Genomic DNA, 57,671 nt, shown 5'->3' with positions numbered 1-57,671 from the left:
AAGCTGTTATTATTGGCTTTTGGCAATGTTTGGCTATGATGCCTGGTACATCTCGTTCCGCAGCCTCAATCATTGGAGGTATGACACAAGGATTAACACGTAAAGCCGCTGCAGAGTTTTCTTTCTTTTTAGCGGTTCCTACCATGTTGGCTGTTACAGTATATTCAATTTTTGTAAAAACCTGGGGAGAAACTACCGGCAATCCAATGAAAGGTTACGAAATGATTTTACAAGATCAACATCATATTACTTTATTTATCATTGGAAATGTTGTGGCTTTTATTGTGGCCTTAATCGCTGTTAAAACTTTTATTGCTGTATTGACTAAATACGGATTCAAATTTTGGGGTTGGTACAGAATTATCATTGGAATTATCTTATTGTTTTATTTTTGGAACAATCCATCTCAAACAGAAAAAGACAATGCTTCTTCAGTAGAAACTACCATGATTCAGCACAAATAAAATGAATGTAGAAAAAATACAAGAAGGTCATGTTTTTTTGATTGATAAGCCTCTTGACTGGACCTCCTTTGATGTGGTGAATAAGATTCGTTGGAACATCAGAAAAGCATATGATTTAAAGAAAATAAAAGTTGGACATGCAGGGACTTTAGATCCTAAAGCAACCGGTTTGTTATTGGTTTGTACCGGAAAATGGACAAAGCGAATTGATGAATTTCAGGCGCAGGAAAAAACGTATACAGGAACAATTAAATTAGGTGTTACAACACCAACGTATGATTTAGAATCTGAGGAAGATCAAACTTTTCCAACAGCACATTTGACAGAAGAAATTATACAAGAAGCTACAAACCAATTTATTGGAGAAATAGACCAATTTCCTCCTATGCATTCTGCCATAAAAGTAGATGGAAAGCGTTTGTATGAATTAGCACGTGATGGTCAAGAAATAGAACGAAAGGCACGTAGAATTACAATCCACGATTTCAAAATCACAAAAATAAATTTGCCTTTTGTTGATTTCGAAGTCAATTGCAGTAAAGGAACTTATATTCGTTCTTTGGCTTATGATTTTGGAAAAGCCGTAAACTCCGGAGGTTATTTAACTGCACTTCGCCGTACAAAAATTGGAAACTTTGATGTCATTGATGCTGAAAATTTAGCTTTTGAAAGAAATTATTTTGAAGAAGAAAACAAATTAGAAGAATTATAATTAAAGATAAAAGCTTGAACAAATGTTCAAGCTTTTATCTTTATAGTTTTCTCAATACTTTATTTATTTCTTCGCTCACTTGTTTTGGCTTTTGCATTACCATAATATGCGTTCCTCCTTCTATTTTTATGGCGTTTTTAATGTATTCAATTGGAAAAACAATATCTTTTGTCCCATGAATATGTGTTAAATTTTCTTCATGATAAGCAGCAGAATGTTCCCAATTTACAATCTTGTGAATGGACCAGCGGAGATATTCCGCATTTTTAAATTCAAAAATATCATCAATACTATCTTTCTCACGATTTGTATAATACAATCTTCTCATCATCATGTACGAAAAAGTACGGTCAGAAGTTAAAAAACTCATCGGAATCATTTTATGGGCATTAACAGAGGCAGAAAACCTAAAAAGTTTTGGCATTTCAGCTCTATTTTTTACAGTAGAAATAAGAAATGTATGCTTGGGATCGACAAAACGATTCATTTCCTGTACAATTATTCCACCAAAAGATAATCCCATCAAAAGAAAATCTTCTGTGGGATCTATTTTATCTACTAATCTTTCGGTATAATGAGCCAGGGTTTCATTTCTCTCCGGATCTAACCAAGGAATATAGACCTGCTCAAAACCTTGTTCCAAGCGCAGATTTCTAAAAGCATTTGCATTTGCTCCTAATCCACTTACTTGATAAATTTTCATACCTATAGTATATTTTTTTTCTTCGAATAGTCTGTTGGACGAACGCCAATCACTTTTTGGAAAGTATTACTAAATGTTGGCAAGCTGTTATAGCCAACCATGTTAGAGATTTCACTGATAGAATATGTATTGTCTATTAATAATTGTAGTGCACGTAACATTCTCAAAACTGTAAAATATTGTACAAATGTCATGTTCAAATCTTTTTGAAATAATCGTGACAATGAACGTTCAGAAAAGCCAAACTCTGCTGTAATTTTCTTCATTGTGATTGATGAATCCATATTGTCATCTAAAAATTGAACAATTTTTTTCAATCGTTCATCATGAGGAAGAGGTAGTGCTAATCGTAAACTACTTTTACTTACCTTAGGTAAAATTTCTTTGAATGCTTGAGCAATCACAAATTCACTTCTATTTTCCGGAGTTATGTCTCCTTTCCATTGATTTGAAAACAATAAAAGCTCTAATAATAAACCATCTGCCGGATAAATTCCTACTTTTTTGTAAAATGAATTATCACTGTCATTAATAGGGAAATATAAATTTCTCATTACAACCTCTGGTGTATTTGGGTGTATACTATGTTCCAAATTTGGAGGTATCCACATATAATGTCTTGCAGGTAAATAAAAAGTGTCTTTTCCTATTTTAACATACACTATTCCGCCCTCACAATAAAGAAATTGAGCTTTGTTATGTTTATGTTCTATCACGTATGCCTCTGAAATTTCCTTGTGATAACAGAAAATTGAAGTAGGTATTTTATCTATCTCGGTTAAGTAATATCGTGTCTCGAACTTATTATCCAAATGTATATTCATAGCTTCTTTAATCTGTCAACTAATATAATAATTTATTTTGTATAATGTACGATGTACACAAATAAAACTGTCTTAAATGAATAAATATTTGACTTTTTTTGATATTAACTTTTTGTTAAATAATCCAATATTTGTAATTCCCTCTACTCATACAGGAATAATTTATTGAATAGTATTAGAAAGTAAAAGTTGCATTATGTTGGAAAGAATAAAATTAGTCGACTTACAGTCAAAAGTAATGACGGCAGAAGAATCTGCCAAATTTTTTGAAGATGGAATGACTGTAGGTTCTAGTGGTTTTACCAGAGGAGGCGATACAAAAGTTGTATTAAAAGCTGTTGCGGAGCGTGCCAAATCTGAAAATTTAAAAATCACCTTAGTTACAGGCGCTTCATTAGGACATGGTACTGATGCTGCATTAGTAGAAAGCGGAGCGTTAAAGAAACGTTTACCTTTTCAAGTTGATACTGTAATGCGTAAAAACATTAATACAGGAAACCTATTATTTATAGATCAACACTTAGGCGAAACAGCTGAACATATTTTAGATGGTCAATTTAAAATTAATTTAGGTGTTTTAGAAATTGCCGAAATTTTAGAAGATGGTTCTTTGGTTCCAACAACTTCAATCGGAAATAATGCTGAAATTGCTGCAAACGCAGATAAATTAATTCTGGAAATTAACACTTCAATCCCTACAACTATCAAAGGTATTCACGATATTTATAGTGTAGAAGAATATGGAAAACGTACACCAATCAATATCACAGCTTGTGATACTAAAATTGGTGCAGAAACAATAAAAGTAGATCCTTCAAAAATTGTTGCGATTGTATTCCATAATATTCAAGATGCTCCCGGAGACATTCAGCCGGCTGACGAAGCGACTGCTGCTATTGCACATAACATTGTAAAATTCTTTGAAAAAGAAGTTGAAGATGGTCGTTTAACAAAATCTTTAATGCCGTTGCAATGTGGAATTGGTAAAGTAGCAAACGCTGTTTTAGGTGGTTTAGAACATTCTGATTTTGAAAATTTGGTCATGTATTCAGAAGTGTTACAAGACTCTACTTTTGATTTAATTGATTCTGGAAAAATGAAATTTGCTTCGGCATCTTCAATGACAGTTTCTCAAGAATGTTATAATCGCGTAATTGGAAACATCGACAATTATAAAGGTAAAATCCTTTTGCGCCCACAATCTATCTCTAACTCTGCCGAAGTTATTCGTCGTTTGGGAATTATCGGAATTAATACCTCTTTAGAATGTGATATTTACGGAAACGTAAATTCAACTCATGTTTCAGGAACACATATGATGAATGGAATCGGAGGTTCCGGAGATTTTGCACGTAACGCGTTTATCTCAATCTTTGTGACTGCTTCTATCGCAAAAGGTGGAAACATCTCTTCTATTGTTCCTATGGTTTCTCACACAGACCATACAGAACATGATGTCGATATTATTGTAACAGAGCAAGGTTTAGCTGATTTGAGAGGTTTAGCCCCTCGTGAAAGAGCAATCGAGATCATCAACAATTGTGTTCACCCTGATTATAAAGCTGAATTATTGTCTTATTTTGAAAGAGCTTGTGCTGAAAGAGGTGGCCAAACACCACATATCTTGGAAGAAGCATTCTCTTGGCATACAAGATTGAAACAAACAGGTTCTATGAAAAAAGAGGAATTTTTCGTTTTGAATAATTAGAAATAATAAATCATAAAAACTATACTTTTTTAAAGCATAATTCGAAAATTTCGGATTGTGCTTTTTTTATGAAATAATGTAACTTTGTTCGAAGTCTAAAAAACATGAAAAAAATAGTATTCCTAGCTGTTGCATTGACAACATTTTTTGCTTGTCAATCTAATCAAAATGAAAATCAAAATTTAGAACAGATTGATAAAAAATCGGCCCGCGAAGTTGTCTTAACAACTGAAACTGTTGGCGATTCTGTTTTACATATTACCAAACAAAAAATTTGGTCAAACGATTTGATGATTGCCGAAAAAGTAGATACGTTAATTACACACAAACAATATACTCCTACTGATTCTACAAAAATTCCTATTTACGTAACGATACAATAATTGAAAAAATGAACAAAAAAGAAAAAAGAGCAAGTAAAGTAGTGACTTTAGTATTGATTTCTTCGGTTTTAAGTTCGTGTATGAATCGTGAGGAAGCTCCTGTTACAAACAATGCACAGAAAGTCTATATGCGGGCAGATTCCACTGCTCCTTATACCGATGTTTCTTCAAATTATGCTTCAAACTCAGGAGGCTCACATCATGGAGGTATGGGAAGTTCGTTACTTTGGTTTATGGCATTTCGTAGTTTAACCGGAGGTGGAATGGGCTATGCAAGTCCCGGGTTACATCAACAGTCAAATGTTGGCACAAATACAGCAAAAGCACAAGCCTATAAAAGTCAAACTATTCGTGGTGGGTTTGGAAAATCTGCTTCATCTCGTTCAGTTTCATCTTAAATTAATTTTATGCAATTAAAAAAAATAAAAGCGGACGAAAACTGGCAAGAAAGACTAGAAAACATCGGCTTTGGTTATCATACGGACGAAAATAAACAAACCTATTGGGTCGAAGATTATTATTATTCAATTTCTGAAAAAGAAGCTGATCAAATTTTTGAAGCAACCAACGAATTATGGGAAATGTGCCTGAATGCCGTAGAACATGTGATTCAAAATAACCGTTTGGACGAATTTAAAATCCCCAAATTTATCCAACCCTATTTAATTGATACATGGGAAAATGATGCACCAAGCATTTACGGTCGTTTCGATTTTGCCTACAACAGTGGTCAATTAAAGCTATTAGAATTCAATGCGGATACACCAACTTCATTATTTGAATGTGGTGTTGTACAATGGCTTTGGATGGAAAACTATTTTGGAGAAACAAAAGACCAATTCAATTCGGTTCATGATAAAATGATTGAAACATGGAAAATGCTAAAACCTTATTTGAAAGGAGAAACTTTGCATTTTTCTTGCGTAAGGGAATCGTTGGAAGATTTGACAAATATTGAATATATCAGAGATTGTGCGATACAAGCCGGCATCAATACCAAACTAATTTACATCGATGAAATCGGTTGGAACAATGTTAATTTTGTCGATTTAGAAGAAGAACCAATTACAGATATTTTCAAGCTGTATCCATGGGAATGGCTCGTGAATGAACTGTTTGCATACAACGTCAAAAATGATGAATTGAATGCAAATTGGATAGAACCTGCTTGGAAGATGATTCTTTCGAACAAAGCAATTTTACCTGTTTTATGGGAATTGTATCCAGATCATCCGCTCCTGCTAGAAGCTCATTTTGAATCGCCGAAAGAAATGAAAAACTACGTGAAGAAACCGTTATTATCGCGCGAAGGGGCAAATATTGACGTAATAAAAGGCGGAAATGTATCGGAACAAACTTTAGGCGAATACGGCGATGAAGGTTTTATTTACCAAGCTTTGGCAAATTTACATCACGAAGAAACGGGTTATACAATTATCGGAAGTTGGATTATTGGACAAGAATCGTGTGGGATTACAGTTCGCGAAAGTGACCAATTTATTACAACCGATAAAAGTCGTTTTGTTCCGCATATTATTGAGTAAAAAATATTATCGAAAACAAAAATAGTTTTAGAAAATTACAACTAGAAATATTAAAAGTCTAATTCCACCTCGAATTAGACTTTTTTAATTTGAACAGATTCAAATAATTAACTAATTTGGTTCAAAATTTAACCACTAATATGAACAAATTATTTTTTTCTTTACTATTTATCCTTTCAAACTTCTGTTTAAAAGCTCAATCAATTGAACGTTTAAGAACAGAAATCAATCAAATTATTTCTTCAAAAAATTTAACAGCTGGAATTTCTTTAAAAAATATTGAAAATAAAGACTCCTTAAGTATCAACGGAAATCAAATGATGCCAATGATGAGTATATTTAAATTTCATATTGCATTAACTGTTTTACATGAAGTCGATCAAAACAAACTACAACTGGATCAAAAGTTTTTCATCAAAAAAAGAGATTTATTACCAAATACTTGGAGTCCTATTTTAGATGATTTTCCCGAAGGAAATATGTATCTAACACTTGACCAACTTTTAAGGTATACCGTTTCTCACAGTGATAACAATGGCTGCGATATACTTTTAAAGATTATTGGAGGAACTAAAATTGTTCAAAATTTTATTCATAAACAAGAAGTAAAAGATTTTGTTATAAAAGTAAACGAGCAAGAAATGCAAAATTGGGATAATTTATATATCAATACTACTTCTGCAAATGCTACAGCAAAATTACTTGAGAAATTTTATACCAATAAAGTTCTCAAAAAAAATTCTACAACTTATTTATATCAACTTATGGTAGAAACTTCGAGAGGTTCAACTTGGATGAAAGCAGGATTGCCTGCAAATACAGAATTGGCTCACAGAACTGGAATTAGTGATACCAATAGTCAAAATCTAAGAGTAGCTATGAATGATATTGGTATAATTAAACTTGTTGATGGTAAACGAATTATTTTATCTATCTATTTAAAAAATATAACAGAAGAAAGAGCTGAAACTGAAAAAGTGATGGCTGATATTACAAAAGCCGTTTGGAATTATTACAACAAATAATTCATTCAAAGTATTTAAAGTCTAATTAAAAAAAGAATTAGACCTTTTTAGTTTAAACAAAATCAAATATTTAGCTTAAAAAATTGTAAATAATTTAAAAATAGGTAGGTTTCATCGTATTTTATTTATAAATTATAAAAAGATTTCGTTAAAATGTTTTATGAATTAAAGGTTTAAAAAATAAAACGTTATAAATATTTTATCAAATCAAACACCAACTAATTAAAAACTAAAAAGTAGAAATATGAGTTTTTTAGATGATTTGTTTAACTCTTCGACTCTTCCCTCTGAGCGTATTTCACGCATGCTTGAGGAAGATTTGTTTTGGCAAATTATAGAGAATTCTTTGCTAACTGCGAATAATCTACATGATCAGGAAAAAGCATTGAGCCAAGAACTTGAAAATCTAACAGCTGAAGATATTATTGGTTTTCAATTACGATTAGAATTTTATTCGTATTCGCTGCACTCATCAGAAATTTGGTGTGCAGCCTGCATTATGAATGATGACACAGATCCTATTCATTTTTTCTATTTTAAGAATTGGATTATTTCGCAAGGCCAAGAATTATTTGAAAAAGCAATTCTTAATCCGGATAATTTAGCTGATTATTTTAACGAAGGTTTCAACGAAGATGATTTGTATGAATTTGAAAATTTCCATTTCATTGCAGATCTTGTTTTTTATGATAAGTTTGATCATAAAATCATTGATTTTGTAGACAAAGAATGTTTCCATTTTTTCACTGAAAAATCTCCAAAACCTGAATTCGACTGGGATGATGAAAATTTAATTAGTCTGCAAATTATTTGTCCGCGCTTATTCAAAGTTTTTATCGAAGATTATTCTCCCGATGATGACGAAACGGAAGATGATTTTGATGATGATGAGTTTTTGTGAAATGAAACAAGAAAATAAATATTCTATTGAATTTCTAAATTACGCCCATAAACAATCTATATTTAATAAATCAAAAATACAAAACAGTAAGTTCTCTGCCTGTTTTTGTTGTGAACAAATCTTCTCTACAGATGAAATTATAGATTTTTTTGAAGAAGTAGATGGAAAAGATCAAACTGCCGTTTATCCAGAAGGTGGAATTGATTCCATTATTGATAATAGTTTTCCTATTGGTGATCCAATCTTCTTAACAGAAATGAATCAACATTGGTTTAAATAATTCTATACCATAAAAAAAGGAACTCAATTTGAGTTCCTTTACTATTTCGATTAAGAATTTTCTTATCCTAAAACTTTCGCAACTGTTGCTCCGATATCAGCAGGAGAAGAAACAACGTGGATACCACATTCTTCCATAATTGCCATTTTAGCTTGCGCTGTATCTTCAGCTCCACCTACGATTGCTCCGGCATGTCCCATTGTACGACCTTTTGGTGCAGTTTGACCTGCGATAAATCCTACAACCGGTTTAGTTCCATTCGCTTTAATCCAACGAGCAGCTTCTGCTTCTAATTGACCACCAATTTCACCAATCATTACGATACACTCTGTTTCCGGGTCATTCATAAATAATTCAACAGCTTCTTTAGTTGTTGTCCCAATAATTGGATCTCCACCAATACCAATCGCTGTAGAAATTCCGTAACCAGCTTTTACAACCTGATCAGCAGCTTCATAAGTTAATGTTCCTGATTTAGAAACAATACCAACTTTTCCTTTTTTGAAGATAAATCCAGGCATAATACCAACCTTAGCCTCCTCAGAAGTAATTACACCAGGACAGTTTGGTCCGATCAATGTTACATCTCTTTGGTCTACATACGCTTGTACTTTTACCATATCTTCTACCGGAATACCTTCCGTAATACAGATAATTACTTTAATCCCCGCATCAGCAGCTTCCATTACAGCGTCCGCAGCAAATGCTGGTGGAACGAAGATGATAGATACATCAGCACCTGCCTGATCTACAGCATCTTTAACTGTGTTGAAAATTGGTAATCCTAAGTGAGTTTGTCCACCTTTTCCCGGTGTTACACCACCTACTACTTGAGTTCCGTATTCAATCATTTGCTCCGCATGAAAAGTTCCTTCTTTCCCTGTGAATCCTTGAACGATTATTTTTGAATCTTTGTTTACTAATACAGACATTGTGATTTTTAATTTACACAAATATAAAAGGAGTTTTGCATTTTAAAAAATATTCAATGTAAAAAATACACTAATTCTTTATTAAAATAAGCCAAAAAAGCATAAGATATTTATCATAAAAAAAGCCGACCAATTGGTCGGCTTCCATCTCCTTCAAGTATTTAATTTATTTTTTTCGGTAATCCCGAACCATTATTTCTGTGGTTGCCATTTTTTTATACAAAGTACGAGCTTCTTCTGCTGGTGTTCCAAAATATGTTTTTCCACCTGTCAACGTTTTACTCACACCTGCTTGGGCTAATAATACAGTTTTTGTTCCAATTGTCACGCCGCTTGTAATTCCAACCTGTCCCCATATAGAAACTTCATCCTCTACATTGACACATCCCGCAATTCCGACCTGCGAAGCAATCAAACATTTTTTACCAATAATTGTATCGTGACCAATCTGAATTAAATTATCCATAATTGTTCCTTCTCCAATAATTGTTGATGCCGACACTCCTCTATCAATCGTACAATTTGCTCCAATTTCAACATTATTTTCAATGATGACATTTCCGACAGATTTTAAGCGATCAAAACCGGTTTCTCTATTTTTATAATAAAATGCATCTGCTCCTAAAACAGTTCCTGAACGGATAATTACATTATCACCAATGATGCTATGATCATTAATCGAAACATTAGAATGAATTACACAATTTTTTCCAATTTTTACCTGATTTCCAATAAATGTTCCTGGCTGAATAATTGTCCCCTCTCCTATTTCAGCAGAGGCAGAGATTTGTTTATTCGAAGATTGAAATGGCAAAAAGTGTTGACCGATTTTCACAAAATCACGAAACGGATCGTCAGAAATTAACAATGCTTTTCCTTCCGGGCATTCTACTTCTTTGTTTATTAAAACAATTGTCGCATTCGATTGTAATGCTTTGTCATAATATTTCGGGTGATCAACAAAAACAATATCTCCCGCTTCTACACGGTGAATTTCATTTATCCCTTCTACTGGAAAATTTTCGTCTCCAATAAATTTTGCATCGATAATTGATGCAATATCTTTCAATTTATGTGTGTGTGGAAATTTCATCTTTCTCTACTTTAAAAAGTATACAAATATAAAAATAAAAAAGCTGTCAAAATATGACAGCTTTTATGATTTATCTAAATCAAATTATTTTTTTTTGAAAACCATCGTTTTAACATTATTTGCAAACAAAATTAATTTTCCATCTTTAATTTCATATTTGTTTACGTTATTCAAACGTTCTCCAAAAGCACTAGAATCTACCCCTTGACAAGCCATACGAGTTGTTGCCACATTCTTCACTGTTAATGAATTTCCTATTGCTACATATCCCCCTGTTAAGTTATTACATCCATCATTACCAAAAACTTCATTGTTTTGGAATGTTAATGTTGGTTTTTGGTTTGGAAAACGGTCATCTAATGATTTTGCGCTTTTATCTTTTCCAATAAACTCTTCTAATTCCCATGAACCACTAAGTGTTCCAGGACGAACAAATGTCATCACAACAATATCTCCTTGAATCAATAATAATTTGTCATCATGCATATCATATTTCAATTTCCCACTTAATTTCGAGCTGAAATTAGAATCTTCTACATTTTGACAAGCTTTCATGGTAGACATTAAATTTCCGAAAGTAATTTCATTTCCTGAAACTGTTATTCCACCATTTAATGTGTTACAACCATCTGAAGCATTCAACATACTTGTCGAAATAAAATTAAGGTATGGAGTTCCCATTGGATAAGCTTCAGAAATAGATCCTGCCTTCATAAAATTGATTTGGCTTAACTCCCATTTTCCTAAAATAGAGTTGCTATTTGTATTATTTTTATTTTCGATCACGTTACTTACAGTAGAACAAGATGATAAAAAACCTGTTGCTAAAATTGCAGCAAAAGATAGGTTTAAAATTGTTGATTTCATAAAATTTAATTTCAAGTTTCAAGCTGATATGCCAATATCATACCAATTTTCTAATTTGTTAGAAATGTTTTCTACAAAGGATTTGAAAAGATGAATTGATGTAAATAATTTATCTTAATTTTGGTAATTATTTATTTGATTTAAATTCTTTAAAATAATTCAATTTGATTTCTCAAAGAACTATAGATATAATTTTTGAAACAGCTCGTGTAGAAGAAGTTATTGGAGATTTTGTTACCTTAAAACGTGCAGGTTCCAGTTTAAAGGGGCTTTCACCTTTTGGAAACGAAAAAACACCTTCTTTCGTGGTTTCCCCTGCAAAACAAATCTGGAAAGATTTTTCTTCAGGCAGAGGAGGAAATGTGGTTACTTTTTTAATGGAAGTTGAACAATTCACCTATCCGGAAGCTTTACGCTGGCTAGCGAAACGTTATAACATCGAAATCGAAGAAGATCGAGAATATTCATTTGAACAACAACAAGAAGAAAAAGACAGGGAAAGTTTATACATCCTAACTGATTTTGCAAAAAAATTCTTTGTTCAGCAATTGCATAATTCAGAAGAAGGAAATTTAATTGGTTTAAGCTATTTCCGTGAACGAGGTTTCACAAAAGAAACCATTGAAAAATTTGAACTTGGTTATTCGCCTAAACAGTGGGAGGCATTAGCTGAATATGCTCTAAAAAACGGGTATTCGAAAGAATTAATTGAAGAAGCCGGTTTAGCCACATTCAAAGAAGACAACAAGAAATATGATAAATTTCGTGAACGTGTTATCTTTCCTATTTACAGCTTTTCGGGACGAACATTGGGATTTGGCGGACGTATTTTAAGAAACGATGTAAAAGCTGCAAAGTATTTAAATTCCCCTGAGAATAAAATCTACCATAAAAGTAAAACACTTTATGGATTATTTCAAGCCAAACAACATATCACAAAAGCTGATCAATGTTTCTTGGTCGAAGGGTATACTGATGTTTTATCGCTTCATCAAGCCGGCATACAAAATGTTGTTGCCAGTTCGGGTACAGCTTTAACAAATGAACAGATTCGTTTGGTAAAACGGTTGACAGAAAATATCACCGTTATGTATGATGGTGACAACGCCGGAATTAAAGCTTCTTTTCGTGGAATTGATATGATTTTGGAGCAAGAAATGAATGTAAAAGTTCTGTTGTTACCAGAAGGTGAAGACCCTGATTCGTTTGCGAAGAAACATTCGACCTCAGAAATTGAAACTTATATTAAAGAGAACGCAACCGATTTTATTCGTTTCAAAGTAAATGTTCTTTTGGAAGAAGCGAAAAATGATCCCATTAAAAAAGCAGCGTTAATTCGAGAAATTGTCAAGTCTATTTCACTTATTCCGAATATTATTAAACAAGAAGTTTACATTGCTGAAACTTCAAAAATAATGGAGATTCGTGAAGAAGTTTTGTTCAAGGAATTAGCGCAACTTCAGAAAACCGGAGATACAACAACCTCTCATATTACAGATAATGCCAGAACAAAAAAAACTACCATTTCTGTTGTTCCTTCTACAAAAGAAGTTGTTAACGTTCAGCAAACTGTAGAAAATGAAATTATAAAGCTAATTATGCAATTTGGTGATTTAGAGGTTGATTTGAAGAATGAAAACAACGAACTATATAAAACAACTGTTAACCAAGAAATTGTTTCTCAATTTGAAGAAAACGAATTAAGTTTAAGCAATTCTCTTTATCAATCAATTTTAGAAGATGTAAAAATTGGTTTAGAAAAAGATGAATTACGTACAGGAACATATTTTTCTCGCCTTACAAATCCTGAAATTGTCAATCTTGCGTCTGAAATGATGTTAGAAAAACACAGCTTGAGTGAAAATTGGACTGTTAAACAAGGAATCAACATCAAAAAGAAAGAAGAATTTGTACACAAAGATCTGTTTGATGTCTTACTACGTTTCAAAATCATTTACATTGATAATATGATCAAAGAATTGATGCTACAGACAAAAAATCCTGAATTAACAGTAGAAGAAACGAACCAAGTCCTTCAACAAATTATGCATTTTACCGGTTTAAAAAATATTTTAAATCAACATCTTAACCGGGTTATTTAATTTAAACCGGTATCAATAAATTTTTAAAACACTACTAATCAGTTGTTTAAACAAAAATCATTAAATATTCTTAAAAAATTTAATAAGTGTTTATATTTTTAACTTATTATTAACACCCCTTCTTAACACTGCTGAATATATAGGTTTATACATCTATTATTTCATCAAAATAATTAGGAAAAAACTGATTATGTGTAAACAAATCCTATTATACTTATTTTAGATAAAGATTCAGAAAAAACTAAAGAATGACAAAGAATTTTTTAACATTATTAGTCATGCTGATGATTGTTCCTTTTGCACAAGCTAAAGGAGAATCAAACTTTTCAACAGTAAGTCCGTTACCTTTACCGGTATCAACCTATACAAAAAATATTAAATCTAATCTTTTGAAAAAAGTTACAGAATTTAATAAAGTAGATCATACAACTGTTGCAGAAATTGTAGAAAAAGCAGGGAGCAAAATAAGCGGAATTGTTTCGTGGTATGCAGATAAATTCCACGGAAAAAAAACTTCAAGCGGCGAATTATACAATAAAAATAACTTTACAGCCGCACACAAAACTTTACCATTCGGGACAAAAGTAAAAGTAACAAACACAAATAACGGAAAATCTGTTGTGGTTAAAATAAACGACAGAGGTCCGCATACAAAATCAAGATTATTGGATTTGAGTAAAGCAGCGTTTTCATCTATAGGTTCTACTAATGCGGGAACATTAAACGTAGAAATGGAAGTTGTAGATTAAAACAATTTTTAGATATTAAACAGAAAAAGGATTGAACAATGTTCAATCCTTTTTTTATTTTAATCATCATAATGTTTGTGATGATTTTTCTTTTTGTAAGAATTGTTTTTATGTTTTTTTTGCTGTCCCGGTGCATATTTTTTAGCCGATTTATCGCCATGAACTTTCTTATGTTGCCCTGGAGGTAAACTTCTGTGATGATCATATTTGGGATACTTCTTATACTTTTTTTGCTTTCTGTGTTGATGTTCTATCCCATAAATAGTCGTCGAACCGTCACAAGACGTTAAAAACAAAGCAGCAAGCGCAAATATTGCAATTAAATTGATTTTCTTTAATACTGATAGTTCCATACTCTCATTCATTATAATTCTTATAGTGCTTAAGACAATAACCTTACCAAAAAGTTTTTTTATTCGTATCAGATTGCTATTTAATGGAATAATATTTGAGCACCAATCTATAAACTATTAAAATCATGAAAGAAAAAATCCAATACCGTTATAAAACGACAAGTGAAGCTTTAACAGAACTGTATGAGAACGGTTATACAATTGACTATAATATCGAAAAGGAACAATTAAAACAAAATCCAAAAGATTTTGATATTGTATGTATTTACCGTTATGAAGGAATGTCTAATCCTGATGATGAATCTTCTGTTTATGGAATCATCAACAATCAAAACGGAGATAAAGGGGTTTACGTGGTTGGCAATCTATCAATGGATGATGATGTAGATCATTTCTTGGTTAATTTGGAAATAAAACGTAGAACTATCTAAGAGAATGAAAAAGACAAATCCTGTCATTTATTTTGAAATTCCGGTTAATGATTTAGAGAGAGCTAAATATTTTTATACCAATGTATTTGGCTTTCATTTTAAGAATGAAATAATTGATCATTATGAAATGAGCATATTTCCGTTCAATAACTCCAGCAAAGGTATTTCCGGAGCGTTAGCAAAAGGAGATGTTTACAATCCGTCAAAAGATGGTATCATAATTTATTTTAATACAGATGATATTGAGAAAATTTTGGAAAAAGCACTCGAACAAGGTGGCAAAGTTCTTTATCCGAAAACAAAAAATGAAAAATATGGATTCTCTGTTGCTGAAATTGAAGATAGTGAAGGAAACCGAATTGCAGTTCAACAATATCATTAAATTCTATAGAACAATCCTTATCAAGAGATATTGACTTTAAAAAGTAAAATAAAAAAGCTCGATGCAATGCATCGAGCTTTTAATTGTATAACATCTTTCTACTTAGAAAGGATATTCATAAATTTTTGATTCGTGGAAGTAAGGGTGACCTTTTGCTTCTAAGTTTAATTTAGAAACTGCATTCATTACGATAAACGTAAATAATCCTCCGATTCCAACTAATGCTCCAATTTCCATTAATCCGAAATTGTGGAACGGTCCAACAGCTGCTGGCATAATTTGATTGTAGAAATCCCAGTAATGTCCAAAGATAATCACAAATCCCATCACAAAAACGATTTGGTAACGACGTTTCATGCTTGATGAAATCAAGATTAAGAATGGAGCGACTAAGTTAATGATCAACATCCAGAAATATAATGGGTATTGCGCCATACGTTGTTGGAAGTATTGAACTTCCTCAGGAATGTTTGCGTACCATTGTAACATGAACTGACAGAACCATAAATAAGACCATAATAATGAGAATCCGAACATGTATTTTGTTAAATCATGTAAGTGGTTATCATTGAATAATGGTAACGAGTTCTTTCTCTTTAAGTAGATAGAAATAATTGCCATAATAGAAACCGCAGAAACTAAATATGAAACCATTCCGTACCACATAAACAATGAAGAGAACCAGTGAGGGTCTAATGACATCACGAAATCCCAAGCAAAAGCTGCAGAACAAATTGCAAAAATCACAAGGTAAATTACAGATTTTTTGTATAATTGAGCATATACTTTCAAATCTCCATTTGTTTCGTCTAGTTTACGTGTTGCATTTTTGATAACAAACACCATGAATGATAATATTCCTAAATAAATAACACAACGGATTAGCCAAAAGTTTGGACTTAACCAAAGCTGTGCTTTATTTGCCATAAAGATATCATATTTAGGGCTATTCGGATCAATTAAATCAGCTTCCATCCAGTGAAATAAGTGATTCAAATGAAAATAAGAACCTAAAACGATAACACCTACAAGCAGAGAAGCGATTGGTAAAAATGTTGCGATAGCTTCCATTACACGAGAAACAACCATAGACCAACCTGCATTAGCGACAAACTGAATACATAAGAAAAACAATGCTGAAGCAGCAATACCAAAAGCTAAATAAGCTGGTACATAGAAGGCTGCCCAAGGTCTGTTTTTCAATAAATTTGTCAAATGCTCCATATGTGCAGCATGATCTGTATTCATTGATGCATATGAATCTGAAATATAATCACCGAAAAATTGAGTTGGGTGAGCTTCAATCAAACCGTTAATATATTCAGTTGAATTAGCAACATCTTGTTGATGTAAGAAAAATCCTATCCCGTAAAGTACAACACCTATCACAATTAGGAGAAGTGATGCATTTTTTAATCTTGGGGAAAATGTATATTGCATAATAATTAACTTATTTTATTATTTATTAGTTGCTGTTTCTGTTGCAGGTGCTGCTTCAGTAGCTACTTCTCCGGCAGGAGCAGCAGGAGCAGAACCACCTTTTAAACTCATTACATATTCAGCAACTCTCCAACGGTCTGCAGGAATTAATTGAGATGCGTAAGACCCCATCGCATTTTTTCCATACATAATTACATGATAAACAGAACCTACTGTAATATCTCTTTCACCATAAGTAGGAACTCCGGAGTAAGCCTTCGATTTTACGATTGATCCTTGTCCATCACCAGCGTCACCATGACAAACAGCACAGTTTTGTCCATACAAGACTTTACCTCTTTCCAAATCTGCTGTTTTATTTGCAGCATTTAAAGGAGATACAGTTACTGCTTTTGCTTGTGCATAACCAGCGTTATTGTTTTTGAAAGTCCATGGTAAAATATCACCATCTGTTCTTGCTACAGCACCTTCTACAGATTCTAGCGCAGACATATTGTGATTTTTACTCATTACAGGAACTTCAGAATTTTCTTCGTCATGAGGATAACCAAAAGTTGCCTTTTCATAAGGATCGTAAGCTGTCGGATAATACATATCTGGCATGTATACGATACTTGCGTGACGTTTTTTATCAGAACAAGAAGTGATAATAATACTTCCTAATCCTATAAGTAATGCTATCTTTTTCATTATGCTTCTTGTACTAAATTGTTAACACTTGGTTCTACGACTACATCACCTTTAACAGTTACTTCTTCAGCACCAGTTTCTACAAATACATTTTTGATTTTCTCAACATCAGAAGTTCTAATTTCAATCAAAAATTTATCATCTGTTGTACGTGGATCTGGGTTTTTAGCTTTTGCACCTGGATACATTTTGTTACGTACTAAATATGTTAATGACATAAAGTGCGCAGCACAGAATACTGTCAACTCGAACATAATAGGAACGAAAGCTGGCATATTCTCGCCCCAAGAAAATGATGGTTTACCTCCAATATCTTGAGCCCAATCATGGTTCATGATAAACCATGTCATCAAAGATGCTAATGTTGTACCAAATGCACCGTAGAAGAAAGCAAGGTCAGAAATACGAGTTTTCTTTAATCCTAAAGCTTTATCTAAACCGTGTACAGGGAAAGGTGTATATACTTCATCTATCGTAATACCTTGTTTACGAATAGATTTTACTGCTTTTAATAAATCATCATCGTCTCCGTAAAGACCATAAACGATTTTAGTGTTCGTGATGCTCATCTTCAGTATGATGTTTTTTATAGCTTTCGCCTGATGATTTCAAAATAGTTTTTAATTCAGATTGTGAAATAACTGGGAATGTACGTGCGTACAATAAGTATAACACAGAAAAGAATCCCATAGTACCTAAGAAGATACCTACGTCTACCCATGAAGGCATAAACATTGTCCAGCTCGATGGTAAATAGTCACGAGATAAGTTGATAACGATGATATCAAAACGCTCGAACCACATCCCGATGTTAACGACGATAGAGATAACGAAAGTCCAGAAGAAATTTCTTCTAATTGGACGAATCCACAATAGTCCTGGTACTAAAACGTTACAAATAATTAACGCCCAGAATGCCCACCAATAAGGTCCTGTAGCAGCTCCCGGAGAAAAATATGTAAAATCTTCGTAACGAGATCCTGAATACCAAGCGATCCATAACTCCGTTAAATACGCTACTGCAACCATACCACCTGTTACAACGATTACAATATTCATGTATTCGATGTGTTTACGTGTGATATAATCTTCATAGTGTAAAACTTTACGCATTACACTTAATAATGTTTGTACCATCGCGAAACCAGAGAAAATTGCTCCGGCAACGAAATATGGAGGATATACTGTTGAGTGCCATCCTTTGATCACAGAAGTCGCGAAGTCAAAAGATACAATCGTGTGTACCGAGAATACTAACGGTGTACATAAACCGGCTAATACCAAAGATAACTCTTCGAAACGTTGCCAGTGTTTTGCTCCACCACCCCATCCGAATGACAAGATACCATAGATCTTTTTAGCGAATGGTTTTGTTGCACGGTCGCGTACCATTGCGAAATCAGGAATTAATCCCATCAACCAGAAAACAGTTGATACAGAGAAATACGTAGAAATCGCGAATACGTCCCATAATAATGGTGAATTAAAGTTAGGCCATAATGATCCAAATTGATTCGGAATTGGGAATACCCAGTACATTAACCATGGACGACCCATGTGAATTACAGGAAATAACGCTGCCTGTACAACGGCGAAGATTGTCATGGCTTCCGCAGAGCGGTTAACCGACATTCTCCATTTTTGACGGAATAATAATAAAACGGCTGAGATTAACGTACCGGCGTGACCGATACCTACCCACCATACAAAGTTGGTGATATCCCATCCCCAGTTAATCGTTCTATTTAATCCCCATACACCAATACCAGTTCCAATTGTATATGCAATCGCACCAACACCGTAAATGAAAGCAACCATTGCAATACTGAAACATATCCACCACAATTTACTTGCAGGCGTCTCAATTGGACGCGCAATGTCTACTGTGATATCGTGGTAGGTTTTATGTCCTAAAATAAGGGGTTCTCTTACCTGTGATTCGTAATGTGACATATTTGTTTACCTTATTAATTCTTTATTAATTTAATTAAGCTTGTTCTTTTCTGTTTCTAACTTTTACTTGATAGATAACATTTGGTTTAGTTCCAATCTCTTCTAATAAAACATAAGAACGTTTATCTTTCGATACTTTTCTTACTTCAGATTTATCATCATTGATATCCCCAAATTTCATAGCTCCTGTTCCACAAGCTGCAGCACAAGCACAAGCATCCATAAATTCTTCATCTCTAACAGCTCTGTTTTCTTTCTTAGCTTTTAGGATTGTTGCTTGAGTTGCTTGAATACAGAATGAACATTTCTCAATTACTCCTCGCGTACGTACAACAACATCTGGATTAAGTACCATACGACCTAAATCATTGTTCATGTGGAAATCGTATTTGTCATTATTCGCCCAGTTGAACCAGTTGAAACGACGTACTTTATAAGGACAGTTATTTGCACAGTAACGAGTACCAACACAACGGTTGTATGCCATCATATTTTGACCTTGGCGACCGTGAGATGTAGCTCCAACCGGACATACAGTTTCACAAGGCGCGTGGTTACAATGTTGACACATCATTGGTTGGAAAATCACATCTGGATTTTCAGCTTCTGGCTTAATTAAACGTGTATATTGTTGTGGTTCGTTATCTGGATCAGATTCTAACGCAACTTTTTGAGTTAATTTTCCTTCTGGATCATTGTAAGTAACATCAGAGTAGTAACGGTCAATTCTTAACCAATACATATCTCTAGACATACGCATTTGCTCTTTCCCTACAGTTGGCACATTATTTTCTGCTTGACAGGCTATAACACATGCTCCACATCCGGTACAAGCATTCATATCAATTGTTAAATTGAAATGAGGTCCTGTTGAACGATCAAAACTAGCCCATAAATCTACTTCACCCATTGGAGAATCTCCTCTCCATGTTGGCATTTTCGCAACAGGATTCCATTCTTCACGGTCTGTATTGATGAAATCTGCTAAAGATACCTCTCTTGCTATTTCATAACGTCCCATTAATGTTGGTTGTTGTTGCATATTCGCAAACTCATGTTTATCAGAACGAGAAGATTTTTCAATCTTAACATTTGATGCACCTACATTTCCAGCATACAATGCGTACGCATTCACCCCTACATTATTTGCAACTTTACCAGCTTTAGTACGACCATAACCGAAAGCTAAACCTACAGTTCCAATGGCCTGACCCGGTTGAATGAATACAGGAACATTTTCTAAAACAGTTCCATTCACAGTTAAGTTTACATACTCACCGTCAAATTGCATTCTACCATTAGTCACATTGTAGTTATCTTGAATTTTGATTCCTAATTTCTCAGCATCATTCGGGTTAACTGTTAAATAGTTATCCCAAGAGTTACGCGTTATAGGATCTGGTAATTCTTGTAACCAAGGGTTGTTCGCTTGTGTACCATCTCCTAAACCAGATTTAGAATAGAATTGGATTTCCCATTCTGTTGGTTTAGCAGCAGCTAATTTAGCTACAGCAGCAGAAGCAGCACCAGTATTAGCCGTAAATGCGGATGTTTCAGCAGCTTCATTATAACCATTGTATAATGCTTTATTGAAATCTACACCTAATTTTGGTAAAATAGCTGTTTCCCAGTTTTGTTTTACATATAAATAGAATGGAGAAACTTTTTGTCTTGTTGCAGAAACCGCCATGACCATAATAGGGTCATTTGGATCTTCAACCTCAGTCACTTTAGTAACTCCGGTCATCCAAGCAATTAACGAATCCTGAAATTGACGAGAATCAAAAATACGAGGGATTGTTGGTTGTTGTAATGAGTATACTCCTGTTAATGGGTTGAAATCATTCCAAGACTCTAAACCATGAGTAACCGGAGCAATAACATCCATTAATGATGCTGTTTCATCTAGTTTTTCAACTAAACCAACTTTAAGTCCAATGTTTTTGAAAGCTACTTCAATATCTTTCGAATTTTTAGCATTGTAAACCGGATTCGTTTGGAAGTTTAATAAAACACCTACTTGTCCAGCTTTTGCCTCAGCAACAAATTGTTTAAAAGTTGCATCGTTAGATTCTTTTAATAATACAGCTTTACCAGTAATCGCAGCAGAACCTAATAATTGGTTAATTGCAAATGCAATTGCGTATGCTTCTTTAGAACCATCAGCCATTACAACTGCTTTTGTTCCTTTCGCTTTTAATTCAGCTACAATTGCTTTTGCTTCTTTAGACGCAGGAGTTCCTCCTGTTAATCCTTGGTAAACTTCAGCTAAAACTTTTTCTGTATCAGTAGGTTTTAACGGATAACGTGTATCAGCGTTAGCACCAGTTAAAGATAAAACAGATTCAACCTGGATATGACGCATCATATTTGCTCCTGGTTTACGAGCAATACCATAGTCACCTTCCATTCCACCACCATTGTAATCTCCTAAGAAATCTGCGTTGAACGAAACAACTAATTCAGAATTTTTAAGATCATAGAATGGTAATTCTCTTTTCCCATACACCTCTTGTGCCGCATCTAATGCATTCGAATAAGAAATTGCATCATATACTACGTGTTGAGTTGTTGGATATTTTGTTGCAAACTCAGCAATCAACTTTTTCGTTGTTGGAGAAGGTAAAGATGGTGTTAAAATGACAACCTTTTTCCCTCCTACTGATGCTAATGCTTTAGAAACACGTGCATCAATTTCTTTCCAAGATGTTGCTTTGAAATTGTTCCCACCATTTGTTAATGGTGCTTTTATTTTATCAGAATCGTATAATGATAATACAGATGCTTGAACACGAGCATTTGTAGAACCATAATATTGTGCTCCTTTATTTGCATCGATACGGATAGGACGACCTTCTCTTGTACGTACTAATACGTTTGCATAATCGTAACCATCAAAAACTGTAGATGCGTAGTAAGTAGGTACACCAGGCATTATATTTTCCGGTTTCACTACATAAGGAACAGATTTTACGATTGGAGCTTCACACGCTGCTAAAGTAACAGCAGCTGTACTGAACCCTAAAATCTTCAAAAAGTCACGTCGTGAAGTTTGACTATTCTCCATGGCGTTATCATTCCCTAAGAAATTATCTACGGGAATTTCTTCTGCAAATTCATTGGTAGTTAACTTTTCATTTAATGTATTGTCAGTTAACTCCTCAAAACTTTTCCAGTAATTTTTCTTCGAAGCCATTTATACTCCTCTCTTTTTTATATTAATAATGACATTTACCACACTCTAAACCTCCGATAGCATCAACTGTAATCTTAGTTGCGTCACCGTACTGTTTTTTCAATTTCTCGTGTAGTTCTGCGTAATATTCTTTGTTATACTCGTTGTCCATATCTACCTCAGTAGTTCTGTGACATTCGATACACCATCCCATTGTGAAATCATTCGCCATTTTAACTTCGTTCATTTCATCTACACGTCCGTGACATGCAAAACAAACCTGGTCTCCTGATCCAATGTTCAATTCTTTAGCATTTGGAATAGTTCCTTCTTTAATTGCTTTTTTGATCGCTTTTTCTCCAGCTACAACGTGTTGAGCATGGCTAAAGAATACGAAATCTGGCATATTATGGATACGTACCCATTCGATTGGTTTTTGTGGACCATCGTATTTATTCGTTTCCGGATTCCATCCGATAGCTTTATACATTTTTTGGATTTCTCCTGTATAGAATGTTTTTACTGCATCTTCATCCGCAAATTTACCTGAAGTAATCAATTCTTCTTCGAAATAATCTCCTTTGTATTCTTTGATTGTTTTGTGACAATTCATACATACGTTTGGAGAAGGAATTCCTGATACTTTACCATATTTAGCAGAACTGTGACAGTACTGACAGTCAATCCCCTGAACACCTGCGTGTACTTTGTGAGAGAAATAAATTGGTTGTTCCGGTTCATAACCTTTATCAACACCAATTCCCATTAATCCCCAATAAACATTATACAATGCAAAGAATGCTAATACAGCAATTGCAACTGTTCCAACTTTTTGGTATTTCTGAAAGAATTCAGCAAAAGAAAAAGCTACTCTTTCAGTTTCTGCATTTAATTCCTCTGTAGCTGTCGCTTTAACTAATGCATTAACGCGAACCAAGATCCACAATAATAATACCGCTAAAACAACAAAACCTACTGCAATTACTCCTGAATTAGCTCCACCTCCTTGTGCAGCCTCAGCAGCTTTTTTCGCAGCGGCTTCTTTCTTTTTCGCAGCTTTAGCTTCTTCAAAAGCCTTAACTCCTGCATCAGGATCAGCTGTATATGCTAAAATATTATCAATATCACCTTCTGATAAGTTAGGGAAAGCTAACATTTCAGTGTTATTGTAATCAGCATAAATTTTGTTTGCATACGCATCTCCTGATTCACGCAAAGCTTTGTTGTCCTTAATCCAAGCGTGTAACCACTCTTTTCCAAGTCCAGCTTCTTCTTGTACGCGTTTCTCAACATTACGTAATTCCGGCCCAATTAATTTACCATCAATCTGGTGACATGCAGTACAGTTGGCTTCGAATAATTCGTAACCTTTTCCTGCATCTTGGGCATTTGCTAGGGAGAACGTCGATAGTATTATCGCGCAGCTCCATAAACGTATTCTTTTTAGAAATCTTGCCTTCATTTACTTAAATAATCTCAGTTCGTTGTTTCTTTTAACTCGTTTTTATTTGAACACTTAACTAACAGCAAAAATAGCTTCAATACTTAATAAAATCATAAAGTTTACATACTGAACTTTGTCATTCAGCTTAATTTAAAACGTTTCTAAATTAATTGTTAAAAAATATAGACTCATATATAATATTTATTTATTCTGATTTATTCAAAAAAATCTATTTAACATAATTTGAAAAATAATTAAAGTAGATTTTATTCTAAACTGTCAATCAAACTCCTTCATAGAGATTCTTTTCTTTTGAATTGAGTTAAATTGGAACAATATTCGTTGTAGGAAAATAAAAGGTTATAAAATTTAATAACTTAATTGTAAGAAGTATATTTGCACAAATTAATTTCATCCTATGAAAAAAATTATCTTTTTATTCATGATCACTTTTTCAACTTATGCTTTTGCACAAGATAAAATTGATACTGTTCAGATTATTAACAATGGTACATTGAATATGGAAATTGATAGCAGAATAAATATGGTACTAAAAGCAAAAGAAGATGCTGTCTGTACATATACAGCTCCTGTCAAAAAAAATACAGAGAAAAAAATAGTTGTACAATCCAACGATCCGTGTGCAGGAAGTCCGCAAGTCAATGGTTTCAAAATTCAGATTTATTATTCTAAAGACAGAAAAGATGCTGATAAGGTGAGAAATGAATTTACACGTTCTTATCCTGATTTATCTGCCCAAACGGTTTATTACTCTCCTGATTACCGTGTCCTGGTAGGTGATTATTTTACCAGAGCATCTGCTTCTAAAGATATTCGTCGCTTAAAATCAAAATACAATAGCGCATTTTCTATTCCATTTAAGGTGTTATGTAGAAAAGCAAAATAGTGGTAAAAAATGTACTTGCTTTTACCAAACAAGCAAAAAAAATCAGGTTAAAGAATTCTTTAACCTGATTTTTTTAGATAATTTATATATAAGTTATATCTTATAATGCCTAAATTTGATTTGAAGTAGTAGTATTTACTTTTTTACCAATTCAATCGTAGGGTGTTCGGAAATAATCGCAAGGATCATGTCAAAGTAAGTCATTCCTTTTCCTTCTTCAAGTTCTTTCAGTCTTTTTTCGATAAGTTTTGAATCAAACATTTGCGGGTTTTGAAGTTTTTCCCGGTAAAAATTTAAGGTAAAATCATAACCAAATAATTGTTGGTTCTCTTTAAAGTTTTTCCAAATCAATCGGACTTCCTCATTTACTTTTACACAACCAAACCCTCCATAAAATAAATCGTCTAAAGCATCTAAACTTTCTCCTAATTTCCACTCTTCGTTGTACATAAAAACACGGTTTATTTCTTCATAAAAACTCTTTTTATCATAAATCCTGTTTCCGTCGATTGTAATTTCCTTTTTCATCTTTTATCAATACAATCTAAAATTAGAAAATTATCAGCTTATGAACAATAAAAAATATATTCTTACTGGAGGACCCGGCGTGGGGAAAACGACATTGATCAATAAATTAACCTTTTATGGATTTCCTGTTATTCAAGAAGACGCACGCCAAATTATAAAAGAACAATCACGAGTAAACGGTGATGGACTTCCATGGAAAAACAAATCACTTTATGCCAATTTGATGCTGGAAGCTTCCATCAACTCCTATCAAAAATCTGTGGGACTTTCAAATGAACACCCCATTTTTTTTGATAGAGGAATTCCGGATGCTTTATGTTATTTCAACATGGAAAATTTACCGATAACACTAGAAAAGAAAACTTTTGCAGAAAGTTTAAGATACAACCTTTTGGTTTTTATTCTTCCTCCCTGGATGGAAATTTATGAAACCGATACAGAACGTAAACAAACTTGGAAAGAAGCTGAAAAAACCTTTTCCAGCATGAAAGAAACTTATGAAAACTTAAAATATACTGTCTTAGAAATTCCAAAAGATTCAGTTGAAAATCGAATAAAATTTATATTTAACTCAATTGAGTCTTCCGAATAGTGTAATGTTTCAATACCTTTGTTTTCGATTTTTTAAAAAACGAAACATGTATCCTTATCATAATAAAATAAAGCAACGAATAAAGAATGGTGAGTTGATTTCGTACGAATTTGTGACAAAATATAAAAATATTAGCCCATGCTTACTTTTACACTTCAAAACAGAACCTTTTATACGTCCCATCCGTGAACATCGTTTTACTGAATATAAATTATTACTCGAAATAGAGGAAGAATAAGTTTTAAAAAAAAGAATTTATTATTTCTTCGGAAATAATAAAAAAAGCGTCATCCATTTTTTGGTAACGCTTTTTTAAATTTTAATGATAATGTTTAGAAATTGCTTCATTCGCTTCAAATTTAGTTTTTCAAAATGGTTTGCCTACCTTCAATTTCTAGCTGAATAAGTATTGAAGCCAAATTAGTCTGAACAAATCCTAAATTACCTGCAACCAAAACACCTTTTTCTCCTGTAGAAATTTTTTCAATTCCATAAACACTTGATTCATCTTCGGGATTGGAATTACCTTCGTAACGATAGATATAAATAATTCTAAAATCATGGGGATGATCGATCAAATCACTTTCCAATAAATTAAAATCTTCTTGGTATCCTTTTTCTGCCAGCTCTTTTAGTGCGACGCTAGAAGTTTCATAATTAAATTGCCTTTTTTCAAACATAAATAATAGTTTTAATTGGTTTATTATCATAAATCTAATCAATTAATTTACAGAAAGTTGTTAAACATTCGTTAAGTATTTTTAGACGAAAAAGAATTAACAGAGTTAATGATTTATTGTATTAAAAATAAGTTCATATTTTTGACAAAAAGATAAAATGATTTTAGAAAAAGTACACCAAAACAAGGCAAATTTCGCAGCTGTTATACATTATATAGAAGAAAATTATTTTTATAATCCTTCTTCTTTTGTAAATGGCGATCAAGAAAATACAGCAGATCAAAATCAAGGAAGTGCAAAAGTATTTGCCTTTGCTAAATTGAATAATTTTTCCAAAGAAGATACGTTAAAATTATTTGCTGAACATTATCAAGCTGTTTTGGCAACACCTGAAGGAACAGATCACAATAACATTCGTCAATTTATGGAACACGGATGGGAAGGTGTAAAATTTGAAAATGAGGTTTTGAAGAAAAAATAATAAAAACGTCTTGCGAAATGCAAGACGTTTTTTGATTCAACTAGAAAGGCGCCATAAAACTTATCGTATAATGATCGATTGTTTTTCCTTTCAAATCTTCTAACTCTAAAATAACAGGAACTTTATATGACTTCAGTTCACTTTTAGGAATTTTAATATCGATTAAACCTTGCTTTAATTCTCCTTCATCTATTTGTATGTATTTCGTTGGCTCTACCAGCAATACCGTTTTTCCTCCTTTAAATCCATTTACATTTACAACCAATTTATACGGTTTATTTGTTTTATTCATCAAACTATACTGCATTGTATTGATGATGTAATCTCCTTCTACCACATAATCCTTTCCTGGAACCTGTAGAAACTTCACTTCAACTTCACTTCTATTGAATAAAAAGATGGTCATTGCGGCTAACATTCCAATTAAAACAAAAGTAAACGCCATTAATCTTGCTGTTATTTTGAATGACTTTCCTTGTTCTATATTCTCTTCAGAAGCATAACGAATAAGACCAGTGGGAAGATTTATTTTTGTCATAATTTCGTCACAAGCATCCATACAAGCCGTACAGTTTACACATTCTAACTGAGAGCCATTTCTAATATCAATTCCGGTTGGACAAACGGCTATACATTGCCCGCAATCTATACAATCTCCTTTTCCTTCTGCTTTACGGTCTTCATTCTTTCTAAATTTAGAACGTCCGTTCACTCCTTCTCCTCTTGGAAAATCATAGGCAACCTGAATTGTTTTTTTATCAATTAAAACACCTTGTAATCTTCCGTAAGGGCAAACCAACGTACAAACCTGCTCACGAAACCAAGCAAAAACAAAATAAAATAAAACGCTAAAAATAAACAACCCCAAAAATAATCCGGCATGTTCAGACGGCCCTTCCTGAATAGCTTTTATTAATTCGTCCATTCCAATCAAATACGACAACAGTATATTTGAAAAGAAAAAAGAAATAAGGTAGAACACTGTCCACTTCCCTCCTCTCTTTAAAATCTTTTCCTCGTTCCATTCTTGCTTGTCCAAGCGAATTTGTTTGCTTCGATCTCCTTCTATCCAATATTCAATTTTTCTAAAAACACTTTCCATAAAAATTGTTTGAGGACACAACCATCCACAAAATAATCTACCATAAACAGTTGTAAAAATTATAATAGAAACAACACTTACAATCATTCCAAATGCAAGTAAGAAAAAATCTGTTGTAAAAAAAGGGTATCCAAATAAGATAAAGTTGGTATGAAAAACATCAATTTTAAATACCGGATTGCCATTTGGTAATTTTATAAATGGTAAAACAATTAATAAAACCAATAAAATCGAAGAAACAATTGTACGATAGTTGGTATACCTACCCGAAGGCTTCTTTGCATATACCCATTTTCTAGTTCCTTTTCTATCCATTGTTGCAACTTCAGTCCGAAATTGTTCATCTTCTTTTTCAAAATCTAGCGGCGTTGGATTTTGTTTTATACTACTCATACCTTTCACTTAATATCTATGCAAATTTACCACTACCATTAAGTTAGATTTTGGCACTATTTATGGTATCTATGGTAATATTTACGGATTGACATAAATCATTAATTCATAAAGATTTATCCAGCAACTACCTAATCTCCTTATTATGAAAAAATTACTTGCTTTCTTTGCTTTTTCGATTCACACTTTCACTTTTTGCCAAGAAGTTTACAATCCAAAAAATGTTGATCAATTTGCAATTTATCCAGGCTGCGAAGTAGCTTCAGACAATTTGAAATGTTTTGATCATCAACTAAACGAAGATGTTTCTGAACGATTATCTAAAATAAAAATGGATAAGATCTTACAAGGTTCTGGAGAATATTTTGCTAAACTAAATTTTGTGATTGATGAAAATGGAGATTTTATCACAATCACTTCCCAAGGCGACGAAACATTAGCCAGAATTTCTACACAGATTTTATATAAAATCAACCGGGAGCAAAACGAAAATGCTTCCAAAATAAAACCTGCTATAATCAATGGTACTCCTGTAAAAGTAAACTTTAGCCTTTCTATTCGATACCATAATAAATAAAGACAGACTATTATAAATAATAGTGTTTTCGAAATTGTTCCGGGGTAAAGCCTGTGTGCTTTTTGAAAAATTTCACAAAATATGAAGCGTCCTGAAAATTTAAAGAGTAAGCAATTTCTGTAACAGAAATTTCTTTATTCACAAGTAATCGTTTTGCTTCTAATACAACACGGCTTCTGATTAATTCACCTGCTGAACTTCCTAAAACATCTTTACAAAGTGCATTCAGATGATTCGGTGTTATATACAGCAGCTCTGCATATTCTTTTGGTAATTTCTTAGTCTTAAAGTTCTGTTCAATGAGCAGTTGGAAATTATTCAGCAATACCGATTGATAATCACTTTTATTGAGGCTGGAAGTTTCTAAACTTCGGTCGATATCAATCAATAGATTCATCAAATGAAATCCTATTTTCAAATTAGAAAATTGATTATTCTGCTGATTTTCTTGAATCATTTCTTCAAAATATTCTGCAACCTTCTCTTGCAAATCTTCCGAAACATTCACCACATGGTCTTGAACTAAAATCGATTGTAAAAACCGAAACTTTTGCAACAATGAAGAATTAATCCCAATCCAATCAAAAAAATTATCAAAAAAATTAACAACAAATCCATCGTATTCTTCTTTAAAATACCACTGATGCACTTGACCCGGTTTCATAAAATACATGGTTCCCGATTTTGCATCAAATTTTTCGAAATCAATCAAATGCTCTCCGCTTCCTTCTGTAAAATAAACCAAATGGTAATAATTATGGCTATGTACCTCCTGCAAATGAGGATTACTGTCTACATATCCTCTGAATCGGTCTATCGAAAACAATTCGTTACTATTTTTTTCTGTATTTAAATTACAGATATCATATGTTGGAAATAGTTTTTTTGTCATGACTGATTGGATTGTGAATTGTAAAAATAGACACAATTGAGAATATTTGGAATGAAAAGTTTAACTTTAAACAATAGAACATCAAAAATGGAATTTAAAGAGAAAAAAATTATCTTACTTTCTTTGGATGGCGGAGGAATTCGAGGAATTATTTCATGTGTAATTTTAAAATACATTGAAGATAAACTGAAAGAAATTCACAATGAAAACGCTAAAATTGGAGATTATGTCGATTTTATCGCCGGTACAAGCACAGGTGCATTAATCGCTTCGTTGCTTTTATCACCTTCTGTTGATCATCCAAAAAAAGCAAAACATTCTATAACTGACGCCTTAAATATTTATTTGGGAGAAGGAAAAAATATTTTCTCTAAAACCTTTTGGACATTACTCAACAACCCATTAAGTGTTTTCAAAGACAACTTAGCAACTGTTGTACTGGAAGAACAATTAAAAATTGTTTTTGGAGAAACGGAATTAAAAGATTTAATTCGACCATGCGCAATTGTTTCTTACGATACGGAACACCAAAAACCTAAAATATTCAATACAATTGACGGCATATCTCCTTTTCGTAATTTTTATATCAAAGATGTTTGCCGTGCTTCTTCTGCTGCACCAACATATTTTGAACCTGCAAAAATAAAATCATTTGCAGATCAGGAGTTTTGCTGTATTGATGGTGGAGTTTTTGCAAACAATCCAGCTTTTGTCGGTTTTATTGAAACACAAAAAATAAATTTCAGTAAATACTTTAAAGACGACTTAAAATTTAATGGAACTGCTCCTCTTCAAGAATTCATTATTATTTCTATTGGAAACGGTTCTCGTGCAAAATCCTATAAACATGAGCATTTGAGTGGAATTTCGAAATCAAAATGGGTCGATCCCTTAGTTGATATTTTTATTTCGACCGGTGTGGATATGGTCGATTTAGAAATGAAAAGTATGTATGCTTTATTGAAACCGAAATATCAACAAAATTATTATCGTTTTAATCCCGAAATCCCTGAATCTTCATTGGATTTAGGAAATGTATCGAATAATAATATCAAAACTTTATTGGATGTTTCAAATGATTATGTTTCAAAAAATAAAGAATATTTAGACGAAGTCGTCCAGAAATTAATTTTCAATCAAGTTGAAATACAATAAAAAAAGGCTTTGAAAAAATTCAAAGCCTTTTTACATTTTATTTATTTCGAACATAAACAAATATTTCTTGCTCTCTGTTTAATTCTCTATTATCAATGATACTTTCTATATAGGCATGCGGATCAGTGACTACTCCATTTCCATTGTAATCAATATAACTTCCATCTTCCTGAGCAACGACATGTTCTTTCAACAAATCCGGAGTTAATTTTTTACGTTCACCAATTAAGATATACACATATTCATGTCCTGTTTCGTCTGTAAAATTATCCACCTTATAAATTTGATCCAATTCTCTTTCATGATCAATTATAACAAATAAGTAATCTTTGTGGCTATCTTTTTCAAAAAAAATTCTTCTCATAGCATCAATTTGTTTGACTCAAATTTAATAAAAGAAAATGGGTTCAACCAATGATTATTAAAAAGTTTTATGGAAATTTTAAAAATTTTGTAAAATAAAAATGGATTAATTTTACTTTTACATCAACCAAATCAAAAAAATGAAAACTCTTCTTAAAATCTTTGCTTCAATAGTATTCTTTACTTTTCATCCATTTCTTTTTGCACAAAAATCGGGACAACTTAAAAAAGAAATCAACCAAATCATTCGTACCAATCATACATTTCCGTTCAATGGCGTGATTTTAATTTCTAAAAATGGCAAAACAATTTTTGAAGAAATTCATGGATTCAAAAATTTTGAAGAAAAGATTCCTTTAAAAAAGGGAAATCAATTTGAAATCATGTCCAATTCAAAAGTTTTTACTTCAGTTTTAATTTTAAAAGAAGTTGAAAAAGGACAGATTGACTTACAACAATCTATCAAAACCTATTTACCGGAAATTTCTCAAACATGGGCAGATTCTGTCACAGTACATCAATTATTAAATCATACACATGGTATTAAAGAGGTAACGCAACCTTTATTATTCAAACCCGGAACAGAGTTCAAATACGGCAATTATTCTAATTTACTTTTAGGAAAAATCCTCGAAAACGTTACGCAAAAAACATATAGAGAATTAGCGACGAACCTATTTGATGAAATCGGGCTGAACGAAACATTTTTATACACTCCAACAGAAAAACATCAGCTGGTGCAAGGTTATTTTTTCCGAAACAATTCGCTTCTTGCAAATCATCAAACGATGATTACTGAAGAAGAACTTCCTGCCGATGGAATAATTTCTACTGCAAGTGACTTAGCAAAATGGAACCATGTTTTGCATCACGGAAAACTCTTAAAACCTGAAACCTACAAATTATTGGTTACTCCCTCTGCTCAATCGCAACACAATGTTTTTGGTACAACTCCTCAAGGATACGCTTACAACATCCGTAATGTCGTTGAAAACCAGATCAATTATATTGGCCATACAGGTTTAGGAGATGGATTCTCATCGTTAAATATCTATTTTCCAAAAACAAAAATCAGTCTGATTGTTTTGCAAAACATTATGCCTGAAAATTCTGATGATTATTATTTCTATGAAAAGCAATTCAAAAATCTGATTTTGAATTGTGATTTAGTCAAATAAGTACCATTTTTATTCTTAAAAATAGTTCTCTTCAATGCTTTGATTAAGTAATTATAAAACAGTATTTTTGGTATTATCCTTGTAGAAAATTGTAATTTGATTACAATTAAAACGAAAAAAAACATAACCAATTGAAATTCAACTTTAAAAAAATATTCAACTATTTTTCCATCACTCTTTTCTCAATAATCTTATTATTGACAATTGCGATTTTCAGTTTACAATTCCCCGCTGTTCAAAATTTTGTCAAAAATAAATTGGTCAATTACCTCGAAAATAAAATTCATACAAAAGTCCAATTGGATAGAGTTTATATTGATTTTCCAAACAGCCTTGTCATAGAAAATCTCTTTCTGCAGGGCCAGGATGTTGACACTCTTTTGTATGTCAGGCAATTTGATGTCGGGTTAGATATTTGGCAATTAACAAAAAGTAAAGCCGATATTCAATCCATTGATTTAAATGGTGTAAATGCAAATATTGTTCGAAAGCCAAATGGCACTTTTAATTTTGATTATATTCTAAATGCTTTTGCTACAGACGAAAAAGACGAAAGTCCGTCAAAACCATTTATCATTTCACTCGACAAAATAAAACTGAAGGACATTCGCGTTTCATTTATAGATCAACAGTCGGCAAATCACCTCAACGTGTCTTTAAATTCTTTTGATACACGTGTAAAGAAGTTTGATTTAGAACAAAATTCATACGGAATTGGTGATTTAAAATTAGATGGATTAAAACTAAAATTGAAACAAGATTTTGTTAAAGAGGTTTCCAAAAAAGTCGAAGAAAAAGTCGATTCGCTAAATGAACAAAAACCAATGAAAATTGAGTTAAATGGAATTGCACTATCAAATTTTGACATCAATTATGGAGACGATAATTCCGGAATGTTTGCGAAAGTAAAATTTAAGGATTTTAAAACCCGCATCAAAAAAATTGATCTGCAAAAGAATTCTTATGGAGTTGATGATATTACATTAAATGGTTTATTACTTGATTTTAACCAAAAAACCGTTGAACAAATTAAAGAAAACCAAACGGATAAAACTGCCCCGGCATCTACTCAAAATCCACTACAACTCGCATTGAATAAAATTAATTTGAATGATATCAAAATTAATTACGGAGACGAAAACTCAAAAACATTTGCAAAAATCAATCTAAACGAATTTGAAACAAAAGTCAATAAACTCGATTTAGAAAATTCTATTTTTGATATTGATCATCTCCTATTGAAAGATGCCGCTATCGAAGCTAATTTATATCTTTTTTCAAAACAGTCGTCTTCACCACCGGCCTCCTCTTCTGCACCAATAAATTTGGTTTTAGCAAAAACTATTCTGCAAAATGTAAAAGTAAATTATAACAATACAGCCGAACGACCTACTTCGCAAGGGATGGATTTCAATCATTTGAATTTTTCAAAATTAAACCTTGATTTACGAGAGTTCAAACTCTACGATAATACATTTGCCGGAATTGTAAAAAGCGCTGAAGTAAAAGAATCAAAAGGGTTAAATATTCAGAAATTCACAACAAATTTCTTATACGCAGATCAGCAAGCCTATTTGAAAAATCTTTATTTACAAACACCAAGAACAGTGCTTCGAGATGAAATTATTCTTCATTACAACTCTATCAATCAGTTAACATCTAATCCTGAAAATATTTTGGTGAATGCCAACATCAAAAATTCGAAAATCGGATTTTCTGATATATTGAATCTTGTTCCAAGCTTGCGAAATACCATGCCTTTCGATAAATACCCAAATACTGTACTTAACGTCAATGCAGATGTGAAAGGAAGAGTAAACGATTTACTGATCAATAATTTAAACGTTTCCGGATTAGATGATTTACAAATTTCGGCTTCAGGGCGAGTGAAAAATGCAATGAATCCCAAACAATTGTTTTACGATTTAGACATCAAAAATTTCTCAACTTCATCGAAAACAATTTATAATGTCGTCCCTAAAAATACCATTCCAACAACGATTAGAATTCCTTCCAAATTAACCGTCAAAGGGAAAGCGAAAGGAACAACAGAAACCATCACAACACAACTCGCTTTCAATTCAACCTTAGGAAATGCAAAACTTGATGCAGTTGTCGATATGCGAAAAAAAGATGCTGAAAAATATAAGGTAAACGCTGATTTACAACATCTAGATGTAGGAACGTTGATAAGCAACAACGATTTAGGAAAAATCACAGCAAAAATCAACGCAATTGGAACCAGTTTTAATCCTGAAAAAATGGTTACAAAAGTGAACGGATCAATACGTTCAGCCGGCTACAACAACTATACTTATCAAAATATTGATCTTGATGCAAAAATCAATAATGGAACTTTTGATGCTCACCTATTTTCTAAAGATCCGAATGCTCAGCTTGATTTAGTGACTTCCGGTGTGTATAAAAAAGAATTATCGAATGTAAAATTAAACGGAAATATTGTAAAATTAGATATCCAAAAACTTGGTTTCTATCAAGAACCAATGATTGTTGCGGGAAAAATTGAGGCTGATTTTGCAGATTTAAATCCTGATTTTTTGAATGGATCATTGGTTCTAAAAAACTTTGCTCTATCTAATACAAAGGATGTTTTCCCAATGCAAGAAGTCCATTTAATTGCAACTTCCACAATCGATTCTAATCGTATTCAACTCCAATCACAGCTCGCTGATTTGGAAATGAAAGGAAAATTTAAATTGACACAGATTTTTGGCTCATTGACTTCAACAGTTAATCAGTATTATGAATTTCAAAAACCTGATGCTAATGTTCAAATAGATCCTCATCAATCATTCACCTTAACTGCAAAAATAAAAGATGATGATTTGATTCGCCGATTTGTTCCTGATTTAAAAAATTTCGAAACAATAACACTTGATGTAGCTTACGATACCGACTCAAAACAGCTCCATTTAGAAGGAAAAATTCCTGATTTAACATACGGCAGCAATACCATAAATGACGTTATTCTTCGGCTTTCAAATCAAAATGAAGCTTTGTTGTACTCTCTGAATATTGGGGCGTTAAAAAGCGAAAGTTTTCAACTGAAAAAAATTGATTTAAATGGAGATATTACAAACAATACAATCCGCTATACAGTTTCAACAAAAGATGAAAAAGAGGCAACACAATTCTTAGTTGCAGGAAACTTAAGAACCATAAACGAGGTAACGGAAATTAGCCTAAATCCGAATGGTTTAGTCTTAAATTATGATCAATGGAAAGTTGGTGAAGAAAATTTAATTCAATTAAGAAAAGATGGAATTGTAGCCCATAATTTCAGATTGATAAATAACGACAGTGAGATTTTGCTTCAATCAGAATCTGAAGAAGGAACAAGTCCGTTAAATATTTCAATCAAAGATTTTAAAATCGAAACCATTGCAGAAATTATCAAAAAAGATGATTTACCTGCAGAAGGGACGATCAACGGAACGGCTCAAATCAGAGATTTGAATAAAGACATGACGTTTAATTCTGATTTAACCATTTCTGACTTGAAAGCGTTTGGAAATCCCATTGGAAATATAACCGCGAAAGTTAAAAATACTTCTCCAACTGTTATAAATGCTGATATTTCATTGATTGGAAACAACAATAACCTGAAAATTTTCGGTGATTACAATACCAAAGAAAATGCTTTTGATTTAGCATTAGATATAAACCGTTTAGAAATGAATTCGGTTCAAGGTTTTTCCATGAACCAAATCAAAGATACAGAAGGATATTTATCCGGAAATCTAAACGTAACCGGAACTGCTGATCAACCAAGTATTTTAGGTCAAATAAAATTTAATGCTGTTGGTTTAACGATCGCTGAAACAGGAAGTAATTTCAGAAAAATAGATGATGCAATTGATTTCACACAGAAAGGAATTGAATTCAATCAATTTAAGATTAACGATAACGAAGGCAATTCTTTAACTTTAAGAGGTGAAATATTGACCAAAACTTATCGTGATTTTTCGTTTAATTTAACTGCAAATGCACGTGATTTTAACGTTGTCAATTCAGAAAAATCTAACGATGCGATGATGTATGGGAAATTAGCTGTTCACGCAAATTTAACCATTAAGGGAGATTTAAATCTGCCTAAAGTAAACGGAAATTTAACAGTTACGGATGACACAAACTTTACTTTTATTTTACCTCAATCTTCTCCTTCTTTACAAGAGCGTGAGGGAATTGTAGAATTTATCGATCAGGATCAGATTGCTCTTCAAGAGACTGTTAAAACAGATGAGATCAGTACCGATTCTAAAATAAAAGGTTTGGATGTCAGCGTCAATATCGAAATTAGTAAAGAAGCTAAAACTTCTATTATCATTGATAAAGCAAACGGAGATTTTGTCGAAATACAAGGAGAAGCAGAATTAACAGGGGGAATGGATCCTTCCGGAAAAATGACATTGGTTGGTGTCTATCAAGTAGAAAAAGGGGCTTATGAACTATCGGTTAGTTTACTGAAACGTCGTTTCGATATTCAGAAAGGAAGTACAATTACGTGGACAGGAGAGCCTACTGCTGCCAATCTTGATATTACAGCGATTTACAAAACAAAAGCTGCTCCGATTGATTTGATTGAGCAACAAATTTCGGGATATTCTTCTTCGGAAATGAATATGTATAAACAGCGAATTCCATTCAATACCGAACTGATTTTAAAAGGCGAATTATTGAAACCTGAAATTAAGTTCAATATCTCGATGGACAATGATAATCCTTCTATTGCTACAGCTGTTATTGAAAATACGCAAGCAAAATTAGATCAATTGAAAAATGATGAAGCAGAAATGAACAAACAGGTTTTTGCCTTGTTGTTATTGAATCGTTTTATTGGTGAAAATCCTTTCGAAAGCCAATCTAGTATCTCAGCAGAAACGATGGCTTTACAAAGTGTAAGTAATTTATTATCACAACAATTGAATAATTTGGCAGATGATTTAATTCAGGGGGTTGACATTGATTTTGGATTAGACACACAAGATGATTATTCTTCAGGTTCTAAAAATACCCGAACAGATTTGAATGTTGCAGTAAGTAAACGTTTGTTAAATGATCGATTGAAAGTTTCGGTGGGAAGTAATTTTGGTCTTGATGGGGATGCTCGTCAAAATGAAAACATGACCAATATCGCAGGAGATATTACAGTAGATTACAGTTTATCCCGGGACGGGCGTTATATGTTAAGGGCCTACCGAAAAGATGAATATCAAGTTGCCTTGCAGGGACAAATTGTAGAAACAGGAGTTGGTTTTATCATCACATTAGATTATGATAAATTCAAGGAAATTTTCGAGAAAAGAAGAAAAAATAAAACGAATAGAAAAACACAAAAAGCCGCATCTAAACCATGAAAAAATCAATTTCAATCTATCTAAAACTTGTTGCTCTTTCGCTGTCAGTTATTGGCATTTCTTCTTGTAGCAATACACGTTTTCTGAAAGAAGATCAAATGCTTTATACCGGTTCTAAATTAATCATAAAAGGAGATTCTTTGAGTAAACGTGATCAGGCTGAATTAAAAGAGAATCTTGAAAAAAATATTATTCCAAAACCTAATTCCAGTTTTTTTGGACTGCGCCCTCGTTTATACATTTACAATATTACAAGTGAGCCTAAAAAACAAAAAGGCTTAAAATACTGGTTAAAGTATAAAGTTGGTCAGAAACCAATTTTACTAGGTGATGTAGACATTGAATTTAATAAAAAAATTCTCGTTAATTATGCTGAAAACAAAGGATATTTTAATGCGAAAGCACAAGGTGATACGTTAAGCAAAAATAAGAAAGCGGAAGTGCATTATGTTCTGCAACCGCAAAAACGCTACTATATCGATCAAATAAATTTTCCGAAAGACACTTCTTTGATTGTCAACAAAGAAATCAAAAAAACGGAACCAAATACGTTTCTTAAAAACAAACAGCCTTTTGATTTGGATGTCATAAAAGCAGAACGCGAACGAATAGATGCCCGATTAAAGGAAAAAGGATTTTATTATTTCCATCCGGATAATATTATTGTGCAGGCAGATAGTACTGTCAGCAAAAATCAGCATGTCGAACTATTTGTTAAATTAAAAGATAAAACACCCGAACAAGCTAAACAGCAATATACCATAGATAAAGTTATTGTTTTCCCTGATTATACTATTCAAGAGGCTAGAAACGGATTATACAAAATGCCTATGCCGAATGATTCTCTAGGAAAATACGAACAAAATGGCTTTTATATGGTGGATTCGAAAAAGAATTTCAAACCAAAAGTTTTTGACCGTGCCTTGTACTTTCAAACAGGAGATTTATACAATCGTGCAGATCATAATCTAACCCTAAATCGATTAATTAATTTAGGCGTTTTTAAATTTGTAAAAAATGATTTTATCATTTCAGATTCGATCAACAATAAATTTGATGTTTATTACACCTTGACTCCACGTGAATTTCAATCTTTACGATTAGAAGTTTTAGGACGTACAAACTCGGCTAATTACGGCGGTGGAGAATTAAACTTAAATTGGACTCACCGCAATATTTTCAAAGGAGCAGAGCAATTGAAGATGGCTTTATATGGCGCTTTTGATATGCAATTAGGAGGGCAGAAAGATGCAAACAATATTTTCAGAGCCGGTTTCAATTCTCAACTTTCTATTCCGAGGATTGTAGCACCCTTTAAATTTCGGTCATCCAGTGCATTTGTACCAAGAACCAATATTGATATTGGTTACGAATATCAAAGCCGATCAAAATTGTATACACTGCATAATTTCAACACTGCATTTGGATACGTTTGGAAAGAAAACGCGCAAAAAGAACATAATTTAAAAATATTTAGTGCGACTTTATTGTTTCCGGAAAAAGTAAGCGATGAATACAACAGTAAAATTTACGACTCGATTGGGAATATTATCAATCCGAGTTTAAAACGTGTTGTAGACAAACAATTGATTTTTGGCCCACAATATTCGTATACATATACGACGACGATGCTACCTAAAAAAAGTACATTCTATTACCGTGGTTCAGTCGATTTGGCAGGTAATTTAACAGGACTTATCACAGGTGCGAATGTAAAAAAGGGGAAAGAAAAAGAAATTTTTAAAATTCCTTTTAGTCAATATGCAAAAACAGAGCATGACTTCCGTTTCTATCATAAGCTTTCGGACAAATCCTCTATTGCAACACGATTCATCGGGGGAATCGCCTATCCTTATGGAAACGCTGAATTTGTACCTTATTCGAAACAGTTTTTTGTTGGTGGAAGCAACAGTATTCGTGCCTTTAGAGCACGTACACTAGGTCCCGGAAGCTACGATCCCCGTACTCAAAATTCGAATTTCTTTTTTGATCAGTCCGGTGACATCAAATTGGAACTGAATGCAGAATTTAGACAAAAATTATTTAGTTTTCTTAACCTGGCTTTGTTTGTTGATGCAGGAAATATATGGTTAATCAATGAAGATGAAACACGTCCCGGCTCAAAATTTTCAAAAGATTTCATGGATGAAATAGCTGTTGGAGCAGGATTAGGTTTACGTCTTGATTTTAATATTTTAGTATTACGATTAGATTTAGCAACTCCGCTTCGAATTCCTTATTATGAAAAAAATGAACGTTGGACATTTGATAAGATCGATTTTGGGGATAAAAATTGGAGAAAAGATAACCTGATTTTAAATATTGCAATTGGGTATCCATTTTAAAAAAAGAGAGCGTCAGTTGACGCTCTCTTTCTTATTTATATCTCATTAAAACTTACTTCAAATCAAAACGATCTGCGTTCATCACTTTATTCCAAGCGGCAACAAAATCATTGATAAATTTATCTTGCGCATCTTCTTGTGCATAAACCTCAGCGATTGATCTCAACTCTGAATTTGAACCGAAAACCAAATCTGCACGTGTCCCTGTCCATCTTGGTGTCCCTGTTTTACGATCGGAACCTAAATAAATTTCTTTTGTTTCATCTTTCGCTTTCCATTGTGTTCCCATATCCAATAAATTTACAAAGAAATCATTTGTCAATTGACCCGGACGATCTGTGAAAACACCATGCTTAGAACCATCGTAATTGATATTAATTGCTCGTAAACCTCCAATCAAAACGGTTAATTCCGGAGCTGTTAATGTTAATAACTGTGCTTTATCAATCAATAATTCTTCTGTAGAAACGCCTTGGCGCTTCGCTTTACGGTAATTACGGAAACCATCTGCAATAGGCTCTAACCAGGCAATTGACTCGACATCTGTTTGTTCTTGCGTAGCATCTCCGCGACCGGGAGCAAAAGAAACTATAATCTCTTTACCTGCATCTTGTGCCGCTTTCTCGATCGCTGCATTTCCTCCTAAGACAATTAAATCCGCCAGAGAAACCTGTTTTGAAGAGTTCGCTGCATTAAATGAAGCTTGAATACCTTCTAACGCTTTTAAAACTTTATTTAATTGAATTGGATTATTGACATCCCAATTTTTCATTGGTTCTAATCGAATTCTTGCACCATTTGCTCCTCCACGCTTATCAGATCCTCTAAATGTAGAAGCTGAAGCCCACGCTGTACCGACTAACTCAGAAACAGATAAACCTAAATCTAAAATTTGACGTTTTAAATTTTGAATATCATTTTCATCAATTAAATCATGAGTCACTTCCGGAATCGGATCTTGCCAAGTGAAAATTTCTTTTGGCACATCGGCTCCCAGATAACGAGAATGAGGCCCCATATCACGATGAGTTAATTTGAACCAAGCTTTACGGAAAGCATCTTCAAATTCTTCCGGATGCTCTAAGAAACGACGACCTATCTTTTCATAAGCCGGATCAACGCGTAACGCAATATCTGAAGTTAGCATCGTTGGTCGTAACTTTTTAGACGCATCGTGAGCATGAGGAATAATTTCTCCCACATCTTTTGCAACCCATTGATGAGCTCCGGCAGGCGATTTTGTCAATTCCCATTCGAAACCAAATAAATAGCTTAGGAATAAATTTGACCATTCTGTTGGTTTACTTGTCCAGGTTACTTCAAGACCGGAACCTATTGTATCTCCTGCATTTCCTGTCCCGTACGAGTTTTTCCAACCCAAACCTTGCATTTCTAAATCTGCTTCTTCAGGAACCGGGCCAACATGATCTGCAGAAGCAGCTCCGTGCGTTTTTCCGAATGTATGACCACCCGCAATCAACGCTAATGTTTCCTCATCGTCCATCGCCATACGTGCAAACGTATCACGAATATCTTTTGCCGATGCTAAAGGATCAGGATTCCCATCCGGCCCTTCCGGGTTGACATAAATTAATCCCATTTGTACGGCAGCCAATGGATTTTCTAAATCTCTATCTCCAGAATAGCGACTATTCGCGCCACCACTTTCTTCTAACCAAATTTTTTCAGAACCCCAGTACACATCAATATTTGGTTCCCAAACATCCGCACGTCCACCGGCAAAACCAAGTGTTTTGAATCCCATTGATTCTAACGCAACGTTTCCTGTTAAAATGATTAAATCGGCCCAAGAGATCTTATTTCCATATTTTTGTTTAATTGGCCAAATTAAACGACGCGCTTTATCCAACGACACATTATCCGGCCAAGAATTTAGCGGTGCAAAACGCTGTTGTCCTTCCCCTGCTCCACCGCGACCATCTTGTACACGATAAGTTCCTGCACTATGCCATGCCATACGGATAAAAAATGGACCATAATGACCAAAATCGGCTGGCCACCACTCTTGAGAATCTGTCATCAATGTTTTAAGGTCAGCTTTGATTGCTTCTAAATCTAACGTTTTAAATTCTTCTGCATAATCAAAATCTTCTCCCAAAGGATTTGATTTATTAGAATGTTGACGTAAAATATTAACATTTAATTGATTTGGCCACCAATCTTTATTTTGAGTACCAAAACCGGCAACCGGTGTAGTTGCCACTTTACCATTGTGAAATGGGCATTTTGAGATGTCTCCTTCTTGATTTTCCATTGATTAATATTTTGATGTTTAACTATTTTATTTTGTAAATATCATAAATATAACAATTTGTGTTATCAATTAAAAATCAAATTGTTTTATCAAATAATAGATATATCTTATATGATATAAAAATTAAATAGTTATTGATTATACATATTAGAAAAAGATCTTAAAAAAACAGAATGGAGAAAAAGCAGAATAAAGCCAACAATTTTTTAGCCATCATGTCTCATCATAAGGTTAAACCTTATTCGTTGTTGAACTGCTTATACCATTCGAACACTCAGCAAATAAACATAACAATCCTAATCATTAGAATTCAAAAAAAAATACCCAATGATAGTAAACTATCATTGGGTTATTAAATATTTAATTTGTTTAAATTAAAACAGTTGTAAGATAATAATGCATTTAGAACAGTACCAAATACTACTGCATTACCAGAACTTAAAATACGTTATAATTATTACTACTAAAGCAGAAATAAAAGATAAGACCCTTATTGTTATCTCATACTTTTTGTAAGAAGTGATATAAAATAAATATTTTTTATCATTTGATATAATCTCAAATTCTTTGGTTTCAGCTTTTTTTGATATATAAGTTCCTTTTTTTATAACATATTCATTTTTATAATCTTCAATAAGAACTGGAAAATTACCACAATTAGTTTCCATTTGAGTGTAAAAACCTTTACCTATAGTAAATTTTACTTCGGAGGTATTTTCAATTTTACATTTTTTTATTTCTACTTTATAAAAATAATCTAATCGATTATTAATATCATGAAAAACATTTCCAATAATTAATTGAGACCCTAATAAAACTAATAATGATATTAGGAAAAATAAATATTTAATCATTTGATTTTATAAAACCTGTTTTTTTTATTTCTTCTATCAATTTATCAGGATTAGAAACTCTGAAAATTATTTTTGAATCATATTTAGGGTTTTTATGAAGAATTTTAATTCCTTTTTCAAAAAAATCGTTAGATGGAATTATATCTATAATATCTTTTTTTAAAAGGATTATTTTTAAAAAAAACAAATAATTTATTATTAACTTGTCTTCATAAATATTTATTTGAGCAAGTAAACTTGACATTCTAATAGAGCCTATTATAAGACCTCCTGATTTTGTATAAAGATTATTCATAGATTTTTTAATGCAAATTAAAGGATTTATCCATGTACTACCATAAGTAGCAATAAGTCCTAGTGCCATAATAGATAGTCCTGTTCCTACACTAGAACTATAAGCATGTGTATATTTTTTAAATCCATCAATTGAGTTAGAGTAACCTACACCTATGGATGCACCAACATCAAGAGACACCCCTAGTGACCATCTATCACCTCTAAACGTATCGAATGATAATTTTTTTACCAATCGTGAATAAAAGTATTGAGTTATGTTTGCTGTAATACTTATAGAAGGTATAATAGCACCAGTTCCTCCGTCAAGATACATTTTCATTCCGGAATCCTGACCTCTTAAGAGAGCTATATATCCAGTTGACCCTTCAAATCCCATAACAGCCCCTCCTTCTGCACCTATACCTATAGACACTGCATCAGGACCATACATATGGCGAGCTTGTCCAGTAGTAATAGCATCATATGTTAATTTTGCAGCTCTTGGCATAGCTGCACGAGCTAATTCTTCTACTAAAGTAGGTTTGTATGGATCCAATTTTTTTAATAGGTTATACCTATTTAGTTCATGAGCTGCATGATTCAGTCCGCTAACAATTAGTCCAGTAGCTGCCCCTTGCCAAAAATTTCCTCCTGTTAATTCAGCAGAAATACCACCAGAAACCGTACCAAATAAAATGGTTCTAAAAGCTCCATCTTTTAAACCAGCGATATTACCTGCACCTTGTATAGCCCCGGAAACCGCACTGGAAATCATAGCACTAATAAAAGTCTGCCCAAAGTTCGCCCCTCCAGAAACTCCTTGTATGACTCCTTGAGAAACACCATGCATAACCATTTGAGCCGCTCCTACTATATATCCAATTTGATTAGCTGTTAATGTAGCTGTAACTTGACATATCCCATTGAATAATGCTGTAGCAATTTCTCCAACTCCAAAAGAGACGGCTCCACTTACAGCGCCTATAAAAATACCTTTTGCAAAATCTCGAAAATCAAAAGTACCAGACATAATTGCCTGAATCGTATAAGTTAGAGCTCCAATTGCAGCTCCTATACCTACAGCTAACCCAAACCCTATTTGAAATACCTCTCCTGAAGGATCTGTATATAGAAGTGGGTTATTCCATGCATATCCATAACGGTTATAATTTTGAGAGTTTTCAGGATCCTGAATAAAATTATCAGGGCTTAAGAATTGTTTTAACATAGGATCGTAAATACGACCATTCATGTGAATAATGCCTACTTCTGTAAAATGTTCGTGTCCTGTATAACCACGATCTAAGAATACTAGTTTAGCATTTTCTCCTTCTGTTACGTTTCCATTAACGTCTTGCACTTTTACGATATTTCCCCAAGGATCAAATAATCTTCTCTCGATGACATTGGCATTTTCATCATAAATTGCCATAATAGAGCCTTGAAAATCACGTGCTAAATAATGAAATCCTTCTTTTGATCTACTTATACTACTATTTAGATTCGTCTCAGTAACATAGAAAAATGGCGTATCGTATGGAGAAGAGATATAGTTGATAATTTTGGCATTTCCATTTTGATCGACAGTAATTTCAATGGTACCATCTTGCGAATAATATTTTTCTGTTGTTTTATTTGCTAATACATCTTGTTTCAAGGCATAGAATCTTCCTCCGTTTATGCTATATTGAAAGTCTACGTTTCCTCTTCCTTCTTCAGAAATCGTCAGTGGACGTTTGAACGCATCGTAGGTAATGTCTTGCTGTTTTCTTCTCGATTAATAATCGCTACCTGGAGTATTTAACTGAATTGATTCTTTTTTATATTTTGCCGTAGCATTATACGCATATTTTCCAACCTGATTGTTAACATCAATACGTCCGTCTGTAAGATAAGTATTATAATTTTGTCCGTTTGGTGAAGACCAACTTACTAAACGATCAAAATTATCGTAGGTAAACTTTTCTTCCCATCCAAAATGTAAATCATACCTTCTTTTTAATAATCCCCGACTAACTTGACCATCAAAATAATACTCATAGTCTACACTATACAACCAATTGTTTCCTTTTTTATTGCGGATATTCGTAATATTCCCATAAATGTCATAGGTATTTTCTACCGATATCAGTTCTCCTAAAGTTGCATTTAAAGTTTGTCCTCTTTCATTCTTTGCGTTCGCTTTCCAAACAACTTTTCCAACTCCTTTTGAGATATCCAATAATTGGTTCAACTCTCCGTTGTATGGATTGTATTGATGATTTAGAATTACTGTTTGTACTCTTTTGTTTAAGCTATTTTTCCATACATATGATTCATAATTCTACCGAATTCATCGTAAACGAATTGTTTTCCGAAAACAAATTGAGGAGTTACTTCGTTTCTGTTAGCAATTCTATAAAAATTATCATAAGTAATATCATTGGAGAACGAGTTGTTTTCGTTTGTTCCATATTCCTTAATGAGTAACCCTTTTTTAGCGGCATCATACGTATATTTTACCGAAATATTGGATTTACCTGTTGTGTTTTTTTCTGTTATTTTACCAAAGTTATCGTACTTATAAGTTGTAGTACCTTCCGGCATTTTTTCTTCCTTCATCTCATCATAAACAGTGTACGAATAAGCATAAGCCGTAGAACTTACAGAAGGATCGAGCAATGATGTACGTCTTCCCCATACATCATAGTTCGTTGTGATGACATGAGAACCATAAGTTGTTGTTTTAACTCCTCCATGAGGATAGTAGGTATAATTAATAACTTCAGTGCCGTTGTCCACTAATTGAGCAGTATTACCTACAGCATCTTTCGTTATCTTCTTCGAACGAGTACCTTCAACGGTTGTTGCTAATCCTTCATAAGTATTTGTTGCGACTAAACCTGTATGATTCGTAACCTTGATAGGACGTAATAAATAATCATATTCATAAGTTGTATATTGAGAAGGAGAACTAAAATAAGGTTGACTTTCTCTTAATTTTCTTCCTAAGAAATCATATTCAGTAGAAGTAGAAACATATTGACCATCAGAAAATCCTTTGATTGTATTTTTGATATTATTACCTACTGCATCAAAATACTGAGCTTTATAATCTTTTGTCTGATCACTAAAAGAAATGATACTCCATCCGTTAGTATCTCGAGCGTATTGATACTGTGTAACAACAGGTGTTGTACTAGAATTTGTAAGTGTAACGTTTAATAATTTACCCCAATTGTCATAAACAGTAGAAGTTACAGCACCAAATTTATCTGTTTCTTTGATAACCTGTCCTAACAGATTGTACTCCAAATTTGTTTCATATCCTTCGAGATCTTTCTTCTTAACAACAAATCGACCATTGGTATCGTAAATGTTTTCAATTTTTCTTGCAGCTACACTTTCTGTCGTTGACACGGATAGTTGTTTACCATTATCTGTAATAGTTAAAACATTTCCAAAAGTATCATACGTATAATCAATAATTTGACTCCCACTATTTTGAACTGTAGTCTTCGTTTTTGAAATATTATTATTCGTATAAGTATATTCTTTTTGTGAAGTGTATGAACCTCCATAAGCGTCAACTTTCGAAACTTCTTTCTTTAAACGACCAATAATATAAGGGTTAGAAGAAGGTAAATTTTCTACTGTATTGGTTGTAGTCGTTTTAAAGGTTTGACCATTAGCTGTTTTTGTCTCAGTAGTAGTGGCTATATTATAATACGAATCATATGTATTTGTTGTAGCTGTTGTAACTCCGGAAACTATATCCTTGTCAATTTTTGATTGAGGCAATAGTATGTATCTTTTATCAGGAAGAATATTATACTGATAACTAGTAGTCAAATAATTTAATTCATTTAAAACTTTGAAATCAGAAAAAATACTACCTCTACTTCTTATTTCTGCATAAACAGATTTTGTTTCTGTTTCAACATTTCTTTTACTATAATCAAACTTAGAAACACTCCATATAGCTTGCTTAGGATCATTATCAACTCTGCCTTTTTTTATTATCCAACTGCTTTGAGACACTTCTCCGAATCCTAGAATTCCTAAACCATTAAAATTTGCAATTAAATCTGAATATCTAAATAGTTTATATTTTGTTTGACCAGAAGAATATACTGATTGCTCATCAACAATGTACATTCTCGGCATTTTTGGAATTACATAATATGGGTAAGTAAGTTTTTTTTCAATTCTATATGAAAAATTATTTCCTCTTTCTAGTCCTAGTTCAGTATAATTTATATAATTTATAATTGTACCGTTAGATTCTTTTACAGAAGATAACCTACCCTCTATCTGCTGATTCTTGCTATAATTACCTTTCCATATACCATTTTCTTTCAACACTATAAAATTATCTCCATAAGTTCCAAATCCATTATTATTTGTTACTATGACTTTAAAAGGTTCTTTTTTATTTGATGTAAAAAGACTTATACTTGAAACCTCTTGTTCTCCAAAAATTACTTTTCCTGTCGAATCTGATCCTAAATTTGGCCTAAAAAATGATATTCCATGGTTCATACTTCCAGAAGATTCTCCTCCGTTATGAACAAAATTTAGAAAATCATCTTTTCCGGAGACTTTGATTTAAAAGATGAGACCGTAATATTTACATACCTCTTAATTTGATTACCGGATAAATCATAGTCAAAATTTAATGGATCATTCGAATATACTTTATCAATATACGCATGAAACTTTGATTGATTTGTTGCAATAACCTGAAATCCGGGCTCAAAACTAATCGATAAATCATCATAAATAACCTGATTTGCATCTTGATTGGTATTAATTGTCTTTTGGGCAAATGTAATTGAACAAATTCCCATAAAAAGAAAGGAGAAAAATCTCATATGATTTATTTCGTTAAAGCTTGAACTTGTTTTTCTAATCCCTCAATCTTCTTATTCTGCTGAATCATTTTTTCATTTTGCTCAATTAAATGAAGAGTTAGCTCTTCTATTTTCTCAAGAAGTTTAGCGTTTAATTCTCCTTGTTCTATACCTCCATCCTCAACAATTTGTTTTGCAGAAGGAATATTTGGTAAATGTTTATTGGTTGTGATAAAAGTTTTAACTTCATTTAAAGGCATTAAATTGTAATCATTATTAAAAACATGATCAGCCCATTGGTTCGCAGAAGCAACTTCTACTTTTAGACGTTCTGTTTTTATTCCATCTTTTACAAATAATCTATATCCTGAAAGGTCGTACATATCTGTACCCATAGTTATTTTTCCTGTATTGTATACGCTCATTATATCAGAGTTATTATCTGCATTAAATAAATAGCGTTGAACACCATCCGTTCCGGGCATAGAATTATTTGATACGTTAGATCCATAATTAAAAATAAAATTCTTTCCATTCAAAACTCTCATAATCGCATCACCACCTTTTGCTTTAGTTGAAAACCACTGATCACCTTCTGCAATAGCAAGTTGCAAAAAACCTAAAGAATTTCTCATTTCAAATAAAACATGCTTATTAGTTGTATATCCAATTTGTAAAGCTGCTTGAGACCATGTATTATCAAAATTTCTATCTCCTAAAGAAACTTGACCATAATGTTTCAATGTTGTATTATAATTTGTAGAGTTTGCTCTAGTATTAATATATTGAGAATAACAAGTAATACTCAATAAAGTAAGAAGTGTAAAGTAAATTTTTCCATAATTTATTTGTTTTTTAATTTAAGAAAAGTTGTTTCAAAATACTTATATGATATTGCTGAAATTAAAATAGTTATAGTAAAAACTGAAAAGTAAAAAAGAAGAATAAATAGAACTGGATCTAAATAAGTCAAACGCAAAAATAAAAATCCTACAATTTGAAACACTATTGCATGATACATATAAATACCATAGGATATTTTACCTAGATATTTTAACCAATCATTATTTAAAATTTTATACGGTTGTAATGATAATACATAAATAGAACTTGAAAAAATAATTGTACAAACACTATGATACAATAAATCATTTAAGTTATTTATAAAAATATTTGTTGTTAATGAAGTAATAAATAGAACCAAAATAATACTCTTTAAGACGGCATTTAATTTATATGCTTTATATAAAGAGATGTACGAAAAAAATCCCCCTGCAGAAAAATAAAAAAATAACATTTTGTATTTTCTAAGTATATCTAAAAACGGAATATGATAAATGATAAAATAAACAACAGTAAAAATGAATAGAAATTTTAATATATTCTTTTTATTGATAATGAGAAATATAGGAGCTATCAGCAAGTAAAATTGCTCTTCTATAGCAATAGACCATAGAATTTCTAAAATTCCACCAGGTTTGTATGTTGCCAAAATGTTTGCAAAAAAAGTAAGACCAAGGGATAAACCTTGGATAAGATTATAATTATTATCATTTGAATAACCAAATAATTCAATAACATAGTTATAGTAGATAAAACCAAAAATAAGAATCAAATAATATAGAGGAAATATCCTTAGAATTCGTTTTTTATAAAATCTTTTTAGATCGATTGTATCAGTACTTGTTTTTTCTTGAATCAGATTTCTAATAATAAGAAAACCACTTAAAGTAAAAAATACATATACAGCTTCTGTTCCTTTAAAAAAAACCGCTAAATCATTATAATAAGGAAAACCTCTGTTTTTACAAAATTCTGCTATATGAAACAGTATAACCAACGAGGCTAAAAAGAATCGTAGTTGTGTTAAGTTTGGTAATGTTTTCATGATTAGTCTTGCACAAATCTAAAAATTATGTTAATATAACAGACACCTTTTTACAGTGACTTTTATCACACACGAATAATCACTAAGCTATGATAGAAATAGCTAGAAAGTTTTATGTTTACCAGACTAAGAAATAAAACAGTAAATAAAATTGTACTTAAAAAACCTCAGATCAAAATCGGCTTTGATCTGAGGTTATATGTCAATTAAGATAAACTCTTAAACGCTAACATTAGCGTCCATATTGGTCATAATTATCCGTCGCATATTTTTCGAAACGCTTTAACAAAGCAATATTTTGTTTTTCTATTGGAGACAATTCTTTCTCAACATTTGTATATAACGGTACATACCAATCTACATAATCAAAAAACTGACGTGCCCCTCTATTCGCAAATGTATAACCATGACGCGCATAAATTGTGTTGCGAATAATCTCCAAATCTAATTTATGTAAATTCTTCAGTTGTTTTTCGGTTAATTGTTGCGCCGAACCATTTAATTGATAGATTTCATTCGATGCAGCACGATTGACATAAATAAAGTACTCTTCGCCATCCATTTCTTCTTCATACTTTTCCTTTTTAGAGTTTACCCAATCTACATTATCATATTCATCTGTATATTCTCCGTTTTCACCATATTTTGGTTGAACCAATTTATTTTTAGGATCGTACTTAAACGTTGTTTTCTTTAAACTAAACTTTCGGGAAAGCACAGGTAAATCTTTGCGTTTCGAAACCCATGTTCCATAAATAGAATCATCATTTTCGGAGATATTAAATTTAAACGTTCCGTCGTATTTATGATCACCGGGTTCGTTTGCCATCACATAACGTGAAGCTCCTTCTTTCACTAAATCTCCTTTAAAAGGCCTGATATTCCCAGCCGAAACACTATAACCTTCCAGGGTATTATCATCATTTATTTTCTGAATCACCACAGTTATTCTATTTCGCAAAGACCAATTATCCCCTTTTTCATAATCAACAGAATCCGCTTCAAATAGACCTGACCAAAGCCCAACATCTTCTTGTGTTGGTTCGATATGAAAAGTCGAAATCGTATCATTAACATGATCATTTTTAACCGTCTCTTTTTTATCATCTTTACAACTTACAATACTAAAAAGTGTGCAAATAATTAGGGTTAATTTTTTCATAGTTTTATGTGTTTTGTATGATAAATATAATATTCTATCAGGATTAAATTCGGAACAAACCCTAACCAAGCAATAATTTGGTAAACATCCATTGGTGCAGGATGAAATAAATAAACCAAAATCACTTTCCATGCTCTTAACGTAAGGGCCGAAATTGCTAAGGCATAGCTACGAAGCATAAAATTTCGATGCGATCGAATATCTTTTTGTTTGATTTTGACTACTGCTATTACCGTAAAAAACCACCAAAGAATTCCTAAAATTACAAAAGCAGTTTTCGCAATAACTTCTCCATTCGCATAAAATCCAATGTAAATTCCACTCGGAGCTGCTAGAAATACTGTGATATAAAAATAAAATTGACCAAATAATCTATGTAGTTTTCGGATTTTTTGATTGGTTATTTTCACGAATTGCACGACACCAAAAAGTAGCGTAAATATCGCCGAATAAACATGAATATAAAATATGGTTAAATAACTCGGAATGGTTGTAACCTCATCTTGTTTGATGGCTAAAAACGAAACCTCTGACGATATCGGAATATAACGCAACGTAATTTGAAGCATTAATCCGAATAAATAAAGCCAAATGAAAAATAAACAAATTTTCCACCAAGAAATATCTTTTATAGAACGTGTAAGTTTCAGAATATTTTCGTTTTAGAACTTAAAAATAACACTTTTTATTGATGATTCGCAATCACTATTTATTATAAAAAAATTGTATTTTGGTTTCAAATTTATAAAAAATGAAACATTCTTTACCTTTTTTACTTTTTCTTATTTTTTCATCATTTTCATTTTCTCAAAAAAAACAATACTTTGATTTTGAATGGAATAAAACTCAAAAAAAACATGCAAGTTATTACCGAACAATAACAGAAACAAAAAATAATCTTTATGAAATAAAAGATTATTATATAGAAAACGACCAATTACAATTCATAGGATATTCAAAAACAAATATAGAACCCTTTGAATATGAAGGAAAATCTATTTGGTATAGCTCAAATGGGAGATTAATACAAGAGATTAATTTCAAAAACAATTTAATAGAAGGTAATTATATTGAATATTATTCTAATGGAAATATTAAATATAAAGCTAATTATAAAAATAATTTGAAAAACGGAGATTATAGAGCTTATTTTCCTAATAATGAAATTTCTCAATCTGCTACATTTTTAAACGATAAATTTGAAGGAGATGCTGTTTCGTACTATGCAAAAAATTTGATTGAATTACAAAACCAATATTCTAACGGAATTATCAATGGTAGTTATCTTTTCAACAATTATTATGGAAATCCCATATACAAAGGTGTTGCAAGAAATGGTTTCCAAAACGGAAATTGCTTTGAATATTTTAATGAAAGTAATAAATTATTAAATAAAACTGATAATCTAAAAAAAGATTATAATAAAATTGATGGTATTTATCATGGTAATTATAAGCAATATAACAACAATAATGATTTAATAATTGACTTCAATTTTGATAATGACATTCTAAAAAGTGGAATTATTTCAGAGGTATATCTTGATTTTAAAATAAATATTCAATTAGTTAATGATATTGAAAACTGGAATTTTATAATAAATAATAAAACTCTTGCTAAAGCATTTTATAAAAATGATCAGCCATTTGGCGATTGGATTATATATGATAATGATGGTAATAAAATAATTGAAACAATAAAAAATAGTGACTTAATAACTGACACAACAACCTATATCAGAGAAGTTATACCATTTTATAAAGAATCTAATCTTAGAGAAAGATATAATATAAATAATCCTACTAAGAATACGCAAACTATTATCGAAAAATTAATTCAATATGATTACATATATCCTGCTCGATTTGCAACTGCAAGATACGTCCCTATCTCTGAATACTCTGGGATAAATAATGATGATTTTATAAAAGACAACAACTGTAGATACTCAGCAGAAGATAAGTCCACTATGTTTTGTAATAAAAATATTAATCCATTCAAATTTTACATTTACTTCAAGAATGAAACTTCAAATTCTAGTTTTTATAATGAAAAACCAAACGATATGGAAATTTACTATTTATATGATTTTAACTCAAATGAAGGAAACTTCAAATTATCTAAGTCTACAAAAGAAGGATTAGAATATGGAACTATAAATAAGGAATTTATTGTTAACTCTATAATCTCTAATTATATTAACTATTATAGCATCAAAAATTTAGATTTCAAGAACGTTTTAGACCAACTTGAAAATGAAATAAGAAAGAAATAATTAATTCTATTCTATCATAAAAAAGCCAAACATTACTGCTTGGCTTTCTCCTCTTCTAACGATTTTTGGTACTCACCAAATTCATCATCCGATTCATCCAACTCTTCTTTGCGGTATTTTCCAACTTCTACCTCAAAAGTGTCAGACGGACCGGTTATTTTGATTGGAATTCCAATAATTCCGAATGGCGGTAAACCAAGTCGCATTCCAAGATTCATATAACCGTCCAATGTAACTTGTCCCTCTATTCGAGGGCGGAAACCTGCAATTTTAAACTTCGTCCGATGAATGGTCATCACATTGTTTTCAATCTTTGTTTTAATCGTCACTTTCTTCACATTTGCATCATGCAGTGCATCAGTTGACGTTTTTTCTGCAACAGCATTAAAAACCTTAAAACCTAAAAACTTAATCTCTTCTAAAGTAAAATCACCTTCTCCTTTTATGGTCTTCATCTTCGGAAACATATCTGCTCCCAAATCACCTTGTAGATGATAATCCATCGAAACTTTTCCATGTGCTTTTTCCGCAGCACTTACCAATTCTCTAAATAGCGTAATTTCATGGTATGCGCGCTGAATATCAAAATTATTAGCTTTGACATTGAAATTAAACTTCGCCTTCTTTGCATTTACCGGAATATAATTTCCATTCATGGTAAATTGAGAACCAATTAAATTAAACGTCGTATTTTGCAGTGCCAAATTTCCTTGGTTCAAAGCTAAATCTCCATTGAAATTCTGAAGTACAATATCTTTGAATAAAACTTCATGTGCTTGTCCTTTTATCAATAATTCAACATTTTTCGGCAACAACACAACACCTTCTTCCGCAGAAACAGAATTAGAAGCTGTAGTTCCTGTATTAAATGCCATAAAATCATCAATATTGACACGATTAGTTGTAAAATTTATATTCCCTTTTAAAGTTTCGTTCTCCTTTAAAGCATAGTTAATATAATTCGAAACATTTCCGTCAAACACAAAAACATTTCGTTTATAGCGGGCTTTAACATCTTTGAAAGTTAAATGACTTCCTTCAAATCTAAAGTCACCTTCTTTTACGACAAATTTGCTTGGAAAGAATTTTGTATTGATCTTAATGTTCTGAATCTTCACATATCCTTTGTTCTCCAAACTTTCTAAAGGGGCTCCATTGGTTCCTTTTACTCCAAAATTAGTTTCTATAATTCCGGCAACATCCAATCCTTCAACCGGAAATAATTTGTACAAATTCGCTAAGTTCAATTCTCCTTTCGAATGTACACGATAATCTAAATTATTTAGATTTTTAAGATTCGCATTGACTTTAAATGGTTTTCCTGCCAAAGTAAAAGATATTGGCAATACATCTATTGATAAATCATTAAACGATCCTCTACCCGATTTAATATGTGTTTCAACCGTCATGTTCTCTAAAGGTAAATTTGGATATTCCTTCAATTTGAGGTAACCATTCTTCAATTTTACAATTGTATTCGAAACAGGTACTCTCTTACGTTTTGGTTCATACGTTCCGTTTGCTTTCATTTTTACATACAAATCGCCGCGCATATCAACATTCTTCACAGGATAAATTTTGTAAATATCCTCCAGATGAATTTTTGCTCCAAAATCAGCATCAATCGGGAAATTATTTAAGTTTTTCAACTCAAGCCGTCCAATCATAAAGTTATCCATCGCTTTTGCATCAATTTGATGAACTAGAACAGACGTATTTTTATAATTTCCATCCTTGTTTTGCATGGTCATATTCAAATTAATATGTTCTAATGCTGCCGGCATTTCACGCATCTTGAAATATCCTTTTTCTAAATTTGCTTTTAGGTAAAATGTCGGAATTTTCTGCATCGGATTTTTAGCCGTTTGAACAATAGAGCCTTTCCAATTTCCTTCAAGATTCAAAATTCCTTTTGCATCAATCCTTTGAAAACCTGTCGCATTTTTTAAAGCTTCCAAATCAACTGTTGACTCAATTACTCCTTCAGAAAATAGAGTTCTCCCTGCCCAATACGTAAAGTTTGTTTTTGTAGTTCCCTCCAAAAGTTTAAAATCAAGATTTTCGACCTTTACGCGCATTTTTTCAGGATCCAATCCCTGTAGGTCAATGGTAGAAACAAGATTTATATTTTTTATCGGAGAGGACGATTTCTTATAATTTAGCCAACCATCATCAACCTTTACATCAATATGAATATCCGGATTTTGATTTGTCTCCACATTCATGATGCCTTTCATCGTAAAAAGGATTTTCGACGAACCTTTCATCTCCACATCTTTTGCCCATTCTTGATAAGCTTCCGGAATAATTGCCGGAATATATTTTAAATCATTCTTATCCGAAGCTATCGTTAAATCAAAAACTTTGTTTTCGTCCGGCATCAATAAAGAACCTCTCAACGAAAAAGGAAATTGCCCTAATTCCAAGTTATTTTCCGTAAAATAAAATGATAAATTTTTCAGATCTATTTTTGAATTGATCTTACCTTTCAATGGCAAATTCTTAACATATTTTTGCACATCAAAACTAAAGTTTACATTTTTGATAGACGTACTCGCATTCAATGTCAACTGATTATTCGAATAATCAATCAATCCATCGTAATCAAATTCATCAAGCTTTAAAAACGTGGTCGAAGATTTATCATCGTACAAGAAATTAGAATCGGATATTTTGAAATTATTCAATGCCAACCCTACATTTGACTCTTGTTGATCTGCCTCATCAGAAGGAACAACTATATCAAAATTCGTTTTCCCTAAACTATCTACTTTCAGCTTGATGTCCGCGTGCTGAATAAATAATTCATTAAAAATAATTTTATCACTAAACAATGTTTTAACATCTACTCCAAGCGCAATTTCTTTTGCCGAAATCAAATTTTCTGTTTGATATGGCACTGAACCTTTAATTGATGAATCTGTTAAAGTAACTGTCAATTTAGGAAAGTGATTGAAAAAAGAAATGTCCAAATCTTTAAAATCAACTTCCGTTTTGATATAATTTTTCGCGACTTCTTTTATCCCATCATTAATTTGCTCCTTAAAAAAATAAGGAGAGACATATAAAGCTAAGGCAACTCCACCCAAGGTTATTCCGGTTATTTTCATAACTTTCAATAGTTTGGAAAGAATCGTTTTCTTCTTTTTCATAATTTAAAATCGGTTGAACAAAGTAACTGAGAATAGGTTTTAATAGAAAATAATCCAACATTTATTTTACCAAAAATTTGTCCTATTTATTTCTATTTTTTGCATAAAAAAAGCCAAACAATACTGTTTGGCTTCTTGTGACCTGGCTGGGGCTCGAACCCAGGACCCCAACATTAAAAGTGTTGTGCTCTACCAACTGAGCTACCAGGTCTCCGTTTTGGAGTGTTATTG

Annotated in this window: 51 protein-coding genes and 1 tRNA gene (1 of these 52 running past the window's edge); 23 read left to right on the top strand and 29 right to left on the bottom strand. The window is 32.4% G+C overall.

What is annotated here, in order from left to right; translation table 11 throughout:
* A protein-coding gene (locus tag H277_RS0108850) for an undecaprenyl-diphosphate phosphatase (protein WP_019975228.1) crosses the window boundary here: on the top strand, positions 1-464 show its 3' portion. 418 nt of this gene lie to the left of the window's left edge; 464 of the gene's 882 nt are visible here — the last part of the coding sequence; its start codon lies beyond the left edge, outside the window; its stop codon occupies positions 462-464.
* Between the two features lies 1 nt (position 465).
* Positions 466-1,176: a tRNA pseudouridine(55) synthase TruB gene (gene truB, locus H277_RS0108845; RefSeq protein ID WP_019975227.1), complete on the top strand. Its 711-nt coding sequence runs from the start codon at positions 466-468 to the stop codon at positions 1,174-1,176.
* A 40-nt stretch (positions 1,177-1,216) separates the two neighbouring features.
* Here truB and H277_RS0108840 read toward each other — a convergent pair whose 3' ends face one another.
* Positions 1,217-1,879, bottom strand: coding sequence for an alpha/beta fold hydrolase (locus H277_RS0108840; protein ID WP_019975226.1), 663 nt, complete (start codon positions 1,877-1,879; stop codon positions 1,217-1,219).
* A gap of 2 nt (positions 1,880-1,881) precedes the next feature.
* Positions 1,882-2,703, bottom strand: coding sequence for an AraC family transcriptional regulator (locus H277_RS0108835; protein ID WP_081623207.1), 822 nt, complete (start codon positions 2,701-2,703; stop codon positions 1,882-1,884).
* Between the two features lie 196 nt (positions 2,704-2,899).
* On the opposite strand from H277_RS0108835, the gene H277_RS0108830 reads away from it, so the two are divergent.
* The 7 genes from H277_RS0108830 (at position 2,900) to H277_RS0108800 (ending at position 8,544) form a co-directional block, all read left to right on the top strand.
* Positions 2,900-4,411, top strand: a complete 1,512-nt coding sequence (locus H277_RS0108830) for a succinate CoA transferase (RefSeq protein ID WP_019975224.1) — start codon at positions 2,900-2,902, stop codon at positions 4,409-4,411.
* 104 nt (positions 4,412-4,515) lie between these two features.
* Entirely contained in the window at positions 4,516-4,794 is a 279-nt protein-coding gene (locus tag H277_RS0108825) for a hypothetical protein (RefSeq protein WP_019975223.1), read from the top strand.
* An 8-nt stretch (positions 4,795-4,802) separates the two neighbouring features.
* The gene (locus H277_RS0108820; protein WP_019975222.1) at positions 4,803-5,192 is read left to right on the top strand and encodes a hypothetical protein; all 390 of its coding nucleotides are present in this window, start codon (positions 4,803-4,805) and stop codon (positions 5,190-5,192) included.
* A 9-nt stretch (positions 5,193-5,201) separates the two neighbouring features.
* Positions 5,202-6,338 carry a glutathionylspermidine synthase family protein gene (locus tag H277_RS0108815; RefSeq protein ID WP_019975221.1) on the top strand — a complete coding sequence of 379 codons (1,137 nt, stop codon included), beginning with the start codon at positions 5,202-5,204 and terminating at the stop codon, positions 6,336-6,338.
* A 140-nt stretch (positions 6,339-6,478) separates the two neighbouring features.
* Complete coding sequence (gene bla, locus H277_RS0108810; RefSeq protein ID WP_019975220.1) at positions 6,479-7,363, top strand: class A beta-lactamase, subclass A2; 885 nt, start codon at positions 6,479-6,481, stop codon at positions 7,361-7,363.
* Positions 7,364-7,607: 244 nt separating this feature from the next.
* Positions 7,608-8,264 carry a DUF4240 domain-containing protein gene (locus H277_RS0108805; protein ID WP_081623206.1) on the top strand — a complete coding sequence of 219 codons (657 nt, stop codon included), beginning with the start codon at positions 7,608-7,610 and terminating at the stop codon, positions 8,262-8,264.
* A gap of 1 nt (position 8,265) precedes the next feature.
* Positions 8,266-8,544: a hypothetical protein gene (locus tag H277_RS0108800; protein WP_051094539.1), complete on the top strand. Its 279-nt coding sequence runs from the start codon at positions 8,266-8,268 to the stop codon at positions 8,542-8,544.
* Between the two features lie 62 nt (positions 8,545-8,606).
* On the opposite strand, the gene sucD is transcribed toward H277_RS0108800, so the two are convergent.
* The 3 genes from sucD to H277_RS0108785 all read right to left on the bottom strand — a co-directional run bounded on the left by sucD (position 8,607) and on the right by H277_RS0108785 (position 11,436).
* Positions 8,607-9,476: a succinate--CoA ligase subunit alpha gene (sucD, locus tag H277_RS0108795; protein WP_019975217.1), complete on the bottom strand. Its 870-nt coding sequence runs from the start codon at positions 9,474-9,476 to the stop codon at positions 8,607-8,609.
* 166 nt (positions 9,477-9,642) lie between these two features.
* Complete coding sequence (locus H277_RS0108790) at positions 9,643-10,569, bottom strand: UDP-3-O-(3-hydroxymyristoyl)glucosamine N-acyltransferase (protein ID WP_019975216.1); 927 nt, start codon at positions 10,567-10,569, stop codon at positions 9,643-9,645.
* A gap of 84 nt (positions 10,570-10,653) precedes the next feature.
* Positions 10,654-11,436 (bottom strand): META domain-containing protein, encoded by a 783-nt coding sequence (locus tag H277_RS0108785; protein ID WP_081623205.1) that lies wholly within the window; start codon positions 11,434-11,436, stop codon positions 10,654-10,656.
* 164 nt (positions 11,437-11,600) lie between these two features.
* Here H277_RS0108785 and dnaG point away from each other — a divergent pair, with 164 nt between their 5' ends.
* Together dnaG and H277_RS0108770 are read left to right on the top strand one after the other, a co-directional pair.
* The gene (dnaG, locus tag H277_RS0108775) at positions 11,601-13,538 is read left to right on the top strand and encodes a DNA primase (RefSeq protein ID WP_019975213.1); all 1,938 of its coding nucleotides are present in this window, start codon (positions 11,601-11,603) and stop codon (positions 13,536-13,538) included.
* A 248-nt stretch (positions 13,539-13,786) separates the two neighbouring features.
* The gene (locus H277_RS0108770) at positions 13,787-14,287 is read left to right on the top strand and encodes a septal ring lytic transglycosylase RlpA family protein (RefSeq protein WP_019975212.1); all 501 of its coding nucleotides are present in this window, start codon (positions 13,787-13,789) and stop codon (positions 14,285-14,287) included.
* A gap of 59 nt (positions 14,288-14,346) precedes the next feature.
* On the opposite strand, the gene H277_RS0108765 is transcribed toward H277_RS0108770, so the two are convergent.
* A complete protein-coding gene (locus tag H277_RS0108765; RefSeq protein ID WP_033422646.1) occupies positions 14,347-14,640 on the bottom strand; it encodes a hypothetical protein in 294 nt (97 codons plus the stop codon).
* A gap of 125 nt (positions 14,641-14,765) precedes the next feature.
* Here H277_RS0108765 and H277_RS0108760 point away from each other — a divergent pair, with 125 nt between their 5' ends.
* Complete coding sequence (locus H277_RS0108760; protein ID WP_019975210.1) at positions 14,766-15,071, top strand: hypothetical protein; 306 nt, start codon at positions 14,766-14,768, stop codon at positions 15,069-15,071.
* Positions 15,072-15,075: 4 nt separating this feature from the next.
* The gene (locus tag H277_RS0108755) at positions 15,076-15,453 is read left to right on the top strand and encodes a VOC family protein (protein WP_019975209.1); all 378 of its coding nucleotides are present in this window, start codon (positions 15,076-15,078) and stop codon (positions 15,451-15,453) included.
* Positions 15,454-15,555: 102 nt separating this feature from the next.
* Here H277_RS0108755 and H277_RS0108750 read toward each other — a convergent pair whose 3' ends face one another.
* Genes H277_RS0108750 through H277_RS0108725 form a run of 6 tightly spaced genes read right to left on the bottom strand, consistent with a single transcriptional unit; the run spans position 15,556 to position 24,173 of the window.
* Entirely contained in the window at positions 15,556-16,893 is a 1,338-nt protein-coding gene (locus H277_RS0108750; RefSeq protein ID WP_026357499.1) for a hypothetical protein, read from the bottom strand.
* Between the two features lie 18 nt (positions 16,894-16,911).
* The gene (locus tag H277_RS0108745) at positions 16,912-17,583 is read right to left on the bottom strand and encodes a c-type cytochrome (RefSeq protein WP_019975207.1); all 672 of its coding nucleotides are present in this window, start codon (positions 17,581-17,583) and stop codon (positions 16,912-16,914) included.
* Positions 17,583-18,152, bottom strand: a complete 570-nt coding sequence (locus H277_RS18860; protein ID WP_019975206.1) for a DUF3341 domain-containing protein — start codon at positions 18,150-18,152, stop codon at positions 17,583-17,585. The genes H277_RS0108745 and H277_RS18860 overlap by 1 nt, the downstream gene beginning before the upstream one ends.
* Positions 18,133-19,536, bottom strand: coding sequence for an NrfD/PsrC family molybdoenzyme membrane anchor subunit (gene nrfD, locus H277_RS0108735; protein WP_019975205.1), 1,404 nt, complete (start codon positions 19,534-19,536; stop codon positions 18,133-18,135). The genes H277_RS18860 and nrfD overlap by 20 nt, the downstream gene beginning before the upstream one ends.
* A gap of 34 nt (positions 19,537-19,570) precedes the next feature.
* A complete protein-coding gene (locus H277_RS0108730) occupies positions 19,571-22,732 on the bottom strand; it encodes a TAT-variant-translocated molybdopterin oxidoreductase (protein WP_019975204.1) in 3,162 nt (1,053 codons plus the stop codon).
* Between the two features lie 22 nt (positions 22,733-22,754).
* Complete coding sequence (locus H277_RS0108725; RefSeq protein ID WP_019975203.1) at positions 22,755-24,173, bottom strand: c-type cytochrome; 1,419 nt, start codon at positions 24,171-24,173, stop codon at positions 22,755-22,757.
* 400 nt (positions 24,174-24,573) lie between these two features.
* Between H277_RS0108725 and H277_RS0108720 the strand changes: the two genes are divergently transcribed.
* Complete coding sequence (locus H277_RS0108720; protein WP_019975202.1) at positions 24,574-25,062, top strand: SPOR domain-containing protein; 489 nt, start codon at positions 24,574-24,576, stop codon at positions 25,060-25,062.
* Between the two features lie 135 nt (positions 25,063-25,197).
* On the opposite strand, the gene H277_RS0108715 is transcribed toward H277_RS0108720, so the two are convergent.
* Entirely contained in the window at positions 25,198-25,590 is a 393-nt protein-coding gene (locus H277_RS0108715) for a barstar family protein (protein ID WP_019975201.1), read from the bottom strand.
* Between the two features lie 40 nt (positions 25,591-25,630).
* On the opposite strand from H277_RS0108715, the gene H277_RS0108710 reads away from it, so the two are divergent.
* Together H277_RS0108710 and H277_RS0108705 are read left to right on the top strand one after the other, a co-directional pair.
* Positions 25,631-26,182 (top strand): AAA family ATPase, encoded by a 552-nt coding sequence (locus H277_RS0108710; protein WP_019975200.1) that lies wholly within the window; start codon positions 25,631-25,633, stop codon positions 26,180-26,182.
* A 46-nt stretch (positions 26,183-26,228) separates the two neighbouring features.
* Entirely contained in the window at positions 26,229-26,420 is a 192-nt protein-coding gene (locus H277_RS0108705; protein ID WP_019975199.1) for a hypothetical protein, read from the top strand.
* Between the two features lie 121 nt (positions 26,421-26,541).
* Here the strand turns inward: H277_RS0108705 and H277_RS0108700 are convergent, their stop codons facing one another.
* Positions 26,542-26,862 carry a hypothetical protein gene (locus H277_RS0108700; RefSeq protein ID WP_019975198.1) on the bottom strand — a complete coding sequence of 107 codons (321 nt, stop codon included), beginning with the start codon at positions 26,860-26,862 and terminating at the stop codon, positions 26,542-26,544.
* Positions 26,863-27,019: 157 nt separating this feature from the next.
* Between H277_RS0108700 and H277_RS0108695 the strand changes: the two genes are divergently transcribed.
* On the top strand, positions 27,020-27,343 hold the full coding sequence (locus H277_RS0108695) for a HopJ type III effector protein (RefSeq protein WP_019975197.1): 324 nt from the start codon (positions 27,020-27,022) through the stop codon (positions 27,341-27,343).
* A gap of 40 nt (positions 27,344-27,383) precedes the next feature.
* Here H277_RS0108695 and ccoG read toward each other — a convergent pair whose 3' ends face one another.
* Entirely contained in the window at positions 27,384-28,838 is a 1,455-nt protein-coding gene (gene ccoG, locus H277_RS0108690) for a cytochrome c oxidase accessory protein CcoG (RefSeq protein WP_019975196.1), read from the bottom strand.
* Positions 28,839-28,983: 145 nt separating this feature from the next.
* Here ccoG and H277_RS0108685 point away from each other — a divergent pair, with 145 nt between their 5' ends.
* On the top strand, positions 28,984-29,415 hold the full coding sequence (locus tag H277_RS0108685; protein WP_019975195.1) for a hypothetical protein: 432 nt from the start codon (positions 28,984-28,986) through the stop codon (positions 29,413-29,415).
* A 10-nt stretch (positions 29,416-29,425) separates the two neighbouring features.
* On the opposite strand, the gene H277_RS0108680 is transcribed toward H277_RS0108685, so the two are convergent.
* A complete protein-coding gene (locus tag H277_RS0108680; RefSeq protein WP_019975194.1) occupies positions 29,426-30,307 on the bottom strand; it encodes an AraC family transcriptional regulator in 882 nt (293 codons plus the stop codon).
* 87 nt (positions 30,308-30,394) lie between these two features.
* Here H277_RS0108680 and H277_RS0108675 point away from each other — a divergent pair, with 87 nt between their 5' ends.
* Entirely contained in the window at positions 30,395-31,462 is a 1,068-nt protein-coding gene (locus tag H277_RS0108675) for a patatin-like phospholipase family protein (protein WP_026357498.1), read from the top strand.
* Between the two features lie 37 nt (positions 31,463-31,499).
* Here H277_RS0108675 and H277_RS0108670 read toward each other — a convergent pair whose 3' ends face one another.
* Positions 31,500-31,826, bottom strand: coding sequence for a hypothetical protein (locus tag H277_RS0108670; protein WP_019975192.1), 327 nt, complete (start codon positions 31,824-31,826; stop codon positions 31,500-31,502).
* Positions 31,827-31,965: 139 nt separating this feature from the next.
* Here H277_RS0108670 and H277_RS0108665 point away from each other — a divergent pair, with 139 nt between their 5' ends.
* The 3 genes from H277_RS0108665 (at position 31,966) to tamL (ending at position 40,726) form a co-directional block, all read left to right on the top strand.
* A complete protein-coding gene (locus H277_RS0108665; RefSeq protein ID WP_019975191.1) occupies positions 31,966-33,003 on the top strand; it encodes a serine hydrolase domain-containing protein in 1,038 nt (345 codons plus the stop codon).
* 152 nt (positions 33,004-33,155) lie between these two features.
* Positions 33,156-38,381 carry a translocation/assembly module TamB domain-containing protein gene (locus tag H277_RS0108660; RefSeq protein WP_477181428.1) on the top strand — a complete coding sequence of 1,742 codons (5,226 nt, stop codon included), beginning with the start codon at positions 33,156-33,158 and terminating at the stop codon, positions 38,379-38,381.
* Complete coding sequence (gene tamL / locus H277_RS0108655) at positions 38,378-40,726, top strand: translocation and assembly module lipoprotein TamL (RefSeq protein ID WP_019975189.1); 2,349 nt, start codon at positions 38,378-38,380, stop codon at positions 40,724-40,726. The genes H277_RS0108660 and tamL overlap by 4 nt, the downstream gene beginning before the upstream one ends.
* A gap of 52 nt (positions 40,727-40,778) precedes the next feature.
* On the opposite strand, the gene katG is transcribed toward tamL, so the two are convergent.
* The 10 genes from katG to H277_RS0108605 form a co-directional block, all read right to left on the bottom strand.
* Positions 40,779-43,001: a catalase/peroxidase HPI gene (katG, locus tag H277_RS0108650; RefSeq protein WP_019975188.1), complete on the bottom strand. Its 2,223-nt coding sequence runs from the start codon at positions 42,999-43,001 to the stop codon at positions 40,779-40,781.
* 428 nt (positions 43,002-43,429) lie between these two features.
* Positions 43,430-43,855, bottom strand: coding sequence for a hypothetical protein (locus H277_RS0108645; RefSeq protein ID WP_019975187.1), 426 nt, complete (start codon positions 43,853-43,855; stop codon positions 43,430-43,432).
* A complete protein-coding gene (locus tag H277_RS19715; RefSeq protein WP_051094538.1) occupies positions 43,848-45,788 on the bottom strand; it encodes an RHS repeat-associated core domain-containing protein in 1,941 nt (646 codons plus the stop codon). Before H277_RS19715 ends, H277_RS0108645 begins: the two co-directional genes overlap by 8 nt.
* A gap of 120 nt (positions 45,789-45,908) precedes the next feature.
* Entirely contained in the window at positions 45,909-46,364 is a 456-nt protein-coding gene (locus H277_RS0108635; protein WP_026357497.1) for a hypothetical protein, read from the bottom strand.
* Between the two features lie 56 nt (positions 46,365-46,420).
* Entirely contained in the window at positions 46,421-48,652 is a 2,232-nt protein-coding gene (locus H277_RS0108630; RefSeq protein WP_026357496.1) for an RHS repeat domain-containing protein, read from the bottom strand.
* A 35-nt stretch (positions 48,653-48,687) separates the two neighbouring features.
* Complete coding sequence (locus tag H277_RS0108625) at positions 48,688-48,984, bottom strand: hypothetical protein (RefSeq protein ID WP_146810525.1); 297 nt, start codon at positions 48,982-48,984, stop codon at positions 48,688-48,690.
* Positions 48,985-48,989: 5 nt separating this feature from the next.
* A complete protein-coding gene (locus tag H277_RS19710) occupies positions 48,990-49,772 on the bottom strand; it encodes a hypothetical protein (protein WP_019975185.1) in 783 nt (260 codons plus the stop codon).
* 35 nt (positions 49,773-49,807) lie between these two features.
* Positions 49,808-50,851 carry an acyltransferase family protein gene (locus tag H277_RS0108615; protein ID WP_019975184.1) on the bottom strand — a complete coding sequence of 348 codons (1,044 nt, stop codon included), beginning with the start codon at positions 50,849-50,851 and terminating at the stop codon, positions 49,808-49,810.
* Between the two features lie 232 nt (positions 50,852-51,083).
* Complete coding sequence (locus tag H277_RS0108610) at positions 51,084-52,013, bottom strand: YARHG domain-containing protein (RefSeq protein WP_019975183.1); 930 nt, start codon at positions 52,011-52,013, stop codon at positions 51,084-51,086.
* Positions 52,010-52,582 (bottom strand): DUF2306 domain-containing protein, encoded by a 573-nt coding sequence (locus tag H277_RS0108605; protein ID WP_019975182.1) that lies wholly within the window; start codon positions 52,580-52,582, stop codon positions 52,010-52,012. The genes H277_RS0108610 and H277_RS0108605 overlap by 4 nt, the downstream gene beginning before the upstream one ends.
* Before the next feature lie 182 nt (positions 52,583-52,764).
* Between H277_RS0108605 and H277_RS0108600 the strand changes: the two genes are divergently transcribed.
* Positions 52,765-54,288 carry a toxin-antitoxin system YwqK family antitoxin gene (locus H277_RS0108600; protein ID WP_019975181.1) on the top strand — a complete coding sequence of 508 codons (1,524 nt, stop codon included), beginning with the start codon at positions 52,765-52,767 and terminating at the stop codon, positions 54,286-54,288.
* 32 nt (positions 54,289-54,320) lie between these two features.
* Here the strand turns inward: H277_RS0108600 and H277_RS18845 are convergent, their stop codons facing one another.
* Positions 54,321-57,440, bottom strand: coding sequence for an AsmA family protein (locus tag H277_RS18845; RefSeq protein ID WP_019975180.1), 3,120 nt, complete (start codon positions 57,438-57,440; stop codon positions 54,321-54,323).
* 138 nt (positions 57,441-57,578) lie between these two features.
* Positions 57,579-57,651, bottom strand: a tRNA-Lys gene (locus tag H277_RS0108590).
* Positions 57,652-57,671: the final 20 nt, after the last annotated feature.

It is taken from the genome of Empedobacter brevis NBRC 14943 = ATCC 43319, assembly GCF_000382425.1.
Lineage (GTDB): Bacteria > Bacteroidota > Bacteroidia > Flavobacteriales > Weeksellaceae > Empedobacter > Empedobacter brevis.
The sequence above is the reverse complement of the archived record's forward strand: the minus strand, read 5'-3'. Positions and strand labels throughout refer to the sequence as shown.

Excerpts from the sequence above, each read along its gene's own strand:
- truB (WP_019975227.1), top strand. The coding sequence starts at position 466 with ATGAATGTAGAAAAAATACAAGAAGGTCATGTTTTTTTGATTGATAAG.
- H277_RS0108840 (WP_019975226.1), bottom strand. The coding sequence starts at position 1,879 with ATGAAAATTTATCAAGTAAGTGGATTAGGAGCAAATGCAAATGCTTTT.
- H277_RS0108835 (WP_081623207.1), bottom strand. The coding sequence starts at position 2,703 with ATGAATATACATTTGGATAATAAGTTCGAGACACGATATTACTTAACC.
- H277_RS0108830 (WP_019975224.1), top strand. The coding sequence starts at position 2,900 with ATGTTGGAAAGAATAAAATTAGTCGACTTACAGTCAAAAGTAATGACG.
- H277_RS0108825 (WP_019975223.1), top strand. The coding sequence starts at position 4,516 with ATGAAAAAAATAGTATTCCTAGCTGTTGCATTGACAACATTTTTTGCT.
- H277_RS0108820 (WP_019975222.1), top strand. The coding sequence starts at position 4,803 with ATGAACAAAAAAGAAAAAAGAGCAAGTAAAGTAGTGACTTTAGTATTG.
- H277_RS0108815 (WP_019975221.1), top strand. The coding sequence starts at position 5,202 with ATGCAATTAAAAAAAATAAAAGCGGACGAAAACTGGCAAGAAAGACTA.
- bla (WP_019975220.1), top strand. The coding sequence starts at position 6,479 with ATGAACAAATTATTTTTTTCTTTACTATTTATCCTTTCAAACTTCTGT.
- H277_RS0108805 (WP_081623206.1), top strand. The coding sequence starts at position 7,608 with ATGAGTTTTTTAGATGATTTGTTTAACTCTTCGACTCTTCCCTCTGAG.
- H277_RS0108800 (WP_051094539.1), top strand. The coding sequence starts at position 8,266 with ATGAAACAAGAAAATAAATATTCTATTGAATTTCTAAATTACGCCCAT.
- sucD (WP_019975217.1), bottom strand. The coding sequence starts at position 9,476 with ATGTCTGTATTAGTAAACAAAGATTCAAAAATAATCGTTCAAGGATTC.
- H277_RS0108790 (WP_019975216.1), bottom strand. The coding sequence starts at position 10,569 with ATGAAATTTCCACACACACATAAATTGAAAGATATTGCATCAATTATC.
- H277_RS0108785 (WP_081623205.1), bottom strand. The coding sequence starts at position 11,436 with ATGAAATCAACAATTTTAAACCTATCTTTTGCTGCAATTTTAGCAACA.
- H277_RS0108770 (WP_019975212.1), top strand. The coding sequence starts at position 13,787 with ATGACAAAGAATTTTTTAACATTATTAGTCATGCTGATGATTGTTCCT.
- H277_RS0108765 (WP_033422646.1), bottom strand. The coding sequence starts at position 14,640 with ATGGAACTATCAGTATTAAAGAAAATCAATTTAATTGCAATATTTGCG.
- H277_RS0108760 (WP_019975210.1), top strand. The coding sequence starts at position 14,766 with ATGAAAGAAAAAATCCAATACCGTTATAAAACGACAAGTGAAGCTTTA.
- H277_RS0108755 (WP_019975209.1), top strand. The coding sequence starts at position 15,076 with ATGAAAAAGACAAATCCTGTCATTTATTTTGAAATTCCGGTTAATGAT.
- H277_RS0108750 (WP_026357499.1), bottom strand. The coding sequence starts at position 16,893 with ATGCAATATACATTTTCCCCAAGATTAAAAAATGCATCACTTCTCCTA.
- H277_RS0108745 (WP_019975207.1), bottom strand. The coding sequence starts at position 17,583 with ATGAAAAAGATAGCATTACTTATAGGATTAGGAAGTATTATTATCACT.
- H277_RS18860 (WP_019975206.1), bottom strand. The coding sequence starts at position 18,152 with ATGAGCATCACGAACACTAAAATCGTTTATGGTCTTTACGGAGACGAT.
- nrfD (WP_019975205.1), bottom strand. The coding sequence starts at position 19,536 with ATGTCACATTACGAATCACAGGTAAGAGAACCCCTTATTTTAGGACAT.
- H277_RS0108730 (WP_019975204.1), bottom strand. The coding sequence starts at position 22,732 with ATGGCTTCGAAGAAAAATTACTGGAAAAGTTTTGAGGAGTTAACTGAC.
- H277_RS0108725 (WP_019975203.1), bottom strand. The coding sequence starts at position 24,173 with ATGAAGGCAAGATTTCTAAAAAGAATACGTTTATGGAGCTGCGCGATA.
- H277_RS0108720 (WP_019975202.1), top strand. The coding sequence starts at position 24,574 with ATGAAAAAAATTATCTTTTTATTCATGATCACTTTTTCAACTTATGCT.
- H277_RS0108715 (WP_019975201.1), bottom strand. The coding sequence starts at position 25,590 with ATGAAAAAGGAAATTACAATCGACGGAAACAGGATTTATGATAAAAAG.
- H277_RS0108710 (WP_019975200.1), top strand. The coding sequence starts at position 25,631 with ATGAACAATAAAAAATATATTCTTACTGGAGGACCCGGCGTGGGGAAA.
- H277_RS0108705 (WP_019975199.1), top strand. The coding sequence starts at position 26,229 with ATGTATCCTTATCATAATAAAATAAAGCAACGAATAAAGAATGGTGAG.
- H277_RS0108700 (WP_019975198.1), bottom strand. The coding sequence starts at position 26,862 with ATGTTTGAAAAAAGGCAATTTAATTATGAAACTTCTAGCGTCGCACTA.
- H277_RS0108695 (WP_019975197.1), top strand. The coding sequence starts at position 27,020 with ATGATTTTAGAAAAAGTACACCAAAACAAGGCAAATTTCGCAGCTGTT.
- ccoG (WP_019975196.1), bottom strand. The coding sequence starts at position 28,838 with ATGAGTAGTATAAAACAAAATCCAACGCCGCTAGATTTTGAAAAAGAA.
- H277_RS0108685 (WP_019975195.1), top strand. The coding sequence starts at position 28,984 with ATGAAAAAATTACTTGCTTTCTTTGCTTTTTCGATTCACACTTTCACT.
- H277_RS0108680 (WP_019975194.1), bottom strand. The coding sequence starts at position 30,307 with ATGACAAAAAAACTATTTCCAACATATGATATCTGTAATTTAAATACA.
- H277_RS0108675 (WP_026357498.1), top strand. The coding sequence starts at position 30,395 with ATGGAATTTAAAGAGAAAAAAATTATCTTACTTTCTTTGGATGGCGGA.
- H277_RS0108670 (WP_019975192.1), bottom strand. The coding sequence starts at position 31,826 with ATGAGAAGAATTTTTTTTGAAAAAGATAGCCACAAAGATTACTTATTT.
- H277_RS0108665 (WP_019975191.1), top strand. The coding sequence starts at position 31,966 with ATGAAAACTCTTCTTAAAATCTTTGCTTCAATAGTATTCTTTACTTTT.
- tamL (WP_019975189.1), top strand. The coding sequence starts at position 38,378 with ATGAAAAAATCAATTTCAATCTATCTAAAACTTGTTGCTCTTTCGCTG.
- katG (WP_019975188.1), bottom strand. The coding sequence starts at position 43,001 with ATGGAAAATCAAGAAGGAGACATCTCAAAATGCCCATTTCACAATGGT.
- H277_RS0108645 (WP_019975187.1), bottom strand. The coding sequence starts at position 43,855 with ATGATTAAATATTTATTTTTCCTAATATCATTATTAGTTTTATTAGGG.
- H277_RS0108630 (WP_026357496.1), bottom strand. The coding sequence starts at position 48,652 with ATGAACCATGGAATATCATTTTTTAGGCCAAATTTAGGATCAGATTCG.
- H277_RS0108625 (WP_146810525.1), bottom strand. The coding sequence starts at position 48,984 with ATGAGATTTTTCTCCTTTCTTTTTATGGGAATTTGTTCAATTACATTT.
- H277_RS0108615 (WP_019975184.1), bottom strand. The coding sequence starts at position 50,851 with ATGAAAACATTACCAAACTTAACACAACTACGATTCTTTTTAGCCTCG.
- H277_RS0108610 (WP_019975183.1), bottom strand. The coding sequence starts at position 52,013 with ATGAAAAAATTAACCCTAATTATTTGCACACTTTTTAGTATTGTAAGT.
- H277_RS0108605 (WP_019975182.1), bottom strand. The coding sequence starts at position 52,582 with ATGCTTCAAATTACGTTGCGTTATATTCCGATATCGTCAGAGGTTTCG.
- H277_RS0108600 (WP_019975181.1), top strand. The coding sequence starts at position 52,765 with ATGAAACATTCTTTACCTTTTTTACTTTTTCTTATTTTTTCATCATTT.
- H277_RS18845 (WP_019975180.1), bottom strand. The coding sequence starts at position 57,440 with ATGAAAAAGAAGAAAACGATTCTTTCCAAACTATTGAAAGTTATGAAA.